Origin of the sequence: Shewanella sp. SM29 (assembly GCF_025654245.1) — a bacterium.
GTDB classification, from domain to species: Bacteria; Pseudomonadota; Gammaproteobacteria; order Enterobacterales; family Shewanellaceae; genus Shewanella; species Shewanella oncorhynchi.
The window spans coordinates 1-51,475 of sequence record NZ_JAKKRN010000037.1; the positions used below are offsets into that span (position 1 = coordinate 1).

Annotated in this window: 39 protein-coding genes and 2 pseudogenes; 24 read left to right on the plus strand and 17 right to left on the minus strand. The window is 46.2% G+C overall.

The window, feature by feature from the left end; genetic code table 11:
- Positions 1-232, plus strand: a pseudogene (locus tag L5L77_RS19300) (IS4 family transposase); the annotation flags it as partial.
- 60 nt (positions 233-292) lie between these two features.
- Here the strand turns inward: L5L77_RS19300 and L5L77_RS19305 are convergent.
- The 5 genes from L5L77_RS19305 to L5L77_RS19325 all read right to left on the minus strand — a co-directional run bounded on the left by L5L77_RS19305 (position 293) and on the right by L5L77_RS19325 (position 8,346).
- Entirely contained in the window at positions 293-2,029 is a 1,737-nt protein-coding gene (locus tag L5L77_RS19305) for a hypothetical protein (RefSeq protein WP_263223345.1), read from the minus strand.
- Between the two features lie 402 nt (positions 2,030-2,431).
- Positions 2,432-3,217, minus strand: coding sequence for a monofunctional biosynthetic peptidoglycan transglycosylase (mtgA, locus tag L5L77_RS19310; protein WP_105251581.1), 786 nt, complete (start codon positions 3,215-3,217; stop codon positions 2,432-2,434).
- A gap of 757 nt (positions 3,218-3,974) precedes the next feature.
- The gene (locus L5L77_RS19315) at positions 3,975-4,757 is read right to left on the minus strand and encodes a phosphoadenylyl-sulfate reductase (protein WP_263192287.1); all 783 of its coding nucleotides are present in this window, start codon (positions 4,755-4,757) and stop codon (positions 3,975-3,977) included.
- A complete protein-coding gene (cysI, locus tag L5L77_RS19320; RefSeq protein ID WP_263192286.1) occupies positions 4,750-6,447 on the minus strand; it encodes an assimilatory sulfite reductase (NADPH) hemoprotein subunit in 1,698 nt (565 codons plus the stop codon). Before cysI ends, L5L77_RS19315 begins: the two co-directional genes overlap by 8 nt.
- A gap of 99 nt (positions 6,448-6,546) precedes the next feature.
- Positions 6,547-8,346 (minus strand): assimilatory sulfite reductase (NADPH) flavoprotein subunit, encoded by a 1,800-nt coding sequence (locus L5L77_RS19325; RefSeq protein ID WP_263185868.1) that lies wholly within the window; start codon positions 8,344-8,346, stop codon positions 6,547-6,549.
- 419 nt (positions 8,347-8,765) lie between these two features.
- On the opposite strand from L5L77_RS19325, the gene L5L77_RS19330 reads away from it, so the two are divergent.
- The 3 genes from L5L77_RS19330 to L5L77_RS19340 all read left to right on the plus strand — a co-directional run bounded on the left by L5L77_RS19330 (position 8,766) and on the right by L5L77_RS19340 (position 12,390).
- Positions 8,766-10,292, plus strand: a complete 1,527-nt coding sequence (locus tag L5L77_RS19330; RefSeq protein WP_263223346.1) for a Re/Si-specific NAD(P)(+) transhydrogenase subunit alpha — start codon at positions 8,766-8,768, stop codon at positions 10,290-10,292.
- Positions 10,293-10,303: 11 nt separating this feature from the next.
- Positions 10,304-11,788 (plus strand): Re/Si-specific NAD(P)(+) transhydrogenase subunit beta, encoded by a 1,485-nt coding sequence (pntB, locus tag L5L77_RS19335; RefSeq protein WP_105251576.1) that lies wholly within the window; start codon positions 10,304-10,306, stop codon positions 11,786-11,788.
- A gap of 221 nt (positions 11,789-12,009) precedes the next feature.
- The gene (locus tag L5L77_RS19340) at positions 12,010-12,390 is read left to right on the plus strand and encodes a hypothetical protein (protein ID WP_173496775.1); all 381 of its coding nucleotides are present in this window, start codon (positions 12,010-12,012) and stop codon (positions 12,388-12,390) included.
- A 195-nt stretch (positions 12,391-12,585) separates the two neighbouring features.
- Here L5L77_RS19340 and L5L77_RS19345 read toward each other — a convergent pair whose 3' ends face one another.
- The 4 genes from L5L77_RS19345 to hldE form a co-directional block, all read right to left on the minus strand.
- Positions 12,586-13,170 carry a hypothetical protein gene (locus L5L77_RS19345; RefSeq protein WP_131524277.1) on the minus strand — a complete coding sequence of 195 codons (585 nt, stop codon included), beginning with the start codon at positions 13,168-13,170 and terminating at the stop codon, positions 12,586-12,588.
- A gap of 168 nt (positions 13,171-13,338) precedes the next feature.
- Positions 13,339-13,818, minus strand: coding sequence for a TetR family transcriptional regulator (locus tag L5L77_RS19350; RefSeq protein WP_263175820.1), 480 nt, complete (start codon positions 13,816-13,818; stop codon positions 13,339-13,341).
- 151 nt (positions 13,819-13,969) lie between these two features.
- Positions 13,970-14,797 carry a hypothetical protein gene (locus L5L77_RS19355; RefSeq protein ID WP_168822583.1) on the minus strand — a complete coding sequence of 276 codons (828 nt, stop codon included), beginning with the start codon at positions 14,795-14,797 and terminating at the stop codon, positions 13,970-13,972.
- A complete protein-coding gene (hldE, locus tag L5L77_RS19360; protein ID WP_028761811.1) occupies positions 14,794-16,224 on the minus strand; it encodes a bifunctional D-glycero-beta-D-manno-heptose-7-phosphate kinase/D-glycero-beta-D-manno-heptose 1-phosphate adenylyltransferase HldE in 1,431 nt (476 codons plus the stop codon). The genes L5L77_RS19355 and hldE overlap by 4 nt, the downstream gene beginning before the upstream one ends.
- Before the next feature lie 103 nt (positions 16,225-16,327).
- On the opposite strand from hldE, the gene L5L77_RS19365 reads away from it, so the two are divergent.
- Positions 16,328-17,254, plus strand: a complete 927-nt coding sequence (locus L5L77_RS19365; RefSeq protein WP_168822581.1) for an LpxL/LpxP family Kdo(2)-lipid IV(A) lauroyl/palmitoleoyl acyltransferase — start codon at positions 16,328-16,330, stop codon at positions 17,252-17,254.
- A gap of 90 nt (positions 17,255-17,344) precedes the next feature.
- Here L5L77_RS19365 and L5L77_RS19370 read toward each other — a convergent pair whose 3' ends face one another.
- Positions 17,345-19,075 carry a potassium/proton antiporter gene (locus L5L77_RS19370; RefSeq protein ID WP_105251569.1) on the minus strand — a complete coding sequence of 577 codons (1,731 nt, stop codon included), beginning with the start codon at positions 19,073-19,075 and terminating at the stop codon, positions 17,345-17,347.
- 885 nt (positions 19,076-19,960) lie between these two features.
- On the opposite strand from L5L77_RS19370, the gene L5L77_RS19375 reads away from it, so the two are divergent.
- Positions 19,961-20,875, plus strand: coding sequence for a L,D-transpeptidase family protein (locus tag L5L77_RS19375; RefSeq protein ID WP_105251568.1), 915 nt, complete (start codon positions 19,961-19,963; stop codon positions 20,873-20,875).
- Between the two features lie 92 nt (positions 20,876-20,967).
- On the opposite strand, the gene L5L77_RS19380 is transcribed toward L5L77_RS19375, so the two are convergent.
- Complete coding sequence (locus tag L5L77_RS19380; protein ID WP_105251567.1) at positions 20,968-21,795, minus strand: M14 family metallocarboxypeptidase; 828 nt, start codon at positions 21,793-21,795, stop codon at positions 20,968-20,970.
- A 216-nt stretch (positions 21,796-22,011) separates the two neighbouring features.
- On the opposite strand from L5L77_RS19380, the gene L5L77_RS19385 reads away from it, so the two are divergent.
- Together L5L77_RS19385 and L5L77_RS19390 are read left to right on the plus strand one after the other, a co-directional pair.
- Positions 22,012-23,430 carry a M16 family metallopeptidase gene (locus tag L5L77_RS19385; protein ID WP_263185866.1) on the plus strand — a complete coding sequence of 473 codons (1,419 nt, stop codon included), beginning with the start codon at positions 22,012-22,014 and terminating at the stop codon, positions 23,428-23,430.
- On the plus strand, positions 23,427-24,992 hold the full coding sequence (locus L5L77_RS19390) for a M16 family metallopeptidase (protein WP_263185865.1): 1,566 nt from the start codon (positions 23,427-23,429) through the stop codon (positions 24,990-24,992). Before L5L77_RS19385 ends, L5L77_RS19390 begins: the two co-directional genes overlap by 4 nt.
- 44 nt (positions 24,993-25,036) lie before the next feature.
- On the opposite strand, the gene L5L77_RS19395 is transcribed toward L5L77_RS19390, so the two are convergent.
- A complete protein-coding gene (locus tag L5L77_RS19395) occupies positions 25,037-25,834 on the minus strand; it encodes a polymer-forming cytoskeletal protein (protein ID WP_263185895.1) in 798 nt (265 codons plus the stop codon).
- Between the two features lie 281 nt (positions 25,835-26,115).
- Here L5L77_RS19395 and zapE point away from each other — a divergent pair, with 281 nt between their 5' ends.
- From zapE to L5L77_RS19410, 3 genes are all read left to right on the plus strand, one after another.
- Positions 26,116-27,402 (plus strand): cell division protein ZapE, encoded by a 1,287-nt coding sequence (gene zapE, locus L5L77_RS19400; protein ID WP_263185864.1) that lies wholly within the window; start codon positions 26,116-26,118, stop codon positions 27,400-27,402.
- Positions 27,403-27,988: 586 nt separating this feature from the next.
- A complete protein-coding gene (locus L5L77_RS19405; RefSeq protein WP_263185863.1) occupies positions 27,989-28,465 on the plus strand; it encodes an MCP four helix bundle domain-containing protein in 477 nt (158 codons plus the stop codon).
- On the plus strand, positions 28,462-29,613 hold the full coding sequence (locus L5L77_RS19410) for a methyl-accepting chemotaxis protein (RefSeq protein ID WP_263192277.1): 1,152 nt from the start codon (positions 28,462-28,464) through the stop codon (positions 29,611-29,613). The genes L5L77_RS19405 and L5L77_RS19410 overlap by 4 nt, the downstream gene beginning before the upstream one ends.
- 124 nt (positions 29,614-29,737) lie before the next feature.
- On the opposite strand, the gene L5L77_RS19415 is transcribed toward L5L77_RS19410, so the two are convergent.
- Positions 29,738-30,736 (minus strand): LysR family transcriptional regulator, encoded by a 999-nt coding sequence (locus L5L77_RS19415; protein WP_173242949.1) that lies wholly within the window; start codon positions 30,734-30,736, stop codon positions 29,738-29,740.
- 138 nt (positions 30,737-30,874) lie between these two features.
- On the opposite strand from L5L77_RS19415, the gene L5L77_RS19420 reads away from it, so the two are divergent.
- Complete coding sequence (locus L5L77_RS19420; RefSeq protein WP_263192276.1) at positions 30,875-31,834, plus strand: sodium-dependent bicarbonate transport family permease; 960 nt, start codon at positions 30,875-30,877, stop codon at positions 31,832-31,834.
- 76 nt (positions 31,835-31,910) lie between these two features.
- On the opposite strand, the gene L5L77_RS19425 is transcribed toward L5L77_RS19420, so the two are convergent.
- Both L5L77_RS19425 and glnE read right to left on the minus strand, forming a co-directional pair.
- A complete protein-coding gene (locus L5L77_RS19425; RefSeq protein WP_263223347.1) occupies positions 31,911-32,882 on the minus strand; it encodes a sensor domain-containing diguanylate cyclase in 972 nt (323 codons plus the stop codon).
- Between the two features lie 104 nt (positions 32,883-32,986).
- Entirely contained in the window at positions 32,987-35,842 is a 2,856-nt protein-coding gene (gene glnE, locus L5L77_RS19430) for a bifunctional [glutamate--ammonia ligase]-adenylyl-L-tyrosine phosphorylase/[glutamate--ammonia-ligase] adenylyltransferase (RefSeq protein ID WP_263192272.1), read from the minus strand.
- 238 nt (positions 35,843-36,080) lie between these two features.
- Between glnE and L5L77_RS19435 the strand changes: the two genes are divergently transcribed.
- From L5L77_RS19435 to L5L77_RS19470, 8 genes are all read left to right on the plus strand, one after another.
- Positions 36,081-37,052, plus strand: coding sequence for a hypothetical protein (locus L5L77_RS19435; RefSeq protein ID WP_105251557.1), 972 nt, complete (start codon positions 36,081-36,083; stop codon positions 37,050-37,052).
- Positions 37,053-37,065: 13 nt separating this feature from the next.
- Positions 37,066-37,965, plus strand: a complete 900-nt coding sequence (locus L5L77_RS19440; RefSeq protein ID WP_113939026.1) for a DUF350 domain-containing protein — start codon at positions 37,066-37,068, stop codon at positions 37,963-37,965.
- A 4-nt stretch (positions 37,966-37,969) separates the two neighbouring features.
- A complete protein-coding gene (locus L5L77_RS19445) occupies positions 37,970-39,694 on the plus strand; it encodes a polyamine aminopropyltransferase (protein ID WP_263185856.1) in 1,725 nt (574 codons plus the stop codon).
- Between the two features lie 78 nt (positions 39,695-39,772).
- Entirely contained in the window at positions 39,773-40,186 is a 414-nt protein-coding gene (locus L5L77_RS19450; RefSeq protein ID WP_105251554.1) for a YjfI family protein, read from the plus strand.
- Between the two features lie 11 nt (positions 40,187-40,197).
- Entirely contained in the window at positions 40,198-40,887 is a 690-nt protein-coding gene (locus tag L5L77_RS19455; RefSeq protein ID WP_028761835.1) for a PspA/IM30 family protein, read from the plus strand.
- 163 nt (positions 40,888-41,050) lie between these two features.
- Positions 41,051-41,704 carry a DUF4178 domain-containing protein gene (locus L5L77_RS19460; protein WP_263183026.1) on the plus strand — a complete coding sequence of 218 codons (654 nt, stop codon included), beginning with the start codon at positions 41,051-41,053 and terminating at the stop codon, positions 41,702-41,704.
- Between the two features lie 101 nt (positions 41,705-41,805).
- On the plus strand, positions 41,806-42,135 hold the full coding sequence (locus tag L5L77_RS19465; RefSeq protein ID WP_028761837.1) for a hypothetical protein: 330 nt from the start codon (positions 41,806-41,808) through the stop codon (positions 42,133-42,135).
- Positions 42,136-42,290: 155 nt separating this feature from the next.
- On the plus strand, positions 42,291-43,115 hold the full coding sequence (locus L5L77_RS19470; protein ID WP_105253058.1) for an ion transporter: 825 nt from the start codon (positions 42,291-42,293) through the stop codon (positions 43,113-43,115).
- An 83-nt stretch (positions 43,116-43,198) separates the two neighbouring features.
- On the opposite strand, the gene L5L77_RS19475 is transcribed toward L5L77_RS19470, so the two are convergent.
- Positions 43,199-44,695, minus strand: a complete 1,497-nt coding sequence (locus tag L5L77_RS19475; protein ID WP_263175832.1) for an inorganic triphosphatase — start codon at positions 44,693-44,695, stop codon at positions 43,199-43,201.
- Between the two features lie 231 nt (positions 44,696-44,926).
- On the opposite strand from L5L77_RS19475, the gene L5L77_RS19480 reads away from it, so the two are divergent.
- The 4 genes from L5L77_RS19480 (at position 44,927) to putA (ending at position 51,151) form a co-directional block, all read left to right on the plus strand.
- Positions 44,927-45,607, plus strand: coding sequence for a TIGR00153 family protein (locus tag L5L77_RS19480; RefSeq protein ID WP_105251552.1), 681 nt, complete (start codon positions 44,927-44,929; stop codon positions 45,605-45,607).
- Between the two features lie 26 nt (positions 45,608-45,633).
- Entirely contained in the window at positions 45,634-46,923 is a 1,290-nt protein-coding gene (locus L5L77_RS19485; protein ID WP_113939029.1) for an inorganic phosphate transporter, read from the plus strand.
- Positions 46,924-47,147: 224 nt separating this feature from the next.
- Positions 47,148-47,699 carry a TIGR04211 family SH3 domain-containing protein gene (locus tag L5L77_RS19490; RefSeq protein WP_263223348.1) on the plus strand — a complete coding sequence of 184 codons (552 nt, stop codon included), beginning with the start codon at positions 47,148-47,150 and terminating at the stop codon, positions 47,697-47,699.
- Positions 47,700-47,956: 257 nt separating this feature from the next.
- A complete protein-coding gene (putA, locus tag L5L77_RS19495; RefSeq protein WP_263142682.1) occupies positions 47,957-51,151 on the plus strand; it encodes a bifunctional proline dehydrogenase/L-glutamate gamma-semialdehyde dehydrogenase PutA in 3,195 nt (1,064 codons plus the stop codon).
- A gap of 90 nt (positions 51,152-51,241) precedes the next feature.
- On the opposite strand, the pseudogene L5L77_RS19500 reads toward putA, so the two are convergent.
- Positions 51,242-51,475: pseudogene (locus L5L77_RS19500) on the minus strand (IS4 family transposase); the annotation flags it as partial.

Consider the following 51,475-nt stretch of genomic DNA (forward strand, 5'->3'; position numbering starts at 1 on the left):
GGTCCACCCCAATCAACTGAGTTTTCGAGATGCGGCGAGTTATATCATCTTCAAGTTGACACAACTGTCATCACAAACACCGGGGAATGTCCCGAGAGACGTATTGGATATAGAACGAAATGCACGGCAATTTAAGCTGGATGGTAAACGGGAAAGGGCATATCCACGAGTTCTTAAAATGAGCAAAAACAAGTTCCCGGTTAGACCAAAGAAAAATGCCGTTCACTCTTAAGTGAACGGCATTACAGCAATCTGCTGGCTCTTTTTAAGCAAATATGAGTTTACTAACGCATTACTTCTTTTCAGTCGCTTTAGAATTGGCGACTGAACCTATGACCAAGCCTTGCTTATTCACATCAAAGCTCATTTGAACTCGCATGTTGTAATCTTTAAGCATTTGCATTTCTTCAGGGATCGGCTCACCGCTCATTTCTAACAGTGTAAGCACTGGCGTAAACATCTTGCCGTAATCAGCAGACAAGCTGTACATGCCATTAGCTGACAGTTTCTCGCCTGCTAATTTGTTGGCTAAAGCCAAGCCTTTATCACCGCTATACACCACTAAATGTTGGCCTTTAATCGCCAGCATTGGCTTAACACCTAACTCTGGAGGCAACATCAATATTGGAGATAAATCAGTAGCATCGCCGTTATCGGCTAATTGCACTTCAGCCAGCATAGGGGCGAAAGGTTTGACCATATTGAACAACATGGATGGGTTTTCGGCGCTAAGGCTGACTAACGCATCTAAGCTTTCTAACTTAGGCTCTTGATCTTGTGTGCTCATTTTAAAATCGAGCAATGAAACGCTCATGCCTTTCACACCGTTCGCCATGCCAGTAAACATGCCTAGCATAGCTGGGCTCTGTTGGCTCAACTCAGCCTGCAACTCTGCCAATGGTGCACAGGTCAGTTGTGGCTTTTGCAGATCATCCCAAATAGCCGTTAATGAAGGGGTAATTTCATTGATATCTAGACCTATTCCCATGGAGAAGATAGTGCTGTCGATATCCGCCAGATGCGATGGAATAAAACCACGCATCTTTTGCATTGCCGCAAGAATAGGTTGATTCTTCGTTTCGACAACAAATGAAGCCGCCATATGGCTTTCTTTTTCCGTCACAGAAAACGCCGTTAAACCAGCAACAGTACGCGGCCAGTTAGCGGCAATCGCAGTCAGTTCGGTACGACATTCTGGTGTTCTGATTTGAGCTAATGGATCTTCACCCGCACTTTCATCAGCAAAAAATTGAGTCAGTTGCTTAGCTAGCATATTGCTATCTGCAGAGGTCAATGCCTTTACAATTTCCACATGATTAATAAAGCTAATGCTGTCATCTTTAAAACCATGGGTCTTAATAATATCTTCTAATATGCCAGAAGCGGCTAATGACTGCGGCGCCTTCTTAATACCAAATGCCATTTCTAATAACTCAGGCTCGGTAATAGAGGTACTGAAAGTCATCGTTAATATGCCATCTTTCTGGGCAAATAGCAGTTCAGCTTTCTCTTCTGAGCTTTCATCCGATAGTGCATAAGCGCGATAATCAACATCGCCCACTTTACGCATTTCGTGGGTTACACCACTGTCTTTTTCGGCTTTATCTAATACAGCCCAAAATGCTTCAGCCTGATTAACATCAATCTTTAATACTGGCAAAGCACCTAAAGTATAAATATAAGGTTTAACTTCATCGGGGAAACCGAAGGTTTTTAACAGTAAGGCAGGATCTTTCATCCCATCCATATACTGCTGATAAATGCTAACGAAGAACTTGCCCATAGGGCTATCCTGCACACCGAGTTCATCAAGCGTGTTACTTGGATATTGCTGATAATTTCCAGAAATAGACTGTAAATACGCTTTTAACGGGAAGGGTTTTAACTGGCCCGAAAATATCGGCGTATCGGCAGGCACATAGTCGAGCAAAGGATTAGCAGAGGCACTAGAACCCGCGCCATTCTGCATATACCAATAACCACCAGCACCTGCTGCAATAATTGCCGCGGCAATCACAATCTTTTTCATTTAAGAAACTCCATTTAATGACATTCAATTTTATGAAAACAATACCTAAAGAACTCACCTTAGGTATTTAAATATTTATCCGCTCTTACATATCCCTTACGCAGATAATGCAAAATCAGAAAACGCAACGACTCAGCCCTACGCAATACAAACCCAGTTTAAAATGCTTAGGCTAAGCGAAACTAAGGTATAAAATTTTCCCGATAATTTAACATTAAACCGACACAGAAGCGAACAGGATAGGAGTTCGCAGCATTAAAAACGTATTAGAACTAACGTTTATTCAACATGATTCCAATCTTATTTCAATTCGGTAATAAAACATCTCAAAGTCATCGACGATTAAGCAAAGAACCCAATGACAAATTAAGCTCATCTCACTCAAACTGCCTCACCAGAGCGTCATCGTGCTTCGTGGACTTTTTTAAGCGTGACGTCACCTAGCTGGCGCATTTGCTTACGGATCCAAGCTGAGCGCTGCTGCACATAGGATGACGGTGGAGACACCTTATAGCGCCAAGGATTGGGTAAAATGGCTGCGAGTAATGAGGCCTCGTATTGGGTAAGTTTTGCCGCTGACTTTCCAAAATAATGCTTTGATGCCGCTTCGGCGCCGTAAATACCTGGGCCAAATTCTACAATATTTAAATACACTTCAAGAATACGCGACTTATCCCAAGTCAACTCCATCAATAACGTAAACCAAGCTTCCAATCCCTTACGAAAGAAACTGCGACTCGACCACATAAAAAGGTTTTTCGCCGCCTGCTGACTTAAGGTACTTGCCCCGCGGACTTTGGTACCTTTTTGGTTGTATTTCAGTGCCGAACTTATCGCGGCTAAATCGAATCCAGTATGCTCAACAAAACGTTGATCTTCCGCAGCAATCACAGCCAATTGTAATTCTGGAGAAATTTGCGCTAAATCGCGCCATTGATGCCTGATCTCACCGATAGGAGCAGGTGGAAATAAGGCACGTTCGATACGCCAAGTCCACATAGGAGGATCGACAAATCGTAGTAGGATCACTAATAAAATTGAGCAAATAAATGCCCAAACTAATCCCTTAAATAACCAAGACAATAAACGACGAAAACCACGCTTTCGTCTCTGAGGTGCTGGGTCACTCGACTTATTAACACTTGGACGCCTGACATGATCTCGCATCGCATATAAAGGGGCCGTCATTTATACCATCTCATCCACACACTCTCATTTCTTGTTTCTCATCTATCCAGTCAAGCCATCCCATTGCAAGGATTCTTTGGGGCAACCTAGGCTTACAGAAAATATTCTAAAGCTTTACGCGAGTTGCAAGCTGATCATGCTACGAGAGTAAAGGAAACACCAAGGATATCTTACTCGATAATCAAAGATAGGTTGAGAAATAACCATAACAAGAACAAATCACTATTAGAGATTAACTGGGGTCGACTTAACTTGACCTCGGCAGCTTTGACGACAGCTGACCGAGGTAATGATGGCTGATTAACGAGAGCTAGCAAGTCAATCAAACTGCTTGATACTCGCAGGTGCGAGTCAGGTTTTCAACGCTTTCACTGCATCCAATTAAGCCATATCAATACACAGCAAACCCAGCCCATAAATACCGATATACAACAACTTAACCTCATAAAAGACATGAATTATGTCAATTAACGCAGTAAAACGCTTCAAAACCATCTACGGGAACTTCAAAATATAGCGCAGGCTTAACCAATGTGCATAACTCTGTGAGTAAAAATGTACAACATTTTTAGCATTTAAAAATGAATGCAAACTAACTCTATGAATATCAATCTATCTTAGTTAAATGACGCTTAAATGACATCACTTAGCTTCCTCGACAGTCCAGAGTATTAAATTCAATCCCACTTATCTTAAAATGATAAAAAAACGCCCCAAACTAAGTTGAGGCGTTTAATATTTAAAATCAATAAAATGACTAGATTTCGTAGTGCAGACCACACTCACGTTGTAGGCCATTAAAGCGAGTTTCTTCCTCTGTCATGCCTAATTCGAGTGGTTTACTCGAATGGGTATCCCCCACAGAAACATAGCCTTGGTCCCAAAGTGGATGGTACGGCAAGTCAAATTGCGTCAGATAGAGGTGAACATCTTTATTCGACCACTCGATAATTGGCAGTAGCTTAAAGCGCGTGCCATGAATCGCCAGTATCGGCAACGCCTCACGGGTACTGGCTTGGCTGCGTCTAAGCCCTGCAAACCAAGTGCCGACCTCAAGCTCGGCTAAAGCGCGTTGCATAGGCTCAACTTTGTTTAACCGGTTGTATTGCTCTAGTCCGTTTACCCCTTGCTCCCACAACTGACCAAATCGCGCCTCCTGCCATGCCGATGTCATCACTGCTTGGTACACTTTTAAATTCAGCGATAAACGCTCTGTCAGCTCGTCGATAAACTGATAAGTCTCAGGGAATAAATAACCCGTATCCGTGAGAATAACCGGAATATTCGCCTGTGCCTGACTCATCATATGTAGCATTACAGCGGCTTGGATCCCAAAGCTTGAGGACAGCGCATGATTACCGGGCAAATAAGTTAAGCCCCATAGCACTCGCTCTTGTGCGCTTAATCCACCTAAGAACTGATTAATACGTTCAAGCTCTATCGCTTGCTCTGCCTTAGGCGCACTCAATAATGCCTTGAGTTCGGCAGCGCTGACCACAGTCGGCACTTTATCACTGGTTTTTTGCTCAATATCAGCCATGAAAATCCTTAGCGGCATCGATCACCGCCTTCACTACGCCCACGCGGACGGTGAAGTTACCGAAGGTTTCGCCAGCATCACGCTCAACGGCGTAGCGGCCAAACAGGGCATCCAATTCGGCGAGAATGTCCGCCTCTTGGATATTTTCTCTGTGCATCTTGTTCAGACGAGTCCCTTCAAAGCTTGCACCTAAGTACAAGTTATAACGACCCGGCGCCTTACCCACAAGACCAATTTCAGCGGCAAATGGGCGGGCACAACCGTTTGGACAACCCGTCATACGCACCACAATCGCTTGCTCGCTGATGCCGTGTTTTGCCTGTAGCGCATCGATATGATCGATAAACTCAGGGAAATAACGCTCGGCTTCCGCCATCGCTAATGGACACGTCGGCAACGCCACACAGGCAATCGAGTGACCGCGAGTTTGCGTCAACACTTGGCCCAGCAGACCATGTTTACGGGCTAAACCTTCAATCGTGGCTTTATCTTCCGCTGCGACGCCTGCGATGATCATGTTTTGATTCGAGGTCATGCGGAAATCGCCCTTGTGGATCTTAGCGATTTCACGCAGCCCCGTTTGCAGGGTTTGGCCTGGTAAATCTTTAATACGACCGCTTTCGATAAATAGGGTTAAATGCCACTTACCATCAACACCTTCGACCCAACCATAACGATCGCCGCGATCGCCAATCACTACCTCACGCTTAGGTTCAAACTTCACCCCAGCACGCAGTTCAACTTCGGCTTTAAATTTCTCATAGCCGTGGTCAACGATTGTGTATTTAAGGCGCGAGCGCTTACGATTAGAGCGATTGCCCCAGTCACGTTGCACTGTCATGACAGCTTCGGCAAATTTCATCACGTCTTCAGTTTTGATAAAACCAAAGTCGTCTGCTAGGCGTGGAAAGGTTTCCACTTCGCCATGGGTCGAGCCCATGCCGCCGCCAGCCGTTAAATTAAAGCCAACCAACTCGCCATTTTCGGCAACAGCAATAAAGCCTAAATCGTTAGTGTAAACGTCAACATCGTTATCGGGAGGAACCGCTACCGCCATTTTAAATTTACGTGGCAGATAGGTTTTGCCATACACAGGTTCGACGGTTTCATCTTCGGTTGAGAGTAACTTTTCTTCATCTAACCAAATTTCGGCGTAGGCGCGAGTGTGGGGTAATAGATGATCAGACAGTTGTTTCGCCACTGCATAGGCCTGCTCGTGCAGTTTCGATTCCATCGGATTGGGGTTACACATCACGTTACGGTTAACGTCACCACAGGCAGCAATCGAATCCAGCGCTTCGCGATCTAAGTCTTGAATAATGGTCTTCAAGTTACGCTTAGGAATACCGTGGTATTGGAAGGTTTGACGGGTCGTCAAACGAATGCTGTTCGAGCTGGTGAGCGTCGAAGCAATTTTGTCTACGCCTAACCATTGCTGCGGAGAACAAATACCACCGGGTACACGGGCGCGCAACATAAAACTATATAAAGGTTCGAGTTTTTGCTCTTTACGTTCGTTACGTAAATCGCGGTCATCCTGCTGGTAGAAGCCATGAAATTTGATCAGCTGCTGATCGCCGTCACTGAAACTGCCAGTCACAGAAGAATCTAAACCTTCTTTGATGGTCCCTCGCAGGTAATCACTGTCGGTCTTTAGGTATTCGTTTAACGCTAATTTTTGCTCACTCATGGCAACTGCCTCTTAAAATTGGGTTAGCTGGCTGCACAGGTCATCACGTGTGCAGCTTTGGCTATTCTTATGCGTTTCTTATCTGTGCAACGGTTGAGATTAATACACGTCTTTTTGGTAACGTTTATCGCTGCGCAGGGTTTCAAAATAGGCTTCGGCAGCTTCGGTATTCAAACCACCGACTTCGACTGCCACCTCAATCAAGGCTTGGTGAACATCTTTGGCCATACGTTCAGCATCACCACAAATATAAAGATGCGCGCCATTTTGCAACCATTGCCACAGGGCTTGGCCTTGCTCTTTAATGCGGTGCTGCACATAAATCTTATGGGCTTGATCGCGTGAGAACGCCACGTCGATACGGCTGAGATCGCCATTTTTCAAATACTGTTGCCACTCAGTTTGATACAAGAAATCCTGCTCAAAGTGTGGATTGCCGAAGAATAACCAGCTATCGCCTTGAATACCTTGGGCTACGCGCTCCTGCATAAAGGCACGGAACGGCGCAACACCGGTACCAGGACCCACCATGATCACCGGTGTTTCTGGATTTTCAGGTAAACGGAAATGCTTGTTCGACTCAACATAAACCTTAACTTGCGTGCCTTCCTGCGCAGATGCTAAGAAATGTGACGCACCGCCAAAACGTGCTGAGCCGTGGCGCTCATCTTCCACTAAGGCCACAGTTAAGTGGACTTCTGTTTCAACTTCGCTTTGACTTGAGGCGATAGAGTAAAGTCTTGGCGTTAATGGACGCAGTAGCTCAAGCAGTTTTGCTGCATTTAAGGTTACTGAGTTATTTGATAACGGATACTGAGTGACTAAATCGGCAAATTGATGCTTAAGGATAAAGTGGCGCACTTGTTCTTTATCTTCGCTCAATGCCAGCAGCTCAGCGCTGCCGCTCAATTCGGCCCATGCTTTGACTAATCCAGGGTATAACTGGGTCAGTTCTTTCTTATCAACCAAAGCCTGCTTAAGAGACAAGGATTCAGTACCAACCGTCACTAACTCATCGGCGGCCAATGACAGACCCGCTAAGACTTCATCGACTAAGACTTCGTTATTACTAAACCACACACCAAGGGCATCGCCCGCTTGATAGGTTAAGCCTGAGTCGCCAAGGTCGATTTCAACATGGCGCACGTCTCGGTCTGATCCACGGCCGGTAATTTTCTGGCTCACAAGCACTTCGGCGCTATAGGGGTTTTGCTTAGTAAATTCACTTTCGCCAATCGCTTTAGCGGTGCCGATAGATACCACACTGGCGGACGAAGTTTCGATTAGCGGCTTAACGGCCTCTAATACATCGGCGTGCCACTGGCCCGCGGCAGCTTCATAATCCACATCACATTCAATCAAAGGTAACAGTGATTTAGCACCGAGTGCTGCTAGGCGGGCATCGAAGTCTTTACCAGTTTGGCAGAAAAATTCATAACTAGAATCCCCCAGCGCAAGCACAGAGTAATGTAGATTGTCTAACTTAGGGGCACGTTTCGATGCTAAAAACTTGTGTAATTCAATCGCATCATCCGGCGCTTCACCTTCACCATGGGTGCTGACCACCAATAAAAACACAGCTTCTTGCTTTAATTGGCGAACATTGTATTCGCCCATTGAAGCCAGATTGACCGCATAACCTTGCGCTTGCGCCTTATCGGCGAGCGCTTTGGCGACACCACGGCCATTACCAGTTTGGCTGCCATAGAGGATAGTCACAGTTTGAGCCGTTTGCGCCTGCGCGACGGGCGCTAATTGGCCCGCATTAGCTGTAGCAGCAAGATAGCCACTCACCCAGGCCAATTGCACAGCACTTAACTCAGAAGTGAGTTGTTTTAGCTTCTCGACTTGTCCTTGAGACAATGGCGAAGCCAGCGATGAAAGTTCTTTTAACAACATGAGACGGCCCTATGACAGTGTAATGTCCACAAGCTTATCGCGGTTTAAGAAAAGCAAAAAAGAATAAAATAGGATTTTTAATTCCATTTTGGAATATACAAAGTGCAAAATTTAAGCTACAAAAGTGTGCACTGGTTAAAAGTTTTTGATCCGACCAGTGCAGAAACGGCCTGCTTGAGAAATATGCACTTGTGCCAAGCTAAAGTATTGCCACAATGGTCATGAGCCTGTCGAACAATAATTTCTGTTGCCCACAGAATAGTTTGTTTTAAAAACAAAAAGTGTCCATCCTAGATTGAATGCCCTAACTGACTCGAATCACCCGCCGAATAAACGCTGGTGACGACGGATTTTGCAGTTGAGTACGATGAAGGAAGAACAGCAGGCGGAACGATTATATAAACCATCAGGGAGTAGTCATGCAGATTGGAATACCGAGAGAAAGTCTCGCCGGTGAAACTAGGGTCGCCGCGACCCCAGCCACCGTTGAGCAGCTTAAAAAACTCGGCTTTGAAGTTGTTATTGAGGCCAATGCGGGTCAACTGTCAAGTTTCGATGATGCAGCTTTTGAAGCTGCGGGCGCGAAGGTGACAACAAACGTTTGGCAAGCCGATCTGATCTTTAAGGTCAATGCGCCAAGCGACGCCGAAATTGAACAAATCAAAGACGGGGCGACTATCGTCAGCTTTATTTGGCCCGCACAAAACCCTGAGCTGGTTGCGAAGTTATCTAAACGTAAGATCAACGTGATGGCAATGGACATGGTGCCACGCATCTCCCGTGCCCAGTCACTTGATGCCCTCTCCTCTATGGCAAACATTGGTGGATATCGTGCCGTTGTTGAAGCCGCACATCAATTTGGCCGTTTCTTTACTGGCCAAATTACCGCTGCTGGTAAAGTACCGCCCGCCAAAGTGTTAGTCATTGGTGCTGGTGTAGCTGGCCTTGCCGCCATTGGTACAGGTGGATCGCTTGGCGCCATAGTGCGCGCCTTCGATACCCGCTTAGAAGTGGCCGAGCAAATCGAATCTATGGGCGGCCAATTCCTTAAACTGGATTTTGGTAACGAGGAAGGTGGTTCATCGGACGGTTATGCTAAAACCATGTCGGATGAATTTATTGCCGCCGAAATGGCACTGTTTGCCGAGCAAGCCAAAGAAGTCGATATCATCATCACCACAGCGCTAATTCCTGGTCGTCCAGCGCCTAAGCTCATCACCAAAGCCATGGTCGATAGCATGAAGAGCGGCTCAGTGATCGTCGATTTAGCCGCTGCGACGGGTGGTAACTGCGAATACACGCAATCGGGTGAGCTGTTTGTTACTCCTAACGGCGTAAAAGTGATTGGTTATACCGACCTTCCCGGTCGTCTACCGGCGCAATCCTCACAGCTTTACGGCACTAACTTAGTCAACCTGATGAAGTTAATGTGTAAAGAAAAGGACGGCACAGCCAGCATCAACTTTGATGATGTAGTCATGCGCAATATGACAGTGATTAAAGAAGGTGAAGTGACCTTCCCGCCACCACCGATTTCTGTTTCTGCGGCGCCAGCAAAACCAGCGGCGAAAATCGAGCCTAAAAATACCACCCCAAAGGCGCCATCTAAGCTCAAATACGTGCTCGCCGCCTTAGGCGTTGCAGGGTTTGCTGCCGTGGCATCGGTAGCACCACCAGAGTTCCTGTCGCATTTCACAGTATTCTTGCTGTCCTGCGTTGTTGGCTATTACGTGGTATGGAACGTATCCCACTCACTGCATACGCCTTTAATGTCAGTCACTAACGCGATTTCGGGCATTATCGTGGTCGGCGCCCTACTGCAAATCGGTCAGGGTTCAACTTTGGTCACTGTACTGGCGTTTATCGCCGTGCTGATCGCCAGTATTAACATCTTCGGTGGCTTTACCGTCACTCAGCGCATGCTGAAGATGTTCCGTAAGGATTAAGGGGGTTTAACGTGTCTCAAGGACTGGTAACAGCAGCTTACATTATTGCCGCCATTCTCTTCATCTTCAGTCTCGCGGGACTGTCGAAGCAAGAGACGGCAAAACACGGCAATTTATTCGGTATCTTAGGTATGGCAATCGCCCTACTGGCTACCATTTTCAACCCCGATACTAACGGAATTGCGTGGATCTTAATCGCTATGGTGATTGGCGGCGCGATTGGTATCCGTTTAGCACTAAAAGTCGAAATGACTGAAATGCCTGAACTGGTTGCTATATTGCACAGCTTTGTGGGTATGGCCGCGGTATTAGTGGGTTTCAACAGTTTTATCGACTTACACCCACAGGAAGTCTCACAAGTCGTGGTGGCTGTCGGTGGTGATATCAATACGACCCTCGCCGCAGTACAAGATGCGCTAAGTGAAGCGGTGAAGACCGCCAGCAAAGAGCACCTCACTGGCGCTATGCTTAACATTCACTTGGTCGAAGTCTTCCTCGGGATCTTCATTGGTGCGGTGACCTTTACGGGTTCTATCGTTGCCTTTTGTAAGTTACGCGGACTGATTTCATCTAAACCTCTGATGCTGCCACATCGCCACAAGCTGAACCTAGTCGCAGTGCTAGTGTCTTTCGCCCTGTTGGTATACTTCGTACAGACAGGCGGCACTATGCCAGCACTGCTGTTGATGACCTTGATTGCCTTCGCCTTTGGCTGGCATTTAGTGGCATCCATTGGCGGCGCGGATATGCCAGTGGTTGTGTCTATGCTGAACTCCTACTCAGGTTGGGCAGCGGCAGCGGCAGGCTTTATGTTGTCGAACGACCTCTTGATTGTGGTCGGCGCGTTAGTGGGTTCATCGGGTGCTATTCTGTCTTACATCATGTGTAAGGCCATGAATCGCTCGTTTATTTCAGTTATCGCAGGTGGTTTTGGTACAGATGGTGTGGCCTCGACTGCCGATGAAGAAATGGGTGAATACCGTGAAACCAACGCCGAAGATGTGGCGGATATGCTGAAAAATGCCACTTCAGTCATCATCACTCCGGGTTACGGTATGGCAGTGGCGCAGGCGCAATATCCTGTTGCGGAAATCACTCAAAAACTACGTGATCGCGGCGTGAAAGTGCGTTTTGGTATCCATCCAGTTGCAGGTCGATTACCAGGCCATATGAACGTACTGCTCGCTGAAGCGAAAGTCCCCTACGATATCGTGCTCGAAATGGACGAAATCAACGAAGACTTTAAAGACACAGATGTTGTGCTCGTTATCGGCGCCAACGACACGGTTAACCCCGCGGCAATGGAAGATCCAGGCAGTCCAATCGCAGGTATGCCAGTGCTGGAAGTATGGAAAGCGCAAAACGTGATCGGCTTTAAACGTTCGATGAACACAGGTTATGCCGGCGTGCAAAACCCACTGTTCTTCAAAGAAAATACCCAAATGTTGTTTGGGGATGCTAAGGCCAGTGTTGAAGCCATTTTAAAGGCACTTTGAGCTTGATTTAATATCAACAGAGTAAAAATCGTTTAGGCGATAAACACTATTCTAAAGAAATGAAGGGAGCCAATGGCTCCCTTTCTTTTCACATTTTTTTAAGCCTATTAAGCTAGTCTCTGCGCCAATATGATGCGAGGCTTATCTGCCCCAAATGCTGATACGTTTAATGTAAGCTAAAACAGTAAGTTAAATCTAAAGCTGGTTTAAGGAAATAAGAAATGTTGCTTGGGCTGTTTATCCTATCTGCCGTATTAATCAAAACCTCATTACTCGGGCTTGGCTGGATATCGATTATCATCGGCCTGAGTGGGTACCTATTTTGTCGATGGTTTAATATCAAGTTAGATATCAAACTGATTGATAAATTTAAACGACTCTTTATCACTGGCGCGGCTCTGCATCTTCTCGTCTATATCGGCTTAATCACTAAGCTTTTCCTTATCGACAGCTTTGAAGACTTGCCCACATTCCTGATAAGTCACTTAGTCTTCCACCACGCAATCAGCGCCGTGATTGCTGCCGCATTAACCTTCTTGGCGATTCGCATCTATCTACAACAGCAAAAATTAACTCAAGCCTATCGACAGGAATTAAGCTAACTCAACAAGGTTTTGATGATAAATACCGACGGAGAAAATCTGACTAGATTCATCATTAGCTTAAGTGCCATAAAATAATGGGGACTAAAGCAGATCATGCAGAAGTGTTGTCAGCAACACTGAATTCATCAATGGATTCAAACATCAGGGATAAGAATGACCCCTGATGTTTGGGGGGAGCTAAGCCAAGATACGTTAGTCGACGGCAATATCGTTATCTTTAAGCTCTTTTGACAGGGTTTCATAATTCGTTTTGAGTTTTGGCAAAGTATCTTCTTTGATTTTACTCAATACATTTTGCAACTGATCCTTACCGTAAGAAACGCTATAGTGACGGGTTTCAATATTACTAATGATCTTCTCAGACTCTAAATACAAACGACGAATATCAGACAAAATATCACTCGGTGTTTCTAGCGCATTGGCAGAATAGCGCATGTTATCCCAGACAAATAATCCCATCTGCGGATGCATTTTCACTAAACTATTACTACTCACAGTCTCAACTGTGTCAGCGTAATGACTCAAGATTTCAACATTGTCACTCACTTCGTCATATAGGGCATGACGCAGATGATAGTTATTCTGCATATTGCTCAGGGCATCAAATTTAATTGCCTGTGACAACCCTTCTTGCGCGGCTAAATACACGCCAACAACAGTCGCAATGATTATAAAAATCTGACTCACCCAAAAACTGGTTTTGATAAGCTCAGTGTTATCAAGCTTAATGGTGCGTTTAGGCATATCTGCCTCATTAGAGATGGGGGTCATATCCATATGTTTTATCCTGTCAAATCAAGAGTACAAGGCAATATCACTAACTTAAATCATTATTGAGTGGTCATCCTACACTATTGGGGTATGACTTACCTCAGTACAAATCACGATTTTTACCCACAAAAAAGGAGCCATCTGGCTCCATTTTTATATTCATTGGTCAGTCTATTATGCTGCTTTTGCCAAATCAAAATTGGATAGCAACATCACAGCTGTACGGCCTAATAGGTGGTTGATCGTGCGATCGCCCGCTAAGCCTAACTCAGCAATCGCTTGCTGACGCGCTGTACTCACCGCTCTAAAGAGGGTAATTTCATTATTCGCACCACCACAAAGACTAAAGAACAGTCTTAATACTGCGCGGTAATGCTCTTCCTGCATTGCCTGCATCCAGGATGTTTCCAATGCCTCTTGGCTAGAAAAATCCAGCGCAGCAACAAATAGATTGCCGATACGACTATCTAAACGAACAAGAAAATCGCTTTTGCGTGGAAAATGGTGACTAATACCTGTGCGACTAATACCCGTTGCTTCAGATAACGTAGTATAAGACATAGTCTCAAAGCCGATAGTCAAAATTTGTCTTAACGCTTCATCCATAATTTGATTTATGGTTTGCTCAGTTTGTACTCGCGAGCGCTTAGCCATAGTAATGTCTCCCCTCTTATTTTTAGGGGGAAAGCTTACCAAAGCCGCTCAGGGATTACTGCTGTTCACTGGGCCGTAACCAGCGTATTTCACTTTTGTTCAGCTAGGGTTCAGTTTAAAACAGGCTTCACCACCGATTTAATTAACACATTCATAACATTGAATTTTGTACCAACCAGTTATGTGCTTTTTCTTCGCCCATGAGTAAAACGAACGTCGGTTGGAGATAGTGTCCAAGATCAGCTTTTCGCCAAAATAGATATTCAGGAAGGGGTTGCAATACACTCGCGCCAAAAGTGCGTTGCATTAAGCTCGAATACTCACCTAATAATCTCGGCTCTAATTGCTCGGCTTTAGGGTAAAAATTCGTTAAAAAGTCCCGATATTCGGCAAATTTAGCCACTTGAGCAACATCGTATCGATGCAACACTTGTATCAACATTGGCGAACTCCAATGCGACAAGTATTGCGGGCTTGTTAATGCATCAAGATTGCGTCTGTGGTATTGCTGCCACGCCAAGGCAAAATCATTTTTCTCCCGTGCGATACGCCAAACCAAATAAATGTCAGCTAGCCATTCATGTTGATATGCACTCAAGTGAGTCGGTAACACAGAGCCTTGCAGAGCAAGGTTCTCCAAATGACCGAGCTCATGCCATAGGGTTAATTGCGGCTGTTCAAGCAAAGGTAATTGGTAGGTCACCATATCGACACTGGCTAACTGTACTTGCGGTGTCCGCTGCTCATTCACTAAGACTAGGCCCGCAATCTTATTGTCATCGACGGGTATGACCATGGCACTTCTGCGGCCTAAATCAAGCCTAAATTGTTCGAGTGTTGCAGGAAGCTGCGCCAACACTTGCTCTGGCAATAATGCCAAGCAAGTGCCAAGCTCTGGTAAAGGGCAAATCAAAGCCTGCTTATCGGCAATGGGCGTCCAAGTCAGGCTAGATGCGAATGCCAGAGCGACTAAGCTCACTGATTCGCCATGATATTTTGTATAATCGCTGTCGTTGATATGCCATCCTCAAAGCCCAGCACTTGCACTTGGCCACCTGCGGCAATCACTTCAGCGCCACCCGCGATATCTTCAAGCTTATAGTCGCCGCCTTTAACCAGTAGATTTGGCAGCAATCGAGTAATGATGCGCTGCGGCGTATCTTCACTAAAAGGCACAACCCAATCGACAGAAGCTAAGCCAGCGAGCACAGCCATACGACGATCAACCTGATTAACTGGACGGCCTTCACCCTTGAGGCGTTTAACCGAGGCATCATCATTTACCGCGACGATCAAACGATCGCCCAAAGCTTTCGCCTGTTTAAGATAGCTCACGTGGCCCGCATGTAAAATATCAAAGCAACCATTAGTCATCACCACACGTTCACCGCGTAGTTTGGCTTGCTCTAAGGCGTAGGCCAGTTGATCTTCACTCACCACCCCAAAACCCGATTCTCCATGGTGCAAAGCTAGGGCTTCAATAAGCTCAATGCGGCTCACGGTAGAAGTGCCAAGTTTACCTACCACAACGCCAGCGGCGGTGTTCGCAATTGCGCAAGCCTGCGGTAAATCGGCGCCCGCGGCTAATGAGGTTGCTAAGGCTGAAATCACAGTATCGCCAGCACCCGTCACATCATAGACTTCACGGGCAACGGTAGGAATGTGCAACTCAGGCGCATTAGCGGTCACTAAGGTCATGCCCTTTTCAGAGCGGGTGACTAAAATGGCATCAAAATGATGTTGCTTGAGTAAGCCACGGGCTTTTTCCAGCAGGTCGGCTTCAGAGGTCACAGTGCCAACAACTGCTTCAAACTCGCTCATATTTGGGGTAATTAGCGACGCGCCATGATAACGACCAAAGTCACTGCCCTTAGGATCGACTAATACCATCACACCTTTCGAACGCGCTAATGCAATAAAATCTCGCGGCTGATCGATAGCGCCCTTTGCATAGTCGGACAACACCACAACATCGACAGAATCGAGTAAGGCCTCGGATTGTTTCAATAAACGCACGCTATCGGCCTTGTCGAAGGCTTCTTCGAAATCGAGGCGGATAAGCTGCTGATTTCGTGATAACACCCGCAACTTAGTGATGGTTGGTTTATCAGCAATACTTAACCATTGGGGTTCAACCCCTAAAGTTTGCACACCGAGCGTTAGGGCATGGGCAGTATCATCTTGGCCGACGAGCCCGGCAAGTTGGACTTGCCCTCCTAAGGTCGCGATATTGAGCGCCACGTTGGCCGCGCCGCCGGGTCTGTCTTCGACTTGATTAATCTTCACCACAGGTACGGGGGCTTCAGGGGAGATACGTCCCGTAGGGCCAACCCAATAGCGGTCTAACATCACATCGCCGACGACTAACACTCTGGCTTTTTCAAATGCTGGCAGAGAAACCTTCATAGTGCTCTTATCTTTATGCAGAAATTAAACCGTGATTGTACCTAATTTTCAGCAAAAATTGAGTTAGAATGAGCAGTAATTTTCAAAAGTAGTGAGTATTTTTGTGGTCGAGAAAGCCGAGTTTTCATCTTCTTTATATCATCCTAAGCATTGGCCCATGTGGTTTGGCGTATTTTTGATGCGTTTAACTCAACTTCTACCGCTTCCTTGGCAGATGACGCTGGGTAAGGGATTGGGTCGCTTAGTGATGAAATTCGCAGCTGGCCGCACCCACACAGCGCGCCGTAACTTGACCCTCTGTTTCCCTGAAATGACGGAAGCACAGCGAGAAGATTTACTCACGCGTAACTTTGAAGAAACGGGCAAAGCCATTTTCGATACCATCAATGCATGGTGGTGGCCCGATGAAAAAGTGCAGCAGCACATGAGTATCAAAGGCGAAGAACACGTACAAGACACGTTAAATGCTGGCCACGGAGTTATCCTCTTTGCCGTGCATTGTTTACCGCTGGAAATGGGCGCACGTATCTTCGGCCAATTCCAACCCGGCGTGGGGGTTTATCGCCCACACAATAATCCTGTGATGGAATACCTGCAGGTCAAAGGCCGTTTACGCTCGAATAAAGGTCTTGTTTCTAAACGCGACTTGCGCCAAATGATACGCTGCCTACGCAATCCCGATGTGATTTGGTACACGGCCGATCAAGACTTTGGCCGTTCCAGTGCGGTATTTATCCCATTTTATGCCATGCCAGATGCGGCAACGATTACCGGTGCCACCACGTTAGCTAAACTCGGCAAAGCCAAAGTCCTACCTTTTTTTGTGGAACGTACTACAGATGATAAAGGCTATCGAATTGAAGTGATGCCACCGCTGGATAATTTCCCCGGCGAAGATGAATTAGCCGATGCCATTCGCGGTAACAAGATTATCGAATCCATCATAGATAAAAACCGCGCCCAATATATGTGGTTGCATCGCCGCTTTAAAACCCGTCCCGACCCAACAGACAAATCTTTATATCAGTAACTCATCCAGTTTTTGAATACAAAAATGCCAGCAAATAAGCTGGCATTTTTATAGTAACTTTCGATAGTAAGGGCCATCTAGCACATAAGATTAGAGCGCATTCTCAGTCGGTAAACGAATACCTACGTTAGTGACTTTGCCTTCATATAACCCCGCCACCACCCAATGCAAAGACTGCCAGTGGAATTGATCCCCAAGTACAGGATTGGCGCCAAGCTGAGATACCACAAGGTCTGCGACTGTCATATCATCAGCGAGATTATCTAAACTCAAACCATAAATAGGCGCGAGATCCGCAAGCTTAACGTCTGTTTCAATAAAGAAATCACCGAAGAATCGTTGTACTTCTTTATTTTCTGGCGCTTGGCTAAAGAGGTTACTCAAGGCTTCTAAACTTTTCTCCTGACCCAGCACACAGAGTATATCGCCCGCTTCGAGGCGAGTGCTACCCGATGGATGCAGTAAAGTGTCATCCCTAAATACCGCCGCAATCCGTGTCCCATCTGGCATAGCTAAGCGCTTTAGCGGCTCACCAATACACCACTTACTTTCACTCAAACGATAGACAAACACTTCCCATTCGCTGCTCGGGTAAATTTCAACTCCCGAGCGCGAAACGGGTAACGGCTTTGGGGGCAGTTCCACCTTAGCTAAACGCGCTGCTGTGGTCAAAGATGCACCTTGAACCAGCAACGACACTAATACAACGAAGAAGGCTAAGTTGAAGTACAACTGAGCACCCGGTAAGCCCGCCATCATAGGGAATACTGCTAAGATGATAGGCACAGCGCCGCGTAACCCCACCCAAGAAATAAACCAGCGGTCGCGACTGCTAAAGCTCTTAAATGGCAATAGACTGATCCATACGGCGACAGGGCGAGCAAATAAAATCATTCCGAATGCCAGAGCAAAACCTGGGATCATGATATCGACTAAATCTGAAGGGGTAAGCAATAACCCTAATACGAGGAACATGCCGATTTGACTGACCCAAGTCATACCATCCAGTACGTTCAAAATCGCATGACGGCCACGGGTTGGCTTATTGCCGAGGAACAGACCCACTAAGTAAATCGACAGAATACCACTACCACCCAGTTTGTTGGACGCAGCATAAATAATCAGACCACCGCTTAAAACTAAAATAGAGTACAGACCATCAGCTAACTTGCTTAAATTGACGAGCTTCCACAGCATCCAGCCGCCGCCTAAACCTAAACAGATCCCCAGACCAAATTGCTTAATAAAGCTAATAAGCATAAAGCTGAAGGACAACTCACTGTCGACATTGGCAAGAATGGCAATCAAGGTTACGGTTAAGAATACCGCCATGGGATCGTTACTGCCGGACTCAATTTCTAAGGTCGCACCAACCCGCTCGTTAAGGCTACGCCCTTTAAGCAGGGAAAATACCGCAGCGGCATCGGTCGAGCCCACAATCGCGCCCACCAGCAAACCTTGCAACCAATGCAAGTCGAACAACCATGCGGCCATCATGCCGGTGATACTGGTCGTAATGGCAACGCCAAAGGTCGCCAACGATAATGCAGGCCATAGCGCCACCCTAAAACTAGCAACGCGGGTGCGCATACCGCCATCGAGTAAAATAATCGCTAAGGCTAAGTTACTGACTAAATAGGAAGTTGAATAATCATCAAACTGGATTCCACCAAGTCCATCTTCGCCAGCCAAAATACCCACAGCGAGGAAAATCAATAAAATAGGGATGCCCAAACGGGAAGACATAGGACTCAGTAAAACACTCACTGCTGTAAGCAAGGCGCCAATCAGAAAAAAACTATTGATGGAATCTGCATCCACAAACGCCTCCTTAATACAGGTTGTTTAGTTAAACGATAGACAAATCACCGAGGTTAAAAATGACTCAACTCACAATTTTATGATTTTATATTAGCACAAAAATATCGAATTATTGGAGCGTTAAATATTAAATTTCAATCATCTACATAAAAAATGTCATAAAAACAACTTTCTATTAACCTTTAGATAAAGGCTAACGTAAAACCTAAAGGATAGCAGAACATCTCCACACGACTTAATAAGAATTAAAAGAAATAAATATCAAATAGTTAAAAATAACAAACTGAACGTAAACTCAAATCATTCAAGCAAAACTCAGCTCACAAACCTGTATAAACTAACGGTATCATGACCAATTTAGTGTCAGATAAAATAATGTCGTGTAAAGGGTGAATATTTGAACATTATCCTTAAGCTAATTGTTTTAACTCCATTTATTTGCCAATGAGATGATTTAAACTCACTTTATCCGATGAGCAATAGCCTTGTGAGAAAAGGACCACACACTGTTTTCCAAAACAAATCAATTCAGTTCCAGTAACGCCATACATGCTCGCCATTCAAACAGACACGTTTTAGATTGGTTAACACTGCAAATATTTTTCATCAAGCAGGAAGACATACACAAGACAATTGAGTACAGCAGGTTTTAACGACAAGACTAAATACTGACAATTGACGCCGCCAAGGAAAACCGTTAAAACAAAAAATTAAGCGATAAATACGCCGTACTGATCATATTTCAGTTGAAATAATGTCCAAAATAAGGAAGGATGCGAGCTTCGCGCGCCAGTGCATTTTGCTCGTCAAATTGCCGCTCTCGTTTTAAGAGAGAAAGCTGCGTTAAACACGCTTTTTTATTAACAGGAATCGTAGTATCCGCTTATGAGTATGCTTCGCACCACAGCTTTATTATTGACTTTGGTTTTCCCTAGTCTGTCCGCTTTAGCAACGGAATATCCTTTACCAGCCGCCCAAAGCAGGCTAATTGGCGAGAACCAGTATTATACGGTTCCAGAGGGTAAACACACTCTCGAAGATATCGCAGCCAAATACCAGCTTGGTCTCAGTAACCTACTCGAAGCTAACCCAGGTGTGGATCCATTTCTGCCAAAACCAGGTAGCCAACTGATCATTCCATTGCAATTGATCCTGCCAAACGCTCCCCGTGAAGGCATAGTGATCAACGTGGCTGAAATGCGTTTATATTACTATCCAAAAGGCAAAAAGACTGTTGAAGTGTTGCCTATTGGTATTGGCCAAATTGGTAAAGACACACCAGAAAACTGGGTGACCACTGTACAACGCAAGCGTGCGAATCCAACTTGGACACCCACACCGCGCATTCGTAAAGAATATGCTGCTAAAGGTGAAATCCTGCCTGCGGTATGGCCAGCCGGTCCAGATAACCCTATGGGACTGTATGCGCTGTATATCGGCAACTTGTATGCGATTCACGGTACTAACGCGAGTTTCGGTATTGGTTTGCGTGTCAGTCAAGGTTGTGTGCGTTTACGCCATGAAGATATCGAGCATCTATTCAAGACTGTACCAGTGGGAACCCGAGTACAATTTGTGAACCAGCCGATTAAAGCAACCGAAGAGCCAGACGGTAAACGCTACTTAGCCGTGCATCAACCATTGTCTCGCACTGTGGCGGAGTTTGAATCAAATGAGCCCGTTGCGATATCACTGCCAAAAGAGATCGCTAAGTTTATCGCTAAAGCTGACACTGATTCTTCTGTGATCAAGAAGCTACTCGATGAACGTACTGGTGTGCCAATGCGAATTAATCAATAATTCACTGGCGAATATCACCTAAAAAAATACCCGCAATCTGCGGGTATTTTTTTGTCATGTCAGGCTATTCACTAACGTAATAGACTAAAATATCAATCACATAAAGGTGCACACAGGGCCAAGAAGTGAGTCATAGCGGCACTGTTTGCTAATACGCGTTGATCGAAGTTTTGCAACGCAGGCGTTTCAGTACAAGCACCGACACGAGCACCACTTCGTACTAAACAAGCTTCAAAAGACGTATCAAAATGATTGAAGATCAAACCATCCTTAACAGGACACCCATCAATCTCACCGTCTACCGCAATCGGGAAATAACCACCTAAAGTATCGCGTAGATCGAGACTAAAACGTCCTGGCACTTGGCTTGGCTCAAAAGAATACACATAGGCTTCACGACTCAAGACATCTTCATGGCAAGTTAAAATACCGTCTCGACTCGCAGCAAGCAGTAACTGTGCGTGCTCTAACAATAGCTTACCTTCAACCGATGTATGTTCATTCGCTTTAGGTTTACCGTTCTCAAATACAAAACCACGATTTGGGTTTTCGCCGTATTTATTAAATCTATGACCACGACTGAATCCAGTAGGATTGACGAGAGGCAATAAACTCAAGTTCACCCGTTCAAATAGGTCTGCTGAAGCTTCACTCAAAAAATGCAACAAACCCCATGGGCCTGCAGATTCTTCGCCATGAAATCCTGTGCTGATCAATAAAGAAGGTAAGCCTGACTTAGCGGCCGGTGACTGATACAAGCTAACATCGTATTTACCCACTTCACCCAATGTTTTCTCAACCATGCCCAAACGGGTCATTTCCTGCTCAAGCAGCAGATAGAAATTATCAATATCAGTGCTTTCACAGTTAAAAATATCGCTTTTCCACTGAAAGGATTCGAACGGAGATCTGCTTACCATATCTTGTACTTATGCCAGAAAAAGAACTGTGCCATCATAGCAGTTCTTTTCAAAAACTGAATGCTATTCAACTGATTTCGATGAAATCCGAGCAGTCGTCGACAGTGGTGCAATCTGTATCGATACCTGCGAATGTATCAATTGCCTGTCGTTAATGGTATCCAGCTTGAGTAAGACATTTGACAAATTAAAAAATAAGCTCGGCAGGACGCACTTATGAAAACTCAAATCACCTTTTTTATCGCCCTTTCGGCCAGTGTTTTCAGTCATACGCTACAGGCCCAATGTCGCGCCGAGCAAGATGCACAAGCCTTATATGCGCTCGAAGCGAATATAGAGACCTATACGCTACAAAATGGCCTGACAGTGCGATTACTGCCCATGGCAGATAAACAAACAGTCACAGTCGCCAGCCAATTTAATTTGGGCGCCCGCAATGAAACCCAAGGTCAGAGTGGTTATGCCCATCTGTTTGAGCACATGTTGTTTAAAGGGAGTGAAAATGCCCCCGGCGATACCTATGCTCAGCAGTTCAGTGCTTTAGGTGCACGTTTTAATGCCAGCACGCATTTTGACTACACCAACTACTATGTGACGCTGCCAAACCAAGCATTAGAACTGGGCTTATATCTTGAAGCCGATCGCTTTATCCGCCCTAGCCTTAACGCCACTACGGTTAAAAATCAGCAGGAAACCGTACTGCAGGAAATGGCACAAACCATAGATAATCAGCCCTATATCCGCAGCGCGATGGCGTTTTTACTCGAGCAAGTAAAAGGCACTCCCTACGGTCACGGTATTATTGGCAGTCGCGAAGATATCTTGCAAGCCACACCAGAAAACCTAACAGCCTTTCACCGTGCTTATTATCGTCCCGATGCGATGCAGCTTTCCCTTGTCGGCAAACTAAGCCCACAAACCCGACAATGGATTGAGCAAAATTTTGCGGCTTGGTCTAGGCCAACGATTGCTGAACCTGAATTTTCTGAGTTAACAATCCAGCCTAAACAAGTACATGCTGAGTTAGTTGATGAGCGCGGACCTTGGCCCGGATTACTGCTCGCTTGGCATACCGTAGGTAAAGATCACCCCGATGCTGCGGCAATTCGGCTGCTAGAAGGCTATTTATTTCAAAACACCGCCAGTGCACTCGCTAAACTCAGTCTGCATAATCCCGAACAAATGCTCAGCTACTCCCTGCCCTTTGAGTTAGAAAATCACGGCATAGCGAATATCGTCTTGGTTCCACGGGCACGGACCTCACTCGATGCCTTAGTGCAAAAAGTATTGGGACTTGTGGCACAAACGCAGCAAGATGCTCTGGATGAAGCAAGTCTTTGCACACTTAAACAAGTGTGGTTAAACAATCAATTACAACAACTGGATGACACACAGGCCTTAGCCATCAAGCTTTCCGCAACGTCGCCTCAAGATAAAGACCATCCCTTTACCGCGCAGTGGCAACGGATCAACGCAGTCACGGCCGACGATATCCAAAGCGTCGCAAAACGGTATTTCAACCAAGATTATGTCCGAGTCGACCTACTGCCACCTTGGTATATTCGCTGGGGTAAAACGCTACTGGAATGGCTGCCTAACGATATGAGTGACAGTTTAGAGGATGCGGTATTATGACGACTCAGACAATGTCAAAGCAGCTACAAGGCTTAATGTTCTGCGCTGTGGCTTTATCACTAAACGCCTGCCAGCAGACGCAAATCGTCTTCACGCCGAGCGAACCGCCGAGTTTGGCCCATTTTGAAACGCCAAACTCTTTAGCCCATTCTTTGCCTAGCTCTTTGAACAATCATTTACCCAAAAGCAGCGTCATTATCCCCGTAACGGATGAAATTTTTACCGATGAAGTCCATACCGAATTGGATTTACCCTATCAGTTACATCGCCTTGCCTCACTTCAAATTAATAGCAGTGTGAGCAACAGGGTCAGTTTAGCGGCAGTGAGCCCGCAAGTTCCCTTCAATAATCCTGATATTTTACAGATTACCTTTCAAGAAAAGGCCCGCGCACTTGCCATTAGCCGCGCAGATCCCTGTCTTGAGACTTTCAATATGCGTGTCAGCTTGCACAGCATTAATTTAAGCCTCACTTGCCCCGACGATGTTAACCATATCTACGGCTTACTACTGCAATTTTGGCAGCCAGATGCCTTTGTTGATGCGACAACCGCCCCCGTCGATGTCGACAATATTCGCCGTCAACTCAAGCTCAATAAACACTTAAACGCCTTTAGTGGCGCCGAGATAGATAAAGTGTGGCGCGATAAACTGCTCGGCCCAGAACATCCCTACAATAGAGTGATCAATAATAATGCATTGTTCGATTCACTCAGCCTAAGGCAACTACAACAAATCCAACAGCAGGCGGTAACACAAGCACAGTGGCATCTTTTTCTACCCAACTCTTTGGCAAATAACGCTAAATTTGACCTTCAAGCTAGCCTTAAACTGTGGCCATTATTGCCTAATTCAGTGCCGAAAGCGGATAAACCAGAGACAGTAAAGCCTCAGCAAATCAAGCGGATTTACCTTATTGATGCGCCGGGCAGCGTGCAAACCCAAGTCCGCCTAGGTTATGCCATAGATCATGTCCTAAGTGATGCATCAACTCAGCAGCAACTGAACCCACAGGAAGTCGCCTTAAGCTGTCGCAGTTTATCCGCACTCATGGGCCGCAGTTTTTCGGGCAGACTCTACTATGATTTACGGGAAAAACGCGGCCTCACCTATGGCATTTATGGCCAGTGCGCCAATGCACCGCTGTCCAGCAGTATCAAGTTTTATGGCAGTACAGCCATAGAAAATACGGGCGCGTTTGTGGTGGGCATACTCGATCACCTAACACTCGTTAAGACGCAAGGTGCTAGCCAAGGTGAAATCGATGCACTTAAAACCTATTTGATCGGTGAAGATTTGCTCAGCCAAGACAACAGCATTCAACGTGAAAACCAATATATCCACCAAGTTGCGACAGGATTAACTCAAATTGAAGTTCAGCAGCTAAATGCAGGATTACAGGCTCTAACACCCGAAAGGCTACAACAGTTAGCAAACGCGGCTTTTAGTGGTAATCCATTGATTATTTTGCGGGGCGATGTTGATCGAATTCTTCCTGACTTAAAAACCAAGCTACCAGAGTGGCAGTTTGAAAGGGTCAAGGTTGGCCTAACTGACAACTAAAGCCAAATAATCCTTCTAAAAGATTCAAATGCGCGATCGACAGATTAGAGCTTATTGGTCGCACTGTCGCTGGCTGGCGGTGCGCCATTATCACCCAGCGTCATCTGTTCATGGCCTTGTTCCATTTGTTGTAAATCTTCCATCGCCGAATCCTGCTGCATGATCTGCGGATCAGGATCATCTGCCGGTAATACCGCCATATTGTCAGCATTCGCGCTATTTAGCGTAGCAGGTTGATCAGGAGCCATACCATTTACTGCCTTAAGCCCCTCGATTGCCGGAGACGCCTCAGTTTTCAGCGGGCTGTTACTAAGATTCGGTAACCACTCACGCAATTGCTCGGGCCCAAAACTAAAACCTAACGCTATGACGACAGTTGCCACTGCAACATACAGCCAAGGGCGAATCGCCAGATGATCACCTCTTAGCAAAGTGCTTTCACTGGCATATAAATGCGCATCCGAGCGTTGAGCTATTGGCGCGAGTGCTTGTAGCATGTCCGGCAAGGCATCGAGTTCAGGACCTTTAATGCGCTGACCAATAAACTGCCCACCTTCGTAAATCTCCATCTGATGACTGGCGACTTCACCGTCAACCACACCAGAACTGTTAATAATCAACTTATTACAACAGACTCTTCCGCGAAATACGCCACAAACACGTAGCTCATTACAACTGACTTCACCAGAGATTTCGCCGCCAAGTTCGATCTTAATTTGTCCTGCTGATCTAACCTTGCCCTGCAATTTACCCGCAATGAATGCCGCGCTCTCTAACTGAATGTCGCCCTCAATCAAGGTTTGTGCACTGATAACCGTAATGCCATTGCCCTTACTCGCCATAGGATTCATTCCATATCATTATTTTTGTGACAAAGATGTTATGGTAAAAGTCCTCGAGAATAAAGCACTGGTTTCGCTTAGTATTTGACCTAAGCTCCAGAGCGGGACTTAAGTCACGCCAGCGACTATGTTACCCTGCGCATCTTGCCATATGGCTCCCGAGTACCTGAATATGAGTAACAGGATGCCTCAAAAAGGTGAGTGTTGATATCGCACTAAAACAAAGCTAAAGAACACACTAGCAGCAAACACCGAAAACAAACCGCCAACGAGACCCCGACATGGCACATTCAAACTCCGCTAGCTCGCAATCGATAACCCCAATCGTGACACCACTTGAAGCGTATCGCGCCAAGGTGTGCATAGATCTCATTGACGATCCCGCGCAGCAACAGGCGGTGTTGGCGCTCGATGTACTATTTAAGCAGTTGATGCTACAGCCACATTCAGCACACTTTCCCCTTATCAACAAACAAGCAATCAAAGGTCTGTATCTGTGGGGCGATGTGGGGAGGGGCAAAACGTTTCTGATGGATTTGTTTTTCGATTGTTTGCCGAGTGAAGGTAAGTTAAGACTGCATTTTCACCGATTTATGGCGCGGATTCACCAAGCATTACGCGAGCATTCGGGTAAACGAGATCCGTTAACTCTCATAGCTAAAAATCTCGCAAAAGAGTGCAAGGTGCTGTGTTTCGATGAGTTTTTTGTCTCGGATATTGGCGATGCCATGATACTCGCAGGGCTCTTTGAATGCCTATTCAAACAAGGTGTGGTGCTGGTCGCCACCTCAAATATTCCTATTGAGCGCTTATATGAGAACGGCCTAGCTAGGCACAGATTTTTACCTTGCATCCAACTGCTGCAAACACACACTCAAATGCTGCATCTCAATGGCAACCAAGACCATAGGATGCACGCCATCAATGCTTCATTAAACAACGAGATTGACATTGATAGCGCTGAAGTTAACGCCTCGATTTCCCGCAATATCGGCATTACCGGAACACTCGATTTTGAGCAGATTTTTGACAAGCTAGTGAATAGGTTAACGCCAAATACACCCAATATGAGCGCTATTGGCATTAGTGATAGCAGAATGAGTAATACTAGCCTCACCATCTGCAACCGTGAAATTCCAGTGATCCGCGCCGCTATAGCACCAACAGGCAACTCAGTCGCTTGGTTCGATTTTTATGCCCTATGTGACGGCCCGAGATCCCAACTCGATTACATCGAAATCGCCAGTCGATTTAAGATCTTAATGGTAAGCGGCGTTCCCAAATTAGGTGGCGAAGTGAAAAGCTGGATCCGTGCCCGCGGCACAGAAGACGGTACAGGTGATAACCAAGCCGCAGCCACGGGCGAGCGCAAACTCTCCTATGCGGCCAACGACGACCCAGCACGGCGCTTTATTAGCTTGATTGATGAGTTATACGATCAAAATGTCAGCTTATATCTCAGCTGCGACGTGCCACTGAATGAACTCTATCAAGGTGGCGCACTCAGTTTTGAATTCCGCCGCACCTACAGTCGATTAATAGAAATGAGTCGAAGTGAATGGCCGTAAAACATTAGCGATTTATCGCTCTGTTGAGTTAGACCAAAACCCTAATATTGATAAGCAAGAAGTTAGCCATCACGATAAAAATTCGAGGAACAATTAGTGACAAGATAATTCATGCATTCAGAATATAACAAGTCAAATACGCTATTTGCAGATACAAGCCTAGAAAGATGAATAAGTACCTAAATTGAAAATCTGCAATCATAGACAAACTAGTACAGAAAAAACATTATAATAATTAAAAATCAAATACATAAAGTAGAAAATCCATCTGCCATAATCGATTCAATCCACACAACTAAATGACTCATTACGTTCAATTTGCTTCTAGCTGTTGCTAACCTTGAGTTTTAAGGTACGGTGTAACTTAGTTTCAATTGTTCTAATTTACAGCCTATAGGTTTAAATCGATCAAATTTACAACCTGCAACATAAAAGCTCAAAAATATAATCTATAGTTTATGCAATCAACTAAAGACTCATGATTCTGACTAAGCGCCATGACACTTAACTTAGTTCGAAATATTCGCTAGAAAATATTAAGAACAGCCTTAAACGGAACTCTTTTAAATACAGGGACGATTAACTTATGTGGTTACGACAATTTAAGATTGGCTCACGATTAATTGCTGCGTTTGGATTACTTGCTCTTGTGTTGCTACTTCAAGGAATCATGTCATTACAGACGATGTCATCCATGCGATCCACTGCAGAAGAAATTGAAGATAATACCCTACCTACGCTGGTCAGTCTGTCGAGCATCAACCTCAATGTGATGCGCGCTAGGGTGTTTACATTTCGCCTGTTATTAGCAAATTCGGCAGCAGAACTTAACAAAGGACTCGATACATTAAGGCAAATCCGCCAGAGTATTAAAACGGATCAAAAAAACTATGAGCCTTTAATTAGCCTGCCAGGTGAGCAGGAGCTTTATCAAGAATTTAGTGGCAGCCTTGATCTATATTTAAAGCATCAAGATGAGATGATCAGCAAGCTACAGGCGAATGATGCAGCCGAAGCTAAACGGATCATGGATGATGTCATGATAGTGCAAGCCGAAAAATGACAAAGACGCTCATTAGCATTGGCAGCTTGAATACTGAATATGCAAAGGAACAAGGTCAAATAACTGCACAAGCCTACGACGAGAGTAAATGGCTAAACAGCATTATGATAGTGGGCTCCTTAATCGCTGCATTTGTAGTGGCAATATTTTTAACTCGCAGTATCGTGCAGCCAATGAAGGAAGCTGTAGGCATTTCAGTAGCAGTCGCAAGGGGGGATTTAACGCAGAAAATCAGCACAGAGGGTAAAGATGAAACCAGTCAACTGATGCAATCATTAGCTGAAATGCAGCAAAACCTGCGCGACACTTTATCCCATATAGCAAACTCCTCTAGCCAGCTCGCCTCCGCCGCCGAAGAACTCAATTCAGTCACTGAAGATGCTTCCCGCGGCATACAGCAACAAAATGATGAAATACAGCAAGCGGCAACTGCGATTACCGAAATGAGTTCGGCAGTAGATGAAGTTGCCAATACGGCGGTGCTCGCTTCAGAAGCCTTTGAAGAAACCGCCCGCAGTACCGAATTAGGTAAAAAACAGGTAGATCAGACTGTCGCAGCTATTATCGACATGAATCAGGATGTAACGCAAAGTTCACAGGTTGTTCAAACCTTAGCGATTCAAGCGAGGGATATAGGTAAAGTTCTCGATGTGATCCGCGCCATTGCTGAGCAAACAAATTTACTGGCCTTAAACGCAGCCATTGAAGCGGCGCGAGCGGGCGATACAGGCCGTGGTTTTGCGGTTGTTGCTGATGAAGTTCGTGCCCTAGCCCATCGCACTCAGTCCTCGACCCGTGAAATTGAAGACATGATTAACAAAATCCAGCACGGCACCGAAACGGCTGTGCAATCGATGCAGCACAGCGGCCAAAAGGCTGAACAGGCACTCTCAGTCGCAAGATTGGCAGGGGATGCATTAAACACGATTAATCGCCAAATCAGTACGATGAATAACAGCAACATGGTCATTGCAAGCGCCGCCGAAGAGCAAGCGAAAGTCGCACGTGAGGTCGATAAAAACATTGTGAATATTAGTGATCTTGCCAGCCAAAGTGCTGCGGGGGCACAGCAAACCAGTGCCTCAGCACATGAGCTCTCAAGACTCGCCGTTGAACTGAACAATCTACTGACGCGATTTAAAGTCTAGAGTATCACTTTATAATGGAATAAGAGGGTAATGGCACAAGATGTGTTAAACCGTTACCCTCAATGCATAACGCTATGATCTAGTTTAATAAAGCATTCCATAATACAAGCAAGACTCAAGAGTGCTAGGACCGAGTTTGCGGTGCATGATTAAAGTGCATAGCCAGTTCACTGATATCAGTGGCAACCCATTCTGGCTCGATACACTCGACCAAATGCGCCGCCATAAAGTCCACCAGTTGCATGGCGGCATAGGGCAAACGGCGATCTTTACGGCCAACTAGATACCAGTTACTTTCGAGCGGAAACCCCGTAACAGTTAGAATTGCAGGTTTTTCGCGCCCTTCTTGCAAGGTATGCGCCGAAATCACCGACAAACCTAAGCCCGACGCGACGCTCAAGCGTATCGCCTCATTACTCTCGATTTGCATAGTGTCACCGAGCGTGATGCCTTGGCCGCTGCACCAAGACTCGAACATTAAGCGGGTGGCTGACCCCGGTTCGCGAACGATAAAACGCTCATTTTTAAGCTCGTTAAAATTCACTTGTTCACGACCCACAGCCCAATGCTCCTTTGGTGCAATCAGTTGCAGCGGATTTTTGATGATGCGTGCAGATAACACGTTATCGCCACTTGGAGGATGACTGAACAGGTATAAATCATCTTCTTGACGTTCAAATCTGCCTAATACATGGGCACGGTTACCAATATTTAAGGTCACTTTAACCTGTGGAAACTGCCGATAAAATGCCCCTAAAATCCGTGGTAACACGTATTTTGCGGTAGTGACAATACCGATATTAATGTGACCGACACTGCCACCTTTAGCCTGCTGCATAAAAGCATCGAAATCCTCAAAACGACTCAAGGTATCGCAGGCTGCGCGGTACAACTCATTACCAATCAAGGTCGGTAACATGCGGCCATCACGACTCTCGAGTAATGGCTCGCCCAACACATCGGCCAGTTTTTTAAGCTGTAATGACACTGTGGGTTGAGTTAAATGCAATGCCCTCGCCGCTGCGGAAATATTACCTAACCGCACCACTTGCACATACACCTGCAGTAACCGAAAACTCAAATGCCGCAATTTAAGCTGAGTCGATGACGAACGCTTATCCATAGACAATTATCTATACCTAGGTGGTAAACAATTTATTTTTCAATATAACCAATTAGGTCCAAAATCACCAGCCATCAGGATCACCCGACAAACAAGCGCGTTTTGCACCGCTTAAAAGTCAAACTTAATGAGATACCAATGCCCGATATTGTCATTGCCTTTTTCGCCTTAGGCCTGTTAGCTGGCCTAGTGAAATCAGATCTTAAAGTCCCACCCGCGATCTACGAAACCCTATCCATACTGTTAATGCTTACCTTAGGTTTAAAGGGCGGAATGGCGCTCCACGGTCACACTCAAAACTTAGTGATCACTGAGCTATTAGCGGTTGTTGCCTTAGGTTTGATTATCCCCTTGGCCTTATACCCTGTACTAACCCAGCTGGTTCGCATTGGCCATACCGATGCCATTAGTATTGCCGCCCATTACGGCTCCGTCAGTGCGGGAACATTTGCGGTGGTGATGGCTATGGTTGAAAAATCTGGGCTGATCTTAAGGCCAGAAACGACCCTGTATCTCGTGCTGCTGGAACTACCTGCTATTGTCGTAATGCTCTGGTTACACAGATACTTAAGTGCCAAAAAAGCAATTGAAACATCACCCAAAAATGAAAATCAATCAAGCGTGTTGCACGAAGCCTTAACCAGCCGCGGCGTTGTCTTACTCCTTGGCGGTGTGGTGATAGGTTGGCTTTATGGCCCAACGGGACTTGCGCCGCTTACACCTGTGCTACTAGGCGGGTTCAAAACTTTACTGGCATTATTTTTACTGGAAATGGGCTTAGTAACGGCCAAAGTGTGTTTGCCGCTACCACTTAAACAGTGGCGCTTATTAGTGTTTGCCGCCGTAGCGCCCTTTGTATTGGCTTGGTGTGGTATTGGTGTAGGTGTTTGGCTGGACTTACCTTCAGGCAGCATTTTAGTGTTAGCGGCATTAAGTGCCAGCGCATCTTATATCGCAGCGCCAGCTGCCATTCGTGCCGCAATCCCCGAAGCCAATATAGGGCTGGCTATGCTAGCCTCACTCGGGATCACATTTCCGGTTAACGTGCTAATTGGCTTACCCTTATATCAACATTGGGTAACGCTCATTACAGCTTAGTACTTCTTCGCCGAATAAAGTCCAATGAAAAGGGAGACATTATTGCCACCTTTTCATTGGCATAAGCGTAAACAATTTAAGATGCATCACTATGATGTGTAGCTTTATTCTGATACATAGCTTTATCGGCGGAATCTAACAGATCCTCTAAGCTCATATCTGAATCCGGTGTCCAATGGGCGATACCTATGCTGGTCGCCAATCTATGTTGCTTAGGATGCTGTTGATTATATTGCTCCAGTAACTGCTTAAAACGCTCGATAACCCGATTGACTGTATCGCTATGCACAAAACTTAGCAGCACCACAAACTCATCGCCGCCAAGCCTTGCGATCACATCCGACTCCCTAAAAGCGGTCATTAAGATATGGGCAAAATCATATAACACCTGATCGCCCTTTAGGTGACCAAAGCTGTCATTCACTTCCTTAAAAAAGTCGAGATCGAAGAAAACTAAGGCCGCCTCAGATTCGGTACGTCGACAACTCGCCATTGACTGATGGGCCAGTAATTCAAAACCACGTCGATTCGAAATAGCCGTCAAGGGATCTAAGGTATTTTGCGCGATAGAGAGTAATTCAGCCTCTACCATTTGTCCTAAATCCGTTAAGGTTTCAATGTCTTCAGCCGTAAAATCCCGCGGTTCAGTACCGATTAAACACAAAGTACCCACCCGATATTGCTCGTGAATGGTGAGAGGATAGCCGGCGTAAAAGCGAATGTGCGGCTGCTCAGTCACCAGAGGATTGTCACTAAAGCGGGGATCTTTGAGGGCGTCGTTCACGATGAAAATGCCGTCATGATTGATCGCATGTCCACAAAATGAAATTTCCCGAGGTGTTTCAGTCACCTCCAATCCTTGGCGTGATTTAAACCATTGCCGTTCGGCATCCACTAAGGTCACAACACAGATGGGCAAGGAGAAAATTCTGCGCGTAAGCCGAGTAATACGATCGAAACGTTCCTCGGCATCGGTATCGAGCACATTAAGTGCGCGTAATGTGGCCAAGCGTTGCAGCTCGTTTTCAGGAATTGTAGGTAATTGCATGGCACTCTCAGCTAACTGCTCTCATTAAACTCTAGCCTAAATGGTGTATTCTTGCGGTGTTAAGGCTGAAATTCGTATCAGCCTTAATCCCCTTAAAGACTGCACTATTCAAGCACAGCACGATAAATGTTTAACACCCGCTCAGCATGCTCTTCTACCTCTGACACTGGTAGCTGCCCCGCCTTTTGTTGCAGAGTAAGTCGATGATTTTCATCCCGTAGTAAGCAATAGGTCTGAGTTAAATGCTGGGCACTCATCATTGGCAAAAGTTCAAGCTCAGCTAACACACCAAAAATCCGTACATTGTCGGACCAAATCGTTAGCTCTGGATACTCGTGGGCATTAGCCAGCACTAAGTACTGGGCAATAAACTCAATATCGGCAATCCCGCCTGGACTCTGCTTTAAATCAAACATGCCATCACTGACTTTAAGCAAGTGATCGCGCATCTTCTGACGCATCTCACGTACCGCTTTTTGCAGCTCAGCTTTATCACGGGGCTTTTCCAATACTGAAGCGCGAATATGGCTGAATTTAACCGCTAAGCTATTGTCACCAAAAACAAAACGCGAGCGAACTAAAGCTTGATGCTCCCAAGTCCACGCCTCATTAGCTTGGTATTCGCCAAAACGCTCAATCTCACTGACCATCAAACCGGAGGCGCCTGATGGGCGCAGTCGCATATCCACTTCATACAACTCCCCCGAAGTGGTACGAGTCGAGAACAAATGTAGAATTCGCTGGGCGAGTTTGAGGTAAAAATGACCAACTTCAATCGGCCGTTCACCATTGGTCTGGCTGTTATCTGCTTTGTTTTCACACAGGAAGACTAAATCGAGATCGGAGCCGTAACCCAACTCTATCCCGCCGAGCTTGCCATAACCGACAACGGCAAAGCCTGTGTCACTACCCTCAAGGTGAGCGGGCACCCCATGGCGCACTGAAACCTGTTGCCACGCCTGCATCACCACTTGTTCGATAATAGCTTCGGCTAAAAAAGTTAAGTGATCGCTCACTTGCATCACGGGTAAAACACCCGTGACATCGGCGGCGGCGATTTTAAGTTGTTGTGAAAGCTTAAATTGTCGCAGCGCTTCCATCTGCTGCTCCATATCATCCTCGGGCACGCGCATCATGTACTGACGCAGCTCGCTCGGATAATCGTCGATGGAGGTCGTGTCATAGAGCTGCGACGGATCGATAAGCTCATCGAGCAACATGGGAAATTTAGCCAACTGCGCGGCAATCCAAGGACTGGCGCAACACAAGCTCACCAACTGCTGCCGCGCGCCGGGGTTTTCACACAAAAGCTCAAGGTAAGTGGTGCGAGTTAAAATCTGCTCCAGCACCTTAGACACGGGCTCAAAAGCTGACGATGGACTCTGTTGATTAATCAATTCTTCCAATAATCTTGGCATTAATTTATCTAAGGTTTCTCGCCCGCGTGGACCAATGGAACGCTTAGTCACTGTTTCGCGCCAACTGCTGAGCATAGGGCACAGCTTGTCATCATCAATTTGCTGTTCGGCCAACAACGCGATCCCATCATCAAGGTCTTGCATGTTCCACAGCTGCGTCGTCCAATGTTCAGCTTTTTCTTCGCCTTCTTCGCCGCCCACTGTGGCTTTAAAATGACGATGGATTTTGCTCATTGCCGCTTCAATATGAGTGCGTAAATCAATCTCATTGGCCATATCGAGTACATGGCACAATCGCGCCCAATCCAGTGGATTATTCGGTAAGGTTTGAGTTTGTTTATCGTCAATGGCTTGCAGCAGATTCTCAACCCGGCGCAGCAGTAAATAACTATGTTTAAGCTCATCCACCGCCAAATATTCAAACTGCCCTAAGCTGTAAAGCGTATCGATAGCACCGAATAAACTCTGCTGACGCAACGCAGGCTCACGGCCGCCACGGATCAATTGAAAACTTTGCACCACGAACTCGACCTCACGAATACCGCCTGCACCGAGTTTAATATTGTCGGTCAAATGACGGCGCCGCACTTCTTGCGCGATGAGTTGCTTCATTTTCCGCAGGGATTCAATTGCCGAAAAGTCGATATAACGGCGATACACAAAGGGTCTCAGGAGGCTGTGTAGTTCATCGGAGAAATGGTTCCAAGGCCCGAGCGCACGCGCCTTGACCATGGCATAACGCTCCCAGTCTCGTCCTTGTTCTTGGTAATAATCCTCAAGACCGCTAAAACTCACCACCAAGGGGCCACTTTCACCGTAGGGACGCAAACGCATATCCACGCGGAACACGAAACCATCGACAGTGACTTGATCGAGCAAGTTCACTAACCTTTGCCCCATGCGGATAAAGAATTGTTGATTGTCTAAACTGCGACGACCGCCGACGGTTTCGCCATGCTCAGGAAACGTGAAAATCAAATCGATATCGGAGGAGAAATTAAGCTCGCGGCCGCCTAACTTACCCATGCCTAAAATCAGTAGCGGTTGCGGATTCCCTTCTTTGTCCATAGGCGTGCCATATTGAGCGCACATATCTTTATAGAGCCAATCGCGGGCGCAGATCACTAACGCTTCGGCGAGCGCCGACAGATCAAGCAAGGATTCCTCTAAACTGGCATAGTCTAAAAAGTCACGCCAAGCTAAACGCACCATTTGATAGTTACGAAACCGTCGCAGGGTGGTTTTAGCCATCTCCTCAGTGGTCGTGCTAGCCAGTTCTTCATGTAAATCAACATCAAAGTTTTTACGATCAATCAGGCTTAACTCGCCCGCAAACAGCATAGCGATCCACTCGGGATGTCGGCATAGTTGAGCCGTCACATAATCACTGAGTCCCAAAACCGTTTTGAGTTCTTGCTGCTGAGCAGGCGTTAATTGCGCAAGTCCTTCGGACCATGCTTCCTCTAATCGCAGCCAATTGCGTTCAGCGGTTTGATTAATAAGAATAGACAATGACTTATTACTGTCTTTTTGCATGGTCATAATAATCCCTAACAAATTTAGCTATCGACATATTATGTCGTAAATGATATAGATTGACGCCACATCATGTTATGTTCGACGAGACTTGCAGCTACCTGATGTAACACACAAATAAAGGTTTACACTTTTATCTGTGGCATTTAAGGGTACTATAACCTGCGCGGCAGGCATATTGGGCAAGCGGATTATTATTGCCTGCAAGTATTTGAGTTTTATTTCATTACCTTTTGGAGAAAACATGGCAGGAATGCTAACCCGTGTTCTCACATCGATACTTTTTTTAGCCGTTTCGCTATCGCTGACGGGTTGTGGCGATGACAGACCGGATAAAATCGCGAAGTATCAACAACTCACACAGCAACGTCTCGCTACGCTCACGACGATGATCGATGACGGCCAGTTGCGTAACGCTAATCTCTTAAAACAATACACGACACTGCTAAAGCAACAGAAACCCGATTTAGCACCCTTACTCGATGAATTAGCAAAGGATTCTGGTACCCAAGGTCCCATGTATACCTCGCTAAAACGTCGTTTAGATGAATCGAAAGTGGCGAGTAACTTTGCTGATCTCGATCAACAGCTGGCCGAAGCAGAAAATCTTTATCAAGCCGCAGATCCCAGTCTGTTTAACGATATGTTGTCTGATCCAGTCAACGTGGTCGCCGATATGTCCGACGGCAAACTGGCTCGCGTAAATGCGATTAGCCGTGAGGCCGCAACATTAGCCAATGGCGGTGAAGATTTTGGTCCAGGCAGTCAATTAGTTGGTAATCCCTCTTACGGCAACTGGCAAACCGACTCAAGCGGCACTTCGTTTTGGGCTTGGTATGGCATGTATTCGATGTTTTCGAATGTTTTCAATCGCCCAGTTTCCTACGATCGTTGGTCGGGTAACCGAGGTTATAGCTATTACAATGACGTAGGTCGTTATCGCTATACCTCACCCAAGCAAGCGGATGCGCAAAATAAGACCTTCGAACAAACGAAAAAACGTTTCGACTCACAAGGCAAGCGCTTTGACAGCCCTTATGCTAAACCGCGAACTGGTGGCACGGCGTTATCCCGTGAAAGTACCAGCGCACCTAAGGCCAGCACGACAAGTGCGAGCAAGAGTTCGAACAGTAAGTTTCGATCTAACTATGCTAAAGACAGCAGTTTCCGCAATTCCAGCAATCGCACGACCCGCAGTGTGCGCCGGGGCAAGTAACTAAGGATTTCCAATGACATTATTTCAGGATTTCGGTATCACACCAGAGCTAGCCATCATTCTGGCTATCGATCTCACCATAGCCGTGATTTTGCTAACGCTAATGCGTTATTTGCAAGGTTGGAGTGTAAAGGTCAATAGCAGTAAGGAGCTTGCAGAGCGGGATAACTTTGCCTTTGGCATAAGTACCGCTGGCGCAGTTGCCGCCCTAGGCATAGTGCTTACAGGCGCTATCACAGGCGCTGCGGCACACTCTTATCTTACCGAAGCGATTGGCATGAGCTGCTATGGTTTATTCGGTTTAGTACTGATTAAACTCGGCCGTTTTCTCCACGATAAAATAGCGCTAAATGAGTTTGATAAAAACGAGCAAATCATCAAAGGTAATGTGTCCGTCGCTATTGTCGATGCTAGCGTTGCTATTGCTACCGCCATTATCATTCGCTCCGTCTTGCTGTGGGCAGAAGATTTAACGGTCGATACCTTCATTGCCATCTTCAGCGCCTTTGCGATTTCGCAGTTGATGTTAGTGCTACTCACGCGCTGGCGTGAAAACCGTTTCGCAAGCCGCAACCAAGACTCGTCTATGCAGCAAGCCTTAGCCCAAGGTCATACAGCGTTAGCGCTACGCCATGCGGGTTACATGATTGCTATGGCACTGAGCTTCAATGCCGCTAGTCACTTTATTATTTATAATCCAACGGCTTATGTGACTAACGTGATCGGTTGGTTAGTGTTCTCAGTCATTATGCTGATCGCGCTATCCTTACTGCTGTTCGTCGTGAAGAAACTGGTATTGGCCCGTATCGATTTAGCCGATGAAGTGGAAAGACAACATAATATCGGTATCGCCGCAGTAGAAATGGCGATCAGTATCGCTATCGCACTTATTCTTACGGCACTGATGGCTTAATCGAATGCAAGAAATTAGCTTAACTCCCTCGGCGGCTAAACCTAGCCGCCTAGGTTGGTTCGATGATGTTCTCTTATTGGGCATTATGGCCGTATTAGCAGGTTGCGGCCTGATCTACGAATATCTTTTATCCCACTATGCGGGCCGCATTTTAGGCGCATTAGAAGCCGCCATTTACACCATGATAGGCTTAATGATTGTCTCCATGGGGCTAGGTGCCTTCGCCGCGCGTAAGATCCGTGATGCCTTTACCGGTTTTGTGATTTTAGAACTTACAGTTGCACTCTGTGGCTCACTCGCCATTTTAATCACAGCAGCGGTGATTGGTTTTGGTCAACAACTGCCATTAATCATTGCTAATACCTTAGGTTTACCGCCAGATCAACTGCCCGAAGGTGGCATGATAAGCTCGCTGCAAAAACTCAGCGAATACTTACCCTATGTGTGGGGTGTGTTATTGGGCCTGATGATTGGTATGGAAATCCCGCTGATTGCTAGGGTTCGCCAATCCCTTTCCGACGAGCATTTACTGCATAACGCGGGCACCATTTACGGAGCTGATTACATAGGCGCAGGCATAGGTGCCGCCATTTGGGTTGGCTTTATGCTCGCCATCGATATCCAACTCGCCGCCGCCTTAACCGCCAGTTTCAATCTATTGGCAGGTTTTGTGTTTATCTGGCGATTCTGGCCTAAAATCCGCCGCGCTAAACTGCTTTTGAGTGGGCATTTTATCGTGACTGGCGTCTTACTCATATTAGCAATCCACGGCCCACGCTGGGAGCAAGAATTCAATAATTTGCTCTATAAAGACAAAGTGGTTTACGCCAAGGCGACACGTTTCCAACAGCTGACCTTCACCGAGCGGTTGCGCGGTAACGGTCTGCCGCCCGTTTATGCTTTATACATCAATGGTCGCTTACAATTTTCTAGCATAGACGAGCACATCTACCATACGTTTCTCGTTCATCCTACGCTCGCGGCCAGTGCCCGTCACAACAAAGTGCTGATCATTGGCGGCGGTGATGGACTCGGTCTCAAACAAGTACTGCGCTGGGAGCCTGAACAAGTCACGCTGCTCGATCTCGATGTGGGCCTAGTGCAATTATTTAAATCGCCCGATACAGATATGCCCGATAGTCTCAGTCGCGCTATGTTGGCGCTCAATGGCAATGCACTGAACGATCCCCGTGTCACAGTGATCAACGACGATGCATTTAATGGTGTCGATAAACTGATTGCCACAGGCGTGAAATACGATGCGATTATCGTAGACTTGCCCGATCCGAGCCATCCCGATCTTAATAAGCTGTATTCGGACTATTTCTACCGTAAATTAAAGGAACTTATGAGCAGTGATGGCGCTCTGACTGTACAGTCGACATCGCCTTACCATGCCCCTAAGGCCTTTATTTCGGTAGCAAAAACCTTGGCATTGGCGGGATTTGACGTCAAGCAGTACCATCATAATGTGCCCAGTTTTGGCGAATGGGGCTGGAGTATTGCAACCTTAGGCGGACTCGATGCACAACACAGATTAGCGAAGTTAACTGAATTGCCCATCAAAGATGACTGGCTCACTTTAGGTTTAGTGGATGGCGCCTTTGAGTTTCCAGCCAATTTTTATCAAGATGCCGCCAACATAAAACCCAATGAATTGGGTTCATTGCAGCTGTATCACTACCATTTGCAAGATTGGTCCGAGAATCAAGGACTGGATCTTTTTTAATAGGATGAGATAGTACTTGACATATTATGTCTCGGTGCTATCTTTGAACACAGACATAATATGTCAATAAGGACAAATATGAATATCCATACCATTGCCAATCACCTCAACAGTCTTGGCAACAACAGCCAAACTGGCTTTCAATTTGATTGTTATCCAATCGATGGTGAAGTCGAAGTGTTGCAAGTGAATGTGGTCGGCCGTGAAGAAATCCCGGTATTTGTATCGGTAACGGACAACCAAGTACTTTGCATCAGCTACCTGTGGGGCGAGAACGAAGTAAATCAAGAACGTCGCAGTGAAATGTTTGAAACCATGCTAGAGCTCAACATTCCAATGCCCTTGTCAGCTTTTGCAAAAATTGATGACAAATACGTGGTTTACGGTGCGCTATCACTACAATCTAGCATGCTCGAAATCGAGCAAGAATTAGCAGTTTTATCTGATAACTGTTTAGAAGTTATTGATGAATTGGTCGACTATCTGAAATAAGGAGCCACAAAATGGGCATTCTGAATAAAATTTTAACAGCGTTTCGCGGTGGTGCCACCGAAGTTGGCCAAAGCATCGTTGACGCAAACTCAACCCGTATTTTCGAACAGGAAATCCGTGATGCAGAAAAGCATTTAACCAATGCTAAACGTGAACTGACCGATGTCATGGCAAAAGAAATGCAAGCCAGCCGTGAAATCGACCGTCTGAAACGTTCGATTGCAGAACACGAAGGTTATGCGACTCAAGCATTAGACAAAGGCAATGAAGCATTAGCGATTGAAATTGCTGAAAAGATTGCTCAGTTAGACCAAGAGTTGTCTGAACAACAAAGCGCCAACGACAGCTTTAGCGCCCATGCTGCACGCTTGAAAGACTTAGTGAAGAAAACCGAACGCCAACTGTCTGATTATCAACGTCAGTTGAGCATGGTTAAAACCACTGAAAGCGTGCAAAAAGCGACGGCAACCATTACTGACTCGTTCGCGTCTAGCAACTCTAAGCTGCTGAACGCTAAAGATTCACTAGAACGTATCAAGGCACGTCAGCAACAATTTGACGACCGTTTAAAAGCGGCTGAAACCTTAGCCGATGAAAACAGTGATAAGTCGTTGCAAGCCAAACTAGCCGAAGCGGGTATTGGTGAGCAAAAGTCAAACGCAAATGCAGTGCTAGATCGAATCAAAGCACGTAAAAGCTAAGCAATGATTGACCGAATGCCGAGTCTCAGTGGGATCATCACCCCCTACTGACCTCGGCATTTTTTGTTTCATCCTCATTAAATAAAAATGATCACTATTGCCCGTGAATATCCGCAGCCAATCAATATGAGGCCGCACGCGAGCATAGTCAGCAGGAGTCACTATGGGATTTTTCAATAGTATTTTTGGTAAGAAAGCCCCGCCACAGCGCGAGCTCAATCACCCGTCCCAGCTCAATGTCGGCGACATGATCTCAATTGATGATAGTTTTGCCCTGCCACCACAACTCCGTGGTCAACAATTAAGAGTCGAAGCCGTACATACTTACGAGTCGGAACGTAAACAACACTCCGAGTGGTTACTCAAGGGACATGGTAGCGATACTCTCTTTTTGAGCATTGAAGAAGACGACGAAACCTATCTCGCCTTTTCGATGAAGGTTTCCCGCGCCCAAGTGGAGCAATTATTCAATCTCGAGCAATTCAGCGCCATGTTCGAGGAACCGGGTCATGCCGAGTTAACTACGCAAGTATTACCGGCCGACTTAGCTGAACAACTTGAACAATGGCTTGGAAAACAATACCACCAAGTGACTTTTGCCGCTTTTGGCTATTTCCATCGTCAGGATTATCGTGGCCAAAAGCCGCCACAGGATGCCAATGGCGCCACAGGTGAGCCCTTTGAGTACTATTTATTACTTGATGACAATGAAAGCTGCGCCGTCGAAGTGGAAGTCTACGAAGGGGGTGATACAGATGTCGTCTTGACCCTATATCGCCCGCTAACGGATATTCGGGAATACTGGCCGGCGAAATAACACAAAAATAAGATAAAGTGCGTGCTCGCACTTTATCAATAATCCCAATACAATCTCACAGATAAGCGCTAGAAACGGTTGATAGCAATAGGTAATACGCCATGAGTAAAACCAAACACCCTCTGCCCGAGCAATGGTTAAAGAACCAACAAGCCGCTAAGGCGACACAGGTTGCCTTCGATCTCGATGAAAAATTTCAATACTCTATTCGTAAAGCCGCGTTAGATGCAGGCGTTAGCCCTTCTGATCAAATTCGCACTATTTTAGGTCTTAGCGTATCGAAACGGCCAACGCGTCCGCGCCTTACCGTGTCACTCAATGCAGATGACTATGTGCAACTGGCAGAGAAATATGGTTTAAGTGCCGATTCACAGCTAGAAATTAAACGCCGTGTACTCGACGATTTAGTCCACTTTGTTGATGAAACCTAAAGCAACGCAGATCTCAAGCGCCAACCCTTCTTACCATTGGCTGGCGCGATTAATCGATATATAGCCCTTTTATTAACTCAGTCAATTTACTCACAGCCTAAAGTCTTTTACTTTAGTAGTGATATTCGCCGCACTTAACAGGGATCATGTTTGGCATGACAGATAAAACCCCATGGTCGCTTCGCACCCTTGGCACTCCTTCTCCATTCGAAATGGCGATGATGCTATTGTCCTTGCTGTCGGTGATCATAGTACTTGTCATGACCTTCGGCCGCCTAGATAGCGAAACCTACCGCTTGCTCTTCTTTGTCGATACCAGTATTTGCATGATTTTTATGATCAACTTCTTTGTTGGGTTGATCCGTGCTCGCGATAAACGCTTTTTCATTAAACACCATTGGATTGATTTTATTGCCAGTATTCCGGCGATTGAAGCCCTACGTATGGCACGGCTTTTTCAAATCCTACGGGTAATACGCCTGATCCGCATGAGTCGCTCACTGCTGCTCCCACTGGTAAAACAACGTAAACAAGCCACCTTAGCCAGTTTACTGGTTGCTATGGTGACGATTCTAACATTAGCTTCCGTCATTATGCTCATCGTCGAAAGCGGCACCGAAGGCGCCAATATCCAGACCGCTGAGCAAGCGATTTGGTGGGCATTAGTCACTATCTCTACCGTCGGCTACGGCGATTATTATCCTGTAAGCACAGCAGGCCACATCATAGGTGGCGTGGTCATTGTCAGCGGTGTGAGTTTTTTTGGGGTGATTTCAGGTTATATGGCATCGGTATTTGTCGCGCCAGATGAATCTGAACGCCAAGAACGCCAAGATGCGCATAAAGCCGAAATCAAATCAGAGCTTGAATTAGCCTTAGCGAGAATGGAAGAGAACCAACAAAAAATAGAACAAAATCAAGCGCAAATGCTGGCTCAAATTGCGGAACTTAAGCAGGCTATCGAAACAAAAAATAGCTGACTTTGTTGCGAAAACGGACTAATGAAAAGGCTCAATCTATTTTAGATTGAGCCTTTTCCGTTTATCAGCGATAAAAAGTAATACTACCAGTAGACCTGCTGTTGCATCGCGTTACGGCGTGTCGATTCCATAGCAAACAACAAACTCTGCTGCTTGTCTTCCAGCCACTCAGCTAAATTGATATCTAACTCCCGACTCGCATCCTGTAAGGCGCGATAACAAGCTAAAGTTTTAATCCCAAGCGCGAGATCTTGCCAAGGTGCACGAAATGCGTCCCGTGATTTCGCCTCATATAAACTGCCGTAGGCATGACCCACAAGAATGCTCGCATCCAACACTGTGGCCACTTGTAGATAATTCGCCGCTGTCATGACGCTATTGAGTGGCATGACCTCAATTATCGCCACCCAAGAAGCTTGCTGAGCACGATCGGCATGCTGGCGTAAACCAGGCTGATGGGTGATGTCCACTTCACCAGCACTGATCTTTAGCAACAGTTCAACAATAGCCAGCTGTAATTGACCATATTCGGTCTGTTGCCATAGGGAGAGTAAGCGTTCCGTCAGATTAATCTCTGTCAGTTGCGCCAGAAGTCGCGCCTTAACTTGGGCATGTTGGCCAAGTTTAGCAAATAAGCCTCTTTGGCTACCAAGCAAAGCGGTCAACGCCTGTGCCTGCTCAATAAAATCGAGCTGCTTTTCAATCAGCATAAATTGGCTAGACAGTGTCACATTCAATAATTCGAACTGATTTAAGGTCATGCGCAGCAAACGAATACAGGCGCGCATCCGCCACCATAGTGCAACACAGGCTTCAGGGTCGCTTTCCTCTGCAATCATGCTCTCTAATAATTGCCAGCGCTCAAGGGCGGTTTCAAGCAGGATTTGGCAGTTTGCACTTAAATCCTGTGAAGAAGAATCGTGTGACTCGGCCAGTGGCAGAAATTCCAATGCTTTTAAATCGAGCGGCTTAGCCTTGCCCGCCAATCGATAGCCCCGCTGCGCTTTACTGGCCTTACCTAAACGCACGGGCACCACGCTCGCCACTTGCATCGCCAGCTTAAGTAGCGCCTCAGTACCGCCACTGAGGAGTTCAAACTCGAGCTCACACAGGGCTTCTTGCTGGCCATTGGCGGTGATTTCACCTATGTCTAACGCCACTTCGACCACGCTGTTATCAATCTGAACATGCCAAGCGCGACGATGAAAATCGGTGTGAAATATACAAGTTAACTGAGCTTGAGTTGCCGCTAAATCGGCATCAACGGGCCAAATGCTGGTAGGAAATAGACTTAAGTCTGGGCTATCGGATTGGATAGTCACATTGTATTCGGGCCGCGAATGAATGCCGCCCACGACTTGTCCTGCGGTTTTTATGGTCTGCTCTCGGTGCGCATCGTAACCGCGCACCCGCAATCCCATGTCCCACTGACGTAATTGCAAGTCAGGGGTGTCGAAGTAACCATTCGCCAAACGACGTTGACCTTGAGGTACGGCATTATCGAGACTATCTAACTTATTTATCAGGGATTCTTGATATATCGGCAGGAAAAACAGTTTTAATTCAATCTCAGCATTCATTGCGTAACCGCTCACTTTGTCATCAAATATTCATCGATGCGTCATCTTTAGTTCATAATGTCACAAATGTGTCATAAAAATCCCGTAGGATTTGGTTTTGCAGTTGGTATATAACCCGTTAGAATAAACCTGTCGTTTTTTCTGAAAAAACACAGTTTCAATACGCGGACGCATAGGTTAACATGCGCCCGCTTTTTCCAATAATGGAACAATCTAAATAGGTAAACGGCAATGCCAGTAAACTCTATTTTGGGCGTGTTTGCAAAATCGCCAATTAAGCCTCTTCAAGAGCACATGGACAAAGTACACGATTGCGCATCGTTACTCGTCCCCTTTTTCGAAGCCACTATCACAGGTAACTGGGACAGTGCAGTTCAATTACGTAAGCAAATTAGTTTAGCCGAGAAGCAAGCAGATTCACTGAAGCGTGAAATCCGTCTGACTCTGCCAAGCGGTTTATTTATGCCAGTAGAACGTACAGATTTATTGGAACTTTTAACTCAACAAGACAAGATAGCCAACAAAGCCAAAGATATTTCCGGTCGTGTTATCGGCCGTCAGCTGTTAATCCCTCAGGTCATGCAAGTCCCATTTATTGCTTATCTACAACGCTGTATCGATGCGGTAGCACTAGCAAAACAAGTCATTAATGAACTCGAAGATCTGTTAGAAACAGGTTTCCGTGGCCGTGAAGTCGACTTAGTGGCAAAAATGATCAACGAACTCGATATCATCGAAGAAGATACTGACGATCTACAAATTCAGTTACGCCGTCAGTTATTCGCTATGGAATCTGAATTGAATCCTGTCGATGTGATGTTCCTCTACAAAACGATTGAATGGGTCGGTGGTCTTGCAGATCTTGCCGAACGCGTCGGTTCGCGTCTTGAGCTTATGCTGGCTCGCGTTTAACAAATTAAGGTTATCAAGGTATCAATATGGTTGATGCAGGTATTGAGGTGGCTAACGTCTTAGTCACCAATGGCCCGTGGCTTATTGCCATTGCGGCTGCATTTGGTTTTCTCATGGCATGGGGTATTGGGGCGAATGACGTCGCCAATGCGATGGGAACCTCTGTAGGTTCAAACGCAATTACAATTAAACAAGCGATTATTATCGCAATGATCTTTGAGTTTTCCGGTGCATTTTTAGCTGGGGGCGAAGTTACCAATACAATTCGTAGCGGTATTATTGATTCTAGCTATTTCACTGCAACTCCTGAATTGCTGGTTTACGGCATGATAGGATCATTGTTGGCAGCAGGTATTTGGCTTGTCGTCGCATCGGCTCTTGGCTGGCCAGTATCAACGACTCACTCCATCGTCGGTGCCATTATTGGCTTCGCCGCCGTGGGTGTTGGTGCAGATTCAGTCTCATGGGATAAAGTAGGCGGGATTGTAGGCTCTTGGATCGTAACCCCCGCTATTTCGGGCTTTATGGCATTCATCCTCTTCCAAAGCACTCAAAAACTCATTTTCAACACTGACGATCCATTGAGTAATGCTAAGCGTTTCGTACCTTTCTATATGGCATTTGCTGGTTTCATCATGTCATTAATGACGATTATGAAAGGCTTATCCCATGTTGGTCTGCATTTCTCAGTTACCGAGTCTTACCTACTCGCAGGTGCTATTGCTGCTGTAGTTGGTATCTTAGGTAAAATCGCCATTTCACGCTTACAAATGAGTGATAAAGCAGATCGTCAAACCCAGTTCAAAAACGTTGAAAAAGTGTTTGCGATCCTGATGGTTTTGACTGCTTGTTGTATGGCTTTTGCCCATGGTTCAAACGATGTAGCAAATGCGATTGGTCCATTAGCGGCGGTTGTTTCTGTCGTCAATAGCGGTGGTGAGATTGCAGCGAAATCACCTCTAGTCTGGTGGATTTTACCTTTGGGTGCCGTAGGTATTGTGATGGGTCTGGCGATTTTTGGTCAGCGCGTTATGCAAACTATCGGAAAAAACATCACTCACTTGACGCCAAGTCGTGGTTTTGCGGCAGAATTAGCCGCGGCAACGACTGTAGTTATTGCTTCTAGCACTGGTTTACCTATTTCTACCACACAAACCTTAGTGGGTGCGGTATTAGGTGTAGGTATGGCCCGTGGTATCGCAGCGATTAACATTGGTGTGGTACGTAATATAGTCGTATCTTGGGTTGTGACCTTACCAGCAGGTGCTGGCCTATCAATCATCTTCTTCTATATGATTAAAGGTATTTTTAATTAAGAAGTCTCGCTAAATGTGTTGCTGACATTAAGCAGTATTAGCGCCTAGGACTAGAAGGTCGTAGGAAAGATTGAATTAAATTGGAATGGTCATAGCATGGATGCCGTAAAGTTGAGGGAAGTCTATGACTTCCCTCTTGCATTACAGGCCTCAAATCCCTAGCATGTGCAGACTATTTCGTTGATGAGAATACAAAAGTGTTTAGACTCCTGACTCTGGTAGGAATGATCTTGCTGTCTTCCAACCTGCTGGCCGAAGGCCAATCCCGCTACATCTCGGATAACGTGTTTCTGTATCTTTTAGGTGGCCCTGGTACTGAGTTTCGAATTGTTGGATCAATTGAAGCGGGTCAACCTGTGACACTGCTCAACGAAACTCAAGGTGATTACTCCAAAATAATCGACCATAAAGACCGTGAAGGTTGGGTACAAACCAACTTGATCAGTTCGACTCAAAGTTTCCGTGAGCAAGTCCCTGCGTTAACAACTGAACTCGCACAGGCCAAAGCTAAGTTAGCAGAAGTATCAAGTTCAACAGATAATCATGCCGGCGAACTGCTCGAATTAAAGGCTAAACTAAGCGAGTTAGAAACCAACCTAGCTAAAACGACTCAAGAACGTGATCAACTGAAAAATGCGGTAGATCGCACAGCTCAAGACGAGCGTTTTGAACTTTGGCGCCAAGGTGGATTAATCGCAGGCATGGGCTTAATCCTAGGCATTATTTTAGTGTATTTACCTAGACCACAACGTCGTAATAAAAAACGTTGGATGTGAGTCTGACACACAAAAAGTCTTAATTTACCTTCCAAAAGCCAGTGTTTTCAAACACTGGCTTTTTTGTCAATCAAGCGTTACATCGACTTATTAACAAGCTAATCAAGCAAACTTCACAATCTTTCACGCTATAGTGTTGTCCGTCACATTTTGGTTGTATAATCTGCGCGCGCAAACCTTCATATTGTATACAAAATATCAAATGCGTTTGGCGCCTCCCAATTTGTTTCAACAATAGCGCCCCAATAACGGCCAAGATGGAAGCGATAACTATGTTCAAAGCGAGTGAAGTGCTGGCAGGCCGCTACGATTCTGCCAATCTCGACGAACTGTTCAAAGCAGTCAGCGACAACTACATTGTCGATGAAGAACAATACTTGTCAGAGCTGATCAAACTAGTTCCCTCAAGTGATGAAGCCATAGAGCGCGTCACTCGTCGTGCCCACGAACTGGTCAATAAGGTTCGTCAATTCGATAAAAAAGGTTTGATGGTCGGCATAGATGCCTTCCTGCAACAGTACAGCTTAGAAACACAGGAAGGCATTATCCTGATGTGTTTAGCCGAAGCTTTACTGCGAATTCCCGATGCGGCCACTGCCGATGCGCTGATTGAAGATAAGCTTTCAGGCGCTAAGTGGGATGAGCACATGAGCAAGAGTGACTCAGTACTGGTTAACGCATCGACCTGGGGCTTAATGCTCACAGGTAAAATCGTTAAACTCGATAAAAAACTCGATGGTACCCCAAGCAACTTGCTGAGCCGCTTAGTGAATCGTCTGGGTGAGCCTGTGATCCGTCAAGCCATGATGGCAGCAATGAAGATCATGGGTAAGCAGTTCGTGCTGGGTCGCAACATGAAAGAAGCCCTGAAAAACAGCGAAGACAAACGTAAGTTAGGTTATACCCATTCCTACGACATGCTGGGCGAAGCGGCGTTAACTCGCAAAGATGCCGAGAAATACTATACCGATTACGCCAATGCGATCACTGAGCTCGGTGCTCAAAGCTATAACGAAAATGAATCACCGCGCCCAACAATCTCCATCAAGCTATCGGCATTGCACCCACGTTACGAAGTGGCCAATGAAGACCGCGTCTTGACTGAACTGTACGACACAGTGATTCGCCTGATTAAGCTGGCACGTGGTTTAAATATCGGTATATCTATCGATGCTGAAGAAGTCGATCGCCTCGAGTTATCACTAAAACTGTTCCAAAAACTGTTTAATGCTGAAGCAACTAAAGGCTGGGGATTACTCGGCATAGTAGTACAAGCCTACTCTAAGCGTGCCCTGCCCGTACTGGTTTGGTTAACGCGTCTAGCGAAAGATCAAGGGGATGAAATCCCAGTTCGCTTAGTTAAAGGCGCCTATTGGGATAGCGAACTTAAGTGGGCGCAACAAGCTGGCGAAGCCGCTTATCCACTCTACACTCGCAAAGCCGGTACTGACGTTTCTTACCTCGCCTGCGCCCGTTACTTGTTATCGGATGCGACTCGCGGCGCTATCTACCCACAATTTGCTAGCCACAATGCGCAAACCGTGGCGGCAATTTCCGATATGGCGGGCGATCGTAACCATGAGTTCCAACGCTTACACGGCATGGGACAAGAGCTGTACGACACGATTCTGGCTGAAGCCGGTGCTAAAGCGGTACGTATTTATGCCCCCATCGGTGCCCATAAAGATCTACTGCCCTACTTAGTTCGTCGCCTGCTGGAAAACGGCGCGAATACTTCGTTCGTCCACAAACTGGTGGATCCTAAAACCCCCATCGAGTCATTAGTGGTACATCCGCTAACAACACTGACGGGTTACAAAACCCTGGCTAACAACAGAATCGTTTTACCTGCCGATATTTTCGGTAGCGATCGCAAAAATTCCAAGGGACTCAATATGAACATCATTTCCGAATCTGAGCCATTTTTCGCGGCACTAGAACAGTTTAAAAATACCCAATGGCAAGCGGGCCCTCTGGTTAACGGTAAAACCTTAACTGGCGAACATAAAACGGTTGTTAGCCCATACGACACTACCCAAACCGTAGGTCAAGTCGCCTTCGCCGACAAAGCTGCAATCGAAGCAGCCGTCGCGTCTGCTGAAGCAGCATTTGCCTCTTGGGCACGCACACCAGTGGAAACCCGTGCATCTGCACTACAAAAATTGGCCGATTTATTAGAAGAAAACCGCGAAGAATTGATCGCCCTGTGTACCCGTGAAGCAGGCAAGAGCATTCAAGACGGTATCGACGAAGTACGTGAAGCCGTTGATTTCTGTCGTTACTACGCTGTACAAGCTAAGAAAATGATGGCGAAGCCTGAACTGCTTCCTGGCCCAACGGGAGAGCTGAACGAACTGTTCCTCCAAGGCCGCGGCGTATTCGTGTGTATCAGCCCATGGAACTTCCCATTGGCCATCTTCCTCGGTCAAGTCTCTGCGGCATTAGCGGCGGGTAACACTGTTATCGCGAAACCTGCGGAGCAAACCTCGATTATTGGTTATCGTGCAGTACAACTTGCTCACCAAGCAGGTATTCCTGTTGAGGTTCTGCAATTCCTACCCGGTACGGGTGCGACTGTGGGTAGCGCAATTACGGCCGATGAACGTATCGGCGGCGTATGCTTTACCGGTTCAACTGGCACAGCAAAACTGATTAACCGTACACTGGCCAACCGTGATGGCGCGATTATTCCGTTGATTGCCGAAACTGGCGGTCAAAATGCCATGGTAGTGGACTCAACCTCGCAACCTGAGCAAGTGGTTAACGATGTGGTTTCATCGTCATTCACCAGCGCAGGCCAACGCTGCTCCGCACTGCGCGTGCTCTTCCTCCAAGAAGACATCGCCGATCGCGTGATCGAAGTCCTGCAAGGCGCCATGGATGAATTGGTGATTGGCAACCCAAGTTCAATCAAAACCGACGTAGGCCCAGTGATTGACGCCACCGCCAAAGCTAACTTAGATGCCCACATCGACCATATCAAGCAAGTCGGTAAGCTTATCAAGCAAATGCCACTGCCCGCTGGTACTGAGAATGGTCACTTTGTGTCGCCAACCGCCGTTGAAATCGATTCAATTAAAGTGCTTGAGAAAGAACACTTTGGCCCAATCCTGCATGTGATCCGTTATAAAGCGGCAGATCTTGGCAAAGTGATCGATGAAATCAACAGCACGGGCTTTGGCTTAACCTTAGGTATCCATAGCCGTAACGAAGGCCATGCCTTGGAAGTTGCCGACAAAGTGAACGTGGGTAACGTCTACATTAACCGTAACCAAATCGGTGCTGTGGTGGGCGTACAGCCTTTCGGCGGTCAAGGTCTGTCAGGCACAGGTCCTAAAGCCGGTGGCCCACACTACTTAACCCGTTTTGTGACTGAAAAGACTCGCACCAACAACATCACAGCTATTGGTGGTAATGCGACCCTACTGTCACTCGGTGATAGCGAAGAATAAGTACACTGAACTTGCTTTAGAATATCGCGATGCATCTTTAGCCATCGCGATAACAATAAAAAAGCCAGACTGAGTCTTAATGCCGTTCACTTAAGAGTGAACGGCATTTTTCTTTGGTCTAACCGGGAACTTGTTTTTGCTCATTTTAAGAACTCGTGGATATGCCCTTTCCCGTTTACCATCCAGCTTAAATTGCCGTGCATTTCGTTCTATATCCAATACGTCTCTCGGGACATTCCCCGGTGTTTGTGATGACAGTTGTGTCAACTTGAAGATGATATAACTCGCCGCATCCCGAAAACTCAGTTGATTGGGATGGACCGA

Coding starts and splice junctions, on each gene's coding strand:
- L5L77_RS19465 (WP_028761837.1), top strand. CDS start 41,806: ATGAGTAAAACCAAACACCCTCTGCCCGAGCAATGGTTAAAGAACCAA.
- L5L77_RS19350 (WP_263175820.1), bottom strand. CDS start 13,818: ATGGCTAAGCGCTCGCGAGTACAAACTGAGCAAACCATAAATCAAATT.
- L5L77_RS19395 (WP_263185895.1), bottom strand. CDS start 25,834: ATGGCGAGTAAGGGCAATGGCATTACGGTTATCAGTGCACAAACCTTG.
- L5L77_RS19415 (WP_173242949.1), bottom strand. CDS start 30,736: ATGGATAAGCGTTCGTCATCGACTCAGCTTAAATTGCGGCATTTGAGT.
- L5L77_RS19460 (WP_263183026.1), top strand. CDS start 41,051: ATGGGATTTTTCAATAGTATTTTTGGTAAGAAAGCCCCGCCACAGCGC.
- L5L77_RS19385 (WP_263185866.1), top strand. CDS start 22,012: ATGAAAACTCAAATCACCTTTTTTATCGCCCTTTCGGCCAGTGTTTTC.
- L5L77_RS19490 (WP_263223348.1), top strand. CDS start 47,148: ATGATCTTGCTGTCTTCCAACCTGCTGGCCGAAGGCCAATCCCGCTAC.
- L5L77_RS19315 (WP_263192287.1), bottom strand. CDS start 4,757: ATGGCTGATATTGAGCAAAAAACCAGTGATAAAGTGCCGACTGTGGTC.
- L5L77_RS19330 (WP_263223346.1), top strand. CDS start 8,766: ATGCAGATTGGAATACCGAGAGAAAGTCTCGCCGGTGAAACTAGGGTC.
- L5L77_RS19475 (WP_263175832.1), bottom strand. CDS start 44,695: ATGAATGCTGAGATTGAATTAAAACTGTTTTTCCTGCCGATATATCAA.
- L5L77_RS19390 (WP_263185865.1), top strand. CDS start 23,427: ATGACGACTCAGACAATGTCAAAGCAGCTACAAGGCTTAATGTTCTGC.
- L5L77_RS19345 (WP_131524277.1), bottom strand. CDS start 13,170: ATGGATATGACCCCCATCTCTAATGAGGCAGATATGCCTAAACGCACC.
- L5L77_RS19485 (WP_113939029.1), top strand. CDS start 45,634: ATGGTTGATGCAGGTATTGAGGTGGCTAACGTCTTAGTCACCAATGGC.
- L5L77_RS19425 (WP_263223347.1), bottom strand. CDS start 32,882: ATGCAATTACCTACAATTCCTGAAAACGAGCTGCAACGCTTGGCCACA.
- L5L77_RS19480 (WP_105251552.1), top strand. CDS start 44,927: ATGCCAGTAAACTCTATTTTGGGCGTGTTTGCAAAATCGCCAATTAAG.
- L5L77_RS19325 (WP_263185868.1), bottom strand. CDS start 8,346: ATGTTGTTAAAAGAACTTTCATCGCTGGCTTCGCCATTGTCTCAAGGA.
- L5L77_RS19470 (WP_105253058.1), top strand. CDS start 42,291: ATGACAGATAAAACCCCATGGTCGCTTCGCACCCTTGGCACTCCTTCT.
- L5L77_RS19375 (WP_105251568.1), top strand. CDS start 19,961: ATGAGTATGCTTCGCACCACAGCTTTATTATTGACTTTGGTTTTCCCT.
- L5L77_RS19340 (WP_173496775.1), top strand. CDS start 12,010: ATGTTGCTTGGGCTGTTTATCCTATCTGCCGTATTAATCAAAACCTCA.
- L5L77_RS19455 (WP_028761835.1), top strand. CDS start 40,198: ATGGGCATTCTGAATAAAATTTTAACAGCGTTTCGCGGTGGTGCCACC.
- putA (WP_263142682.1), top strand. CDS start 47,957: ATGGAAGCGATAACTATGTTCAAAGCGAGTGAAGTGCTGGCAGGCCGC.
- L5L77_RS19445 (WP_263185856.1), top strand. CDS start 37,970: ATGCAAGAAATTAGCTTAACTCCCTCGGCGGCTAAACCTAGCCGCCTA.
- zapE (WP_263185864.1), top strand. CDS start 26,116: ATGGCACATTCAAACTCCGCTAGCTCGCAATCGATAACCCCAATCGTG.
- L5L77_RS19450 (WP_105251554.1), top strand. CDS start 39,773: ATGAATATCCATACCATTGCCAATCACCTCAACAGTCTTGGCAACAAC.
- cysI (WP_263192286.1), bottom strand. CDS start 6,447: ATGAGTGAGCAAAAATTAGCGTTAAACGAATACCTAAAGACCGACAGT.
- mtgA (WP_105251581.1), bottom strand. CDS start 3,217: ATGACGGCCCCTTTATATGCGATGCGAGATCATGTCAGGCGTCCAAGT.
- L5L77_RS19305 (WP_263223345.1), bottom strand. CDS start 2,029: ATGAAAAAGATTGTGATTGCCGCGGCAATTATTGCAGCAGGTGCTGGT.
- L5L77_RS19380 (WP_105251567.1), bottom strand. CDS start 21,795: ATGGTAAGCAGATCTCCGTTCGAATCCTTTCAGTGGAAAAGCGATATT.
- L5L77_RS19405 (WP_263185863.1), top strand. CDS start 27,989: ATGTGGTTACGACAATTTAAGATTGGCTCACGATTAATTGCTGCGTTT.
- L5L77_RS19420 (WP_263192276.1), top strand. CDS start 30,875: ATGCCCGATATTGTCATTGCCTTTTTCGCCTTAGGCCTGTTAGCTGGC.
- hldE (WP_028761811.1), bottom strand. CDS start 16,224: ATGAAGGTTTCTCTGCCAGCATTTGAAAAAGCCAGAGTGTTAGTCGTC.
- L5L77_RS19440 (WP_113939026.1), top strand. CDS start 37,066: ATGACATTATTTCAGGATTTCGGTATCACACCAGAGCTAGCCATCATT.
- glnE (WP_263192272.1), bottom strand. CDS start 35,842: ATGACCATGCAAAAAGACAGTAATAAGTCATTGTCTATTCTTATTAAT.
- L5L77_RS19435 (WP_105251557.1), top strand. CDS start 36,081: ATGGCAGGAATGCTAACCCGTGTTCTCACATCGATACTTTTTTTAGCC.
- L5L77_RS19410 (WP_263192277.1), top strand. CDS start 28,462: ATGACAAAGACGCTCATTAGCATTGGCAGCTTGAATACTGAATATGCA.